At 39.9% G+C, this 57,671-nt stretch carries 47 protein-coding genes and 2 tRNA genes (1 of these 49 running past the window's edge); 30 read left to right on the top strand and 19 right to left on the bottom strand.

Going from position 1 to position 57,671, the window contains the following annotated elements; genetic code table 11:
- The 4 genes from OCV73_RS10415 to gltA all read left to right on the top strand — a co-directional run.
- Window positions 1–1,588 carry the end of a T9SS type A sorting domain-containing protein gene (locus OCV73_RS10415; RefSeq protein WP_147551956.1) on the top strand. Its footprint begins 1,940 nt before the window's first position, so 1,588 of the gene's 3,528 nt are visible here — the last part of the coding sequence; the start codon falls outside the window, past its left edge; it ends in the stop codon at window positions 1,586–1,588.
- A 13-nt stretch (window positions 1,589–1,601) separates the two neighbouring features.
- Window positions 1,602–2,498, top strand: coding sequence for an outer membrane beta-barrel protein (locus OCV73_RS10410; protein ID WP_147551954.1), 897 nt, complete (start codon window positions 1,602–1,604; stop codon window positions 2,496–2,498).
- 119 nt (window positions 2,499–2,617) lie between these two features.
- Window positions 2,618–3,409, top strand: coding sequence for a sulfide/dihydroorotate dehydrogenase-like FAD/NAD-binding protein (locus OCV73_RS10405; protein ID WP_147551952.1), 792 nt, complete (start codon window positions 2,618–2,620; stop codon window positions 3,407–3,409).
- A 16-nt stretch (window positions 3,410–3,425) separates the two neighbouring features.
- Window positions 3,426–4,895, top strand: a complete 1,470-nt coding sequence (gltA, locus tag OCV73_RS10400; protein WP_147551950.1) for an NADPH-dependent glutamate synthase — start codon at window positions 3,426–3,428, stop codon at window positions 4,893–4,895.
- 119 nt (window positions 4,896–5,014) lie between these two features.
- On the opposite strand, the gene OCV73_RS10395 is transcribed toward gltA, so the two are convergent.
- From OCV73_RS10395 to OCV73_RS10380, 4 genes are all read right to left on the bottom strand, one after another.
- On the bottom strand, window positions 5,015–5,527 hold the full coding sequence (locus tag OCV73_RS10395) for a ferritin-like domain-containing protein (protein WP_147551948.1): 513 nt from the start codon (window positions 5,525–5,527) through the stop codon (window positions 5,015–5,017).
- Between the two features lie 171 nt (window positions 5,528–5,698).
- Complete coding sequence (locus tag OCV73_RS10390; protein ID WP_147551946.1) at window positions 5,699–8,551, bottom strand: T9SS type A sorting domain-containing protein; 2,853 nt, start codon at window positions 8,549–8,551, stop codon at window positions 5,699–5,701.
- Window positions 8,552–8,780: 229 nt separating this feature from the next.
- Window positions 8,781–10,985 carry a sodium-translocating pyrophosphatase gene (locus OCV73_RS10385; RefSeq protein ID WP_147551944.1) on the bottom strand — a complete coding sequence of 735 codons (2,205 nt, stop codon included), beginning with the start codon at window positions 10,983–10,985 and terminating at the stop codon, window positions 8,781–8,783.
- Between the two features lie 425 nt (window positions 10,986–11,410).
- On the bottom strand, window positions 11,411–12,307 hold the full coding sequence (locus OCV73_RS10380) for a helix-turn-helix domain-containing protein (RefSeq protein WP_147551942.1): 897 nt from the start codon (window positions 12,305–12,307) through the stop codon (window positions 11,411–11,413).
- Window positions 12,308–12,610: 303 nt separating this feature from the next.
- Here OCV73_RS10380 and OCV73_RS10375 point away from each other — a divergent pair, with 303 nt between their 5' ends.
- From OCV73_RS10375 to OCV73_RS10325, 11 genes are all read left to right on the top strand, one after another.
- The gene (locus tag OCV73_RS10375) at window positions 12,611–13,102 is read left to right on the top strand and encodes a flavodoxin (protein ID WP_262512947.1); all 492 of its coding nucleotides are present in this window, start codon (window positions 12,611–12,613) and stop codon (window positions 13,100–13,102) included.
- A 47-nt stretch (window positions 13,103–13,149) separates the two neighbouring features.
- Entirely contained in the window at window positions 13,150–13,968 is an 819-nt protein-coding gene (locus OCV73_RS10370) for a carboxymuconolactone decarboxylase family protein (protein ID WP_147551939.1), read from the top strand.
- A gap of 788 nt (window positions 13,969–14,756) precedes the next feature.
- Window positions 14,757–16,322 (top strand): glycosyltransferase, encoded by a 1,566-nt coding sequence (locus OCV73_RS10365; RefSeq protein ID WP_147551937.1) that lies wholly within the window; start codon window positions 14,757–14,759, stop codon window positions 16,320–16,322.
- 19 nt (window positions 16,323–16,341) lie between these two features.
- On the top strand, window positions 16,342–17,541 hold the full coding sequence (locus OCV73_RS10360; RefSeq protein WP_147551935.1) for a hypothetical protein: 1,200 nt from the start codon (window positions 16,342–16,344) through the stop codon (window positions 17,539–17,541).
- Between the two features lie 12 nt (window positions 17,542–17,553).
- Window positions 17,554–18,570 carry a lanthionine synthetase LanC family protein gene (locus OCV73_RS10355; protein WP_147551933.1) on the top strand — a complete coding sequence of 339 codons (1,017 nt, stop codon included), beginning with the start codon at window positions 17,554–17,556 and terminating at the stop codon, window positions 18,568–18,570.
- A gap of 23 nt (window positions 18,571–18,593) precedes the next feature.
- Complete coding sequence (locus tag OCV73_RS10350) at window positions 18,594–19,367, top strand: galactosyltransferase-related protein (protein WP_147551931.1); 774 nt, start codon at window positions 18,594–18,596, stop codon at window positions 19,365–19,367.
- 12 nt (window positions 19,368–19,379) lie between these two features.
- Window positions 19,380–20,957, top strand: coding sequence for a vitamin K epoxide reductase family protein (locus tag OCV73_RS10345; RefSeq protein ID WP_147551930.1), 1,578 nt, complete (start codon window positions 19,380–19,382; stop codon window positions 20,955–20,957).
- 65 nt (window positions 20,958–21,022) lie between these two features.
- Entirely contained in the window at window positions 21,023–21,274 is a 252-nt protein-coding gene (locus OCV73_RS10340; RefSeq protein WP_147551928.1) for a hypothetical protein, read from the top strand.
- Window positions 21,275–21,582: 308 nt separating this feature from the next.
- Window positions 21,583–21,813 (top strand): hypothetical protein, encoded by a 231-nt coding sequence (locus tag OCV73_RS10335; protein ID WP_147551926.1) that lies wholly within the window; start codon window positions 21,583–21,585, stop codon window positions 21,811–21,813.
- A gap of 121 nt (window positions 21,814–21,934) precedes the next feature.
- Complete coding sequence (locus tag OCV73_RS10330) at window positions 21,935–24,139, top strand: peptidase domain-containing ABC transporter (RefSeq protein ID WP_147551924.1); 2,205 nt, start codon at window positions 21,935–21,937, stop codon at window positions 24,137–24,139.
- A 1-nt stretch (window position 24,140) separates the two neighbouring features.
- Window positions 24,141–25,436: an HlyD family secretion protein gene (locus tag OCV73_RS10325; protein ID WP_147551922.1), complete on the top strand. Its 1,296-nt coding sequence runs from the start codon at window positions 24,141–24,143 to the stop codon at window positions 25,434–25,436.
- Window positions 25,437–25,947: 511 nt separating this feature from the next.
- On the opposite strand, the gene OCV73_RS10320 is transcribed toward OCV73_RS10325, so the two are convergent.
- Window positions 25,948–27,780, bottom strand: a complete 1,833-nt coding sequence (locus OCV73_RS10320) for an ATP-binding protein (RefSeq protein ID WP_147551921.1) — start codon at window positions 27,778–27,780, stop codon at window positions 25,948–25,950.
- 510 nt (window positions 27,781–28,290) lie between these two features.
- On the bottom strand, window positions 28,291–28,653 hold the full coding sequence (locus OCV73_RS10315; protein WP_147551919.1) for a helix-turn-helix domain-containing protein: 363 nt from the start codon (window positions 28,651–28,653) through the stop codon (window positions 28,291–28,293).
- A gap of 328 nt (window positions 28,654–28,981) precedes the next feature.
- Here OCV73_RS10315 and OCV73_RS10310 point away from each other — a divergent pair, with 328 nt between their 5' ends.
- The 8 genes from OCV73_RS10310 to OCV73_RS10275 all read left to right on the top strand — a co-directional run bounded on the left by OCV73_RS10310 (window position 28,982) and on the right by OCV73_RS10275 (window position 34,151).
- On the top strand, window positions 28,982–29,425 hold the full coding sequence (locus OCV73_RS10310) for a hypothetical protein (RefSeq protein WP_147551917.1): 444 nt from the start codon (window positions 28,982–28,984) through the stop codon (window positions 29,423–29,425).
- Window positions 29,426–29,507: 82 nt separating this feature from the next.
- Entirely contained in the window at window positions 29,508–30,386 is an 879-nt protein-coding gene (locus OCV73_RS10305; protein WP_147551915.1) for a HEPN domain-containing protein, read from the top strand.
- Between the two features lie 538 nt (window positions 30,387–30,924).
- A complete protein-coding gene (locus OCV73_RS10300) occupies window positions 30,925–31,251 on the top strand; it encodes an ArsR/SmtB family transcription factor (RefSeq protein WP_057097470.1) in 327 nt (108 codons plus the stop codon).
- Window positions 31,252–31,321: 70 nt separating this feature from the next.
- On the top strand, window positions 31,322–31,552 hold the full coding sequence (locus tag OCV73_RS10295) for a thioredoxin family protein (protein ID WP_147551914.1): 231 nt from the start codon (window positions 31,322–31,324) through the stop codon (window positions 31,550–31,552).
- Between the two features lie 11 nt (window positions 31,553–31,563).
- On the top strand, window positions 31,564–31,968 hold the full coding sequence (locus tag OCV73_RS10290; RefSeq protein ID WP_147551912.1) for a nitrophenyl compound nitroreductase subunit ArsF family protein: 405 nt from the start codon (window positions 31,564–31,566) through the stop codon (window positions 31,966–31,968).
- Between the two features lie 9 nt (window positions 31,969–31,977).
- A complete protein-coding gene (locus tag OCV73_RS10285; RefSeq protein ID WP_147551910.1) occupies window positions 31,978–32,691 on the top strand; it encodes an aromatic aminobenezylarsenical efflux permease ArsG family transporter in 714 nt (237 codons plus the stop codon).
- On the top strand, window positions 32,688–33,137 hold the full coding sequence (locus OCV73_RS10280; protein WP_147551908.1) for an arsenate reductase ArsC: 450 nt from the start codon (window positions 32,688–32,690) through the stop codon (window positions 33,135–33,137). Before OCV73_RS10285 ends, OCV73_RS10280 begins: the two co-directional genes overlap by 4 nt.
- Before the next feature lie 45 nt (window positions 33,138–33,182).
- Window positions 33,183–34,151, top strand: a complete 969-nt coding sequence (locus tag OCV73_RS10275; RefSeq protein ID WP_147551907.1) for a permease — start codon at window positions 33,183–33,185, stop codon at window positions 34,149–34,151.
- A 294-nt stretch (window positions 34,152–34,445) separates the two neighbouring features.
- Here the strand turns inward: OCV73_RS10275 and OCV73_RS10270 are convergent.
- The 3 genes from OCV73_RS10270 to OCV73_RS10260 form a co-directional block, all read right to left on the bottom strand.
- Window positions 34,446–34,518 (bottom strand) — tRNA-Lys (locus OCV73_RS10270).
- A gap of 113 nt (window positions 34,519–34,631) precedes the next feature.
- Window positions 34,632–35,753 (bottom strand): AI-2E family transporter, encoded by a 1,122-nt coding sequence (locus OCV73_RS10265; RefSeq protein WP_147551906.1) that lies wholly within the window; start codon window positions 35,751–35,753, stop codon window positions 34,632–34,634.
- Between the two features lie 53 nt (window positions 35,754–35,806).
- Window positions 35,807–36,418, bottom strand: coding sequence for a thymidine kinase (locus tag OCV73_RS10260; RefSeq protein ID WP_147551905.1), 612 nt, complete (start codon window positions 36,416–36,418; stop codon window positions 35,807–35,809).
- A gap of 155 nt (window positions 36,419–36,573) precedes the next feature.
- On the opposite strand from OCV73_RS10260, the gene dacB reads away from it, so the two are divergent.
- The 4 genes from dacB (at window position 36,574) to OCV73_RS10240 (ending at window position 40,453) form a co-directional block, all read left to right on the top strand.
- Window positions 36,574–38,028, top strand: coding sequence for a D-alanyl-D-alanine carboxypeptidase/D-alanyl-D-alanine endopeptidase (gene dacB, locus OCV73_RS10255; protein ID WP_147551903.1), 1,455 nt, complete (start codon window positions 36,574–36,576; stop codon window positions 38,026–38,028).
- 90 nt (window positions 38,029–38,118) lie between these two features.
- Window positions 38,119–38,817, top strand: a complete 699-nt coding sequence (locus OCV73_RS10250) for a hypothetical protein (protein ID WP_147551902.1) — start codon at window positions 38,119–38,121, stop codon at window positions 38,815–38,817.
- Window positions 38,818–38,836: 19 nt separating this feature from the next.
- Complete coding sequence (gene rsmI, locus OCV73_RS10245) at window positions 38,837–39,562, top strand: 16S rRNA (cytidine(1402)-2'-O)-methyltransferase (RefSeq protein ID WP_147551900.1); 726 nt, start codon at window positions 38,837–38,839, stop codon at window positions 39,560–39,562.
- A gap of 12 nt (window positions 39,563–39,574) precedes the next feature.
- Window positions 39,575–40,453 (top strand): Cbp1 family collagen-binding glycoprotein adhesin, encoded by an 879-nt coding sequence (locus tag OCV73_RS10240; protein ID WP_147551898.1) that lies wholly within the window; start codon window positions 39,575–39,577, stop codon window positions 40,451–40,453.
- A gap of 75 nt (window positions 40,454–40,528) precedes the next feature.
- On the opposite strand, the gene ilvC is transcribed toward OCV73_RS10240, so the two are convergent.
- From ilvC to ilvD, 5 genes are read right to left on the bottom strand one after another with little or no spacing between them, the layout of a single operon-like run.
- Entirely contained in the window at window positions 40,529–41,575 is a 1,047-nt protein-coding gene (gene ilvC, locus OCV73_RS10235) for a ketol-acid reductoisomerase (RefSeq protein ID WP_147551896.1), read from the bottom strand.
- Window positions 41,576–41,615: 40 nt separating this feature from the next.
- The gene (locus OCV73_RS10230; protein WP_147551895.1) at window positions 41,616–42,365 is read right to left on the bottom strand and encodes an acyl-[acyl-carrier-protein] thioesterase; all 750 of its coding nucleotides are present in this window, start codon (window positions 42,363–42,365) and stop codon (window positions 41,616–41,618) included.
- A gap of 2 nt (window positions 42,366–42,367) precedes the next feature.
- Window positions 42,368–42,910, bottom strand: coding sequence for an acetolactate synthase small subunit (ilvN, locus tag OCV73_RS10225; RefSeq protein ID WP_147551893.1), 543 nt, complete (start codon window positions 42,908–42,910; stop codon window positions 42,368–42,370).
- Window positions 42,911–42,912: 2 nt separating this feature from the next.
- Window positions 42,913–44,622 (bottom strand): biosynthetic-type acetolactate synthase large subunit, encoded by a 1,710-nt coding sequence (gene ilvB / locus OCV73_RS10220; RefSeq protein ID WP_147551891.1) that lies wholly within the window; start codon window positions 44,620–44,622, stop codon window positions 42,913–42,915.
- 35 nt (window positions 44,623–44,657) lie between these two features.
- Entirely contained in the window at window positions 44,658–46,484 is a 1,827-nt protein-coding gene (gene ilvD, locus OCV73_RS10215) for a dihydroxy-acid dehydratase (RefSeq protein ID WP_147551889.1), read from the bottom strand.
- A gap of 483 nt (window positions 46,485–46,967) precedes the next feature.
- On the opposite strand from ilvD, the gene tamL reads away from it, so the two are divergent.
- Window positions 46,968–49,289 (top strand): translocation and assembly module lipoprotein TamL, encoded by a 2,322-nt coding sequence (gene tamL / locus OCV73_RS10210; protein ID WP_147551887.1) that lies wholly within the window; start codon window positions 46,968–46,970, stop codon window positions 49,287–49,289.
- Window positions 49,290–49,387: 98 nt separating this feature from the next.
- Window positions 49,388–49,461, top strand: a tRNA-Arg gene (locus OCV73_RS10205).
- 178 nt (window positions 49,462–49,639) lie between these two features.
- Here OCV73_RS10205 and OCV73_RS10200 read toward each other — a convergent pair.
- Both OCV73_RS10200 and OCV73_RS10195 read right to left on the bottom strand, forming a co-directional pair.
- Entirely contained in the window at window positions 49,640–50,233 is a 594-nt protein-coding gene (locus tag OCV73_RS10200) for a zeta toxin family protein (protein ID WP_147551885.1), read from the bottom strand.
- Window positions 50,226–50,438, bottom strand: a complete 213-nt coding sequence (locus tag OCV73_RS10195) for a hypothetical protein (RefSeq protein WP_147551884.1) — start codon at window positions 50,436–50,438, stop codon at window positions 50,226–50,228. The genes OCV73_RS10200 and OCV73_RS10195 overlap by 8 nt, the downstream gene beginning before the upstream one ends.
- 721 nt (window positions 50,439–51,159) lie before the next feature.
- On the opposite strand from OCV73_RS10195, the gene OCV73_RS10190 reads away from it, so the two are divergent.
- A complete protein-coding gene (locus OCV73_RS10190) occupies window positions 51,160–51,441 on the top strand; it encodes a hypothetical protein (protein ID WP_147551882.1) in 282 nt (93 codons plus the stop codon).
- Between the two features lie 87 nt (window positions 51,442–51,528).
- Here the strand turns inward: OCV73_RS10190 and OCV73_RS10185 are convergent, their stop codons facing one another.
- From OCV73_RS10185 to OCV73_RS10175, 3 genes are all read right to left on the bottom strand, one after another.
- Window positions 51,529–53,067, bottom strand: coding sequence for a leucine-rich repeat domain-containing protein (locus tag OCV73_RS10185; RefSeq protein ID WP_147551880.1), 1,539 nt, complete (start codon window positions 53,065–53,067; stop codon window positions 51,529–51,531).
- A gap of 202 nt (window positions 53,068–53,269) precedes the next feature.
- On the bottom strand, window positions 53,270–56,578 hold the full coding sequence (locus tag OCV73_RS10180; RefSeq protein ID WP_147551878.1) for a chitobiase/beta-hexosaminidase C-terminal domain-containing protein: 3,309 nt from the start codon (window positions 56,576–56,578) through the stop codon (window positions 53,270–53,272).
- A 170-nt stretch (window positions 56,579–56,748) separates the two neighbouring features.
- Window positions 56,749–56,916: a hypothetical protein gene (locus OCV73_RS10175; RefSeq protein WP_167551253.1), complete on the bottom strand. Its 168-nt coding sequence runs from the start codon at window positions 56,914–56,916 to the stop codon at window positions 56,749–56,751.
- Window positions 56,917–57,671: the final 755 nt, after the last annotated feature.

The following is a 57,671-nucleotide window of genomic DNA, read 5'->3' as shown; positions in this document are numbered from 1 at the left end:
GTATTTGAAACACATTAACAATTTACAATACAATACATTACAAACGATCACCCCCGACTCCATATTCGTTATTCATGACGAAGAACCTCTGTTCATAGGAATACGGGTAAATTCTTTCACCGGAAATAATCCGGCTATGTTGAGTAAATCGGAATACGTCGATGGTAAAGGGAATATCATCTTCACCGATAAAGGAAAATGGACGACACTTTACAATGAGAACCAGGACGTACGGGAAAACTTTTTATTAGCCGCGACCCTTTCTTATACTGGTAGTGCAGAAGCGAGAACAACCGAAACTCCACAAAATACATATTCCTCACTCCCGCATAATATACCGTTACCCAGCGGATATAAAGTTTTTATCGACGGAGAAAGCTGTACCGATACACTTATCTCGGGCAACAACATTGAAATAAGCGGTCTGGAACCAGGGAAACATTCATTTTATGTTATGGCCGTCTTCCCCCAGGATACTTTACGCAACTCATCTGCCGTTAACTTCACTTTAAGTAACAAGAGCTTCGATGCTTCTATCCGCAAGATTACTCTGAACGGAGAGATATTGAACCCGTCATCCGTATCTCCGTATGAATATGAAGGTACAACACATTGCGGGCTTTTAGCAGCGGATATAAATATAGAAGCACACGAAAACGCAACTGTTTCAATCGAAGGCGAATACAGCCGGGACTATAATTGTACCCTCGTTCCGGGGGAAAAGAGAAAATTAAAAATTGAAATTATATCGGAAAGCGGAGAAAATATACAAAATTACATCCTCACAATAAAAGCTCCAGACAATTCCCAATGCAATGACGCTACGCTCCATGCTCTCCGGATCAACGGTCAGGAGGTGTACATCTCACCAGACAGTACCAACTATCACATCGTAGTAGATTGCGAATTGAAACAAACCGTCATAGAGGCAAACGGATATCAGGACGCTTTTATAAAAATAAAAGGGGAAAATACGAACCGTTATACCCTCAATATGCTTACAGGGGGAAGTTTCCCCATAGATGTGGAAATAACTTCAGCGGATGGAGAAAACACCTGTAATTATCATCTGCAAGTCACACAAATGCCACAGTCCTCTATTATACAACGTTGGGACGACGTTCTCACCGTAGTCAATAAGCCCGAAAAAAACGGAGGTGTTAAATTTGTAAGATACGAATGGTTTTGCAACGGTGAACTTATTCCCGAAGAAAACAAATCATATCTTACCATACCTATAGAAAAAGCAAACCGCTACGACGACCTGTATTATGTAAAATTGACTACGGATAACGGACTTACCGTCAGCAGTTGTGAAAAAAGCCTGCAATCTATCGAAAACAGGGTATCGGTATATCCTAATCCGATAAAGGCAGGAGAAGTATTGCAGATATACATAGGAATGGAAGAAGAATCGAAGAAACATGCTTTTATCACCGTTATAAATTCCCAGGGAATAACCGAACAATCTTTATATGCCGTAGGAAAAATCACCCCTCTCGTAGTATCCTCGACTCCGGGTAATTATATTATACATATTGAAACGGAACAAGGAAAAAGGTTTGACTTTAAAGTAATCGTTTACTGAAAAGAAAAAAGAGATGAGAAAAAAGTACACCATAATTTTGATATTCCTGACCATCGGCTGGCTTGCTTCATCAGCCGGAAAACCATTCGAGTTATCCTTTTGGGGACAACCGGGAATGACATCCATTTACAGTCGCGTTCATGGAGGAGAGAACTCCGTAGGATTCGGTGGCCACATAGGGATAGGATTTAACGGAAACCTGAATAACCGTTGGCAAATATCTTCGGGATTAGAAATATCCTTTTATAATTCATCTATCCGTTTCCCCTCCATCAAGAGCTCTTATGAAACATACTCCGATGCAATTCCTACCGGGAGCGAACAAGAAACAAATGAAATGAACAAATTCATCTATATGGCCGAATATGAAAATATGAAAGAATACAGAGAAGCGCTTTATCTGCAAATACCTGTTTTATTCCGCTATTTCATAGGAAAAGAGAAACGTTATTTTGCAGGCATCGGAGCCAAATTAGGCGTACCGCTCTCCGGCCATTACCGGACAACAGCCTCATCACGTACAACAAAAGGTTATTTCCCTCATGAAGATTGCACATATACCGACCTTCCGCGCCATGGGTTCGGCACTGTAAATGACATATCCGTAAAAAATCATTTTTCTTTGCAGGTGAATGCAGTACTCACAGCCGAAGCAGGTTTTAAATGTAATATAACTAAAAAACAATCATTATATCTATCGGCCTATATCGATTACGGGTTCACGCACTTATATAAAGGAAAAAAGGAAAATCCTTTGCTGGAATACAGAGTAGAAGACGTAAGCCACCCTATACAACATTCTTTGTCAGGAGCGCAATATCACCTTGATAACGGAATTATACAAACATCAGGAAATACGCAAACTCTCTCGGCAGGAATAAAGATTCAATGGAATATACCCTTAAAATAATAAACGGATATTGAAGTTTTCCAGGAAGTTAGCAAAAATATCAAATTAATTGCATACTTTTGTAAATTATTGCATTATGCAAGAAAATTAAGAGTTATCTTATAAGAAATTACACAATAATGAACAAAATCATTGCGAAAGAACACTTTTCCGAGAAAGTAGTCAAACTTGTCGTAGAAGCTCCGCTGATAGCAAAATCACGCAGAGCAGGACATTTTGTGATCGTTCGGGTGGGAGAAAAAGGGGAACGCATCCCTCTTACTATAGCCGAAGCGGACATTGAAAAAGGAACGATCACCTTGGTCGTACAAGCCATCGGAAAATCATCATCGAAACTTTGCGCCCTCAATCCCGGCGATCATATTACCGATGTGGTAGGTCCTCTGGGGCAAGCCACCCATGTAGAGAAATTAGGCACGGTAGTATGTTGTGGAGGAGGTGTGGGAGTAGCTCCGCTATTACCTATAGTAGAAGCTTTCAAAAAAGCCGGAAACAGAGTAATAACCGTACTGGCTGCCAGAACAAAAGAGCTGGTAATCCTGGAAGAACAGATGAAAAAATATTCCGATGAAGTAATTGTCATGACCGACGATGGTTCTTACGGCAGGAAAGGACTCGTAACACAGGGAGTAGAAGATGTCATCAACAGAGAAAAGGTAGATTTATGCGTAACTATAGGACCCGCCGTTATGATGAAATTCGTTTCACTGCTTACTCAAAAATATAATGTTCCTACCATGGCCTCTCTTAATACGATCATGGTAGACGGTACAGGCATGTGCGGAGCCTGCCGGATAACTGTAGGAGGAAAAACAAAATTTGTTTGTATTGACGGGCCTGAATTCGATGCCCATCAAGTAGATTTCGATGAAATGCTGATGAGGTTATCTTCATACAAAGGCGTTGAATAATAAAGACGGATTTAACATGAGCACCAAAGAAGAACTGGCAGCACTACGCGCCGAAACCTGGCGTGAAGCCCTGCGTAAAAGTAAAAAGAATAAAGAAAGAACAGATATTCCCCGGGTTAAGATGAACGAACTGGACCCGGAATATCGTATAACCTGCAATGAAGAAGTAAACCAAGGGCTTACACGGGAGCAAGCTGTCGTGGAAGCATCACGCTGTCTCGATTGCCCCGATCCGCTCTGCATGACCGGTTGCCCGGTAGAGATCAATATACCTAAGTTTATCAAGAACATCGAACGGGAAGAATTTCTCGAAGCCGCAAAGACCTTAAAAGAAACAAGCGCTTTACCGGCCGTATGCGGCCGCGTATGCCCGCAGGAGAAACAATGCGAATCTAAATGCTTCTACACCCAAAAGCTCAAAAAAGATGCGGTTGCCATAGGTTACCTCGAACGTTTCGCCGCCGACTATGAGCGGGAAAGCGGACAAATATCGGTTCCCGTTATCCAATCCCGAAACGGCATCAAGATCGCCGTCGTAGGTTCCGGGCCTGCCGGACTGGCATTCGCCGGAGATATGGCAAAACTGGGATATAGCGTAACCGTCTTTGAAGCATTACATGAAATAGGTGGCGTGCTGAAATACGGGATACCCGAATTTCGTCTCCCGAATTCTATCGTAGACGTAGAGATACACAATCTGGGGAAAATGGGAGTAGAGTTCATGAAAGACTGCATTATAGGAAAAACCTTATCATACGACGATCTGCATGAAATGGACTTTAAAGGAATATTCGTAGCCAGCGGAGCCGGTCTTCCCCGTTTTATGAATATACCGGGAGAAAACCTCATCGGTATTATGTCCAGTAATGAATACCTTACCCGCGTAAATCTGATGGAAGCAGCGGATCCGGACTCAGATACTCCTATCATCAAAGGAAAACGAGTTGCCATTATAGGGGGAGGAAATACGGCTATGGATTCGGTCCGTACAGCCAGACGCTTAGGAGCTGAACGGGCTATAATCGTTTACCGTCGTTCCGAAGAAGAAATGCCCGCCCGTATCGAAGAAATAAAACATGCAAAAGAAGAAGGAGTGGAATTTCTCACATTGCATAATCCCATAGAATATATCGGCGACGAAACCGGACACGTAAAACAAATGAGGCTCCAGAGAATGGAACTGGGAGAACCGGATGCTTCAGGACGCAGAAGTCCAATACCGGTACCAGGCGCAGAAGAAGTGATTGATGTAGACCAGGTAATAGTAAGCGTAGGGGTTTCTCCCAATCCGTTGGTTCCTAATTCCGTAAAAGGACTGGAAGTAAGTAAAAAAGGAACCATCGTCGTCAATGAAGATAATATGCAATCCTGTGTCGAAGATATCTTTGCCGGCGGAGATATCGTAAGAGGTGGCGCAACCGTAATTCTCGCTATGGGGGACGGGCGCAAAGCAGCAGCAGCCATGCACGAATACCTCAACAAATAACGATACTATTTTATAAAAAAGAGTTTTTCTACCGGGAAAAAACATCCCCATAATAATACAAAAAGGAGCCGATACATCATTAGTATCGAGCTCCTTTCCTATAAAAAACAATCCGAGTTTTATCCTTTATTTACATATTCTTTCATCCGGGCAATATCATCCAGATAATCTTGCAAATCTTGTTCATGGTCCTCCTCTTCCGCAAGAATATGTTTGGCTATATCGCAAGTAGTGAAGTCAAGTCCGTTTGTCATAGATGCAATCTTCTGATACCGGAGAATAGCACAACGTTCCGATGCGACATTTTGGGTCAGCAATTTTACGGAATCGAAATCCGTAGGGGGCAAATAAGCGCATTTCGCCAAATTAAACCATTCTTTCGGGTCAATTACAGGTACACCTTCCAACTCGATAATACGGTCGGCCAATAACTTGGCATGTGCGAACTCTTCCATTGCATGTTCTTCAAATTCACCTTGTACATCAGCGCGCATAGCACCTTTTACGACTAAAGCACCTACCCAGTATTGATAAAAAGCTAACCATTCTTCTGATAAAGCTACATTCAGTTCGTCAAGAACTTTGGCGACATCTATTTTACCTTTTAAAATAGAAACACTCTCTTTTGCCATAATTTTATATATTTAAAAATTAAACATTTTATGACAGTATAACATGTGGGCTTTTTATTTGTTCGAAAAACGGTTGGAAAAATAAAAGAATAAACCGCTAAATTATATACCTATACAAAGCGGCCCTGTGTCCGGTATAAACACAGGGCCGTAATTACTGCAAATATAGTTTTATTTTTTTATCATTTTCTGTACCGTAGTTCTGCCATTTACTGTAACACTTACAAAATAGACTCCGGGTAATAAAGATTCCGTATCGATAGTGCCTCCGTCTACAACCATATCTTTAACTACAGCTCCTGACATATTCATGATCGTAACACGGGCTGAATGGCAATTCTTCAGATAGATAACATCGCTGAAAGGATTAGGCATGGCAACGGTTCCTGTTCCACGCACATATTCCACACCGTCGGTCTTATCAATCATCAGCAGTTTCATATCGGCAATCATATTGAAATAATCATACTCTCCCATAGGCACATCGGGATCGATGGGTTCATAGTTACTGGTCGACCAGGTCATAATAGCAGGAGAACTGGTATAATGGAAAAGAACCCCCATATTATTAGTTTCCGCTCCCGCTTTACTCACAAGAACTACTAAATTCTTCCCCGAATAATTATACGGATTGTCTAAATTAAACGCCCAGTCATAATTCCCTGGTGGCAATGAAGATTTGCCTTCGAATACTAACTTCATATCTGATGCAAAAATATTACCTTCCGTTAGATTTTCCTTATCTGTTTCCGTTATCCAGATTTTTATATCCATCGAATTATAACTATTCGTTACGGCTACCGGGAAAGAGATTTGCCGTATTTCCCCACTGCTTATATTAATTTGAGAAGCGGGTACCATCATCTCGGACAAACTGTAATCGTCAAAAAAACAAGCCGGGAACATACCAATATTATTGATTCCTGTACCAATAATAACATTTACGGCTCCTTTGGGCTGAATAGTTATATCCATAGTTTCCGTATCGTTATTTTCCGTATTCTCGTCAGCATCGAACGATATATGAGCATGAATCTGTTTCTTCCCTTCGGTATCCGGAGTATAACGAACAGTTATTTTTTTCATCGCCATGGCAGCAATATCCGTCCCGTCCGCAGTTGCCAGCACATTATTATTTTCATCAATTAATTGTATCCGATAATCCGTACCGGCAATATCCGAAGTTCCCAAATTACTCACGGTTACTTCATAATCCGAAACGGCTTCTGCTGAAGGATAAGAAGTTCCTGCAACCGAAACGGCATACAAGTCTTTTTCTTTACGTTCCACACATTTTACATCAGCAACCCAACCAGCTTTATGTTCTATTACATCGGAATAAAAATAGAACGTAAACGCTCCGTCAGGATTAGTAGGGACCAATTTTTTCATTTGGTCGGTGACAGCCTCGCCTGTGAATTTACCAATAAGGGGAGCACTGGTTGAAATTCCGTCATATACCTCCAGATAATCACCCGATTCAACATTGAAAGAGGAGAATGAAATAAGAAGCGCGGAATTTGGAATTGCCGGCTTTAAGGTCATTTCCACACGTTCAGCATTCATATAATCATTATAAGGGCCTCCGGTATCATAAAATTTACCGTCCGATACTTCACGCACTTCGTTATTCATAATAATCATATCGGACGGAGTAATCATAACCTCGGGATAAGTGGTAGCAATCCCGTCGCCGGCTTCATTAAACGGGGTAATCGTATAAGTATATTTACCCCAGGTAGTTATTGAGGCATCGGTATATGAAGTAGCCGAAGGGTCGTCCAATACGACAGGAGTCGAAATTCCGTTACGAGTTATCTTGTATCCGCTTAATTTAGAAGAATCATAGTAACCTCCGGTTCCGCCCTCTGACGGAATACTCCAGGTAAGGAGGCCTTGTTTATTACCGGAAACGACTTTAAAATCCTTCACTGCACCCGGAATATCCAAACCCACATAAACAGTCATTTCCCGATCATCCATACCTCCTACTCCTTTACTGTTCTCACATACTATGTTATATACATATTTTCCGGCCGATACGGTTTCGTCCGTCCAATTAGCCGCTTTTCCTATTTCAGCCGTTGTAACCGGAATTTCCTGAATTGCAACGCCGTTACGGTATATAATAACTTTTGTCAACTCCGATAGTTCATTTCCCTGAGCATCTTCGGAAGGATTCGTCCAAGAAACGGTAACTTTGTTCAATCCCGTCTTATCGGCTGTAGCCGTTTTGGACTGCACACGGTCGGGAGCTCCTTTAGCTACATTAATATAAGGGATGAAAAGGCTGCTCATAGAATCACCTTTTCCAACCTTCCCCACCTGGGTAGCTTTCCCGGTAGTCAGATCCACGGTATATAAATTATAATCGCCTGCATTCTGCCAATATAATGTATGTGTATTATGGTCAAAACACATGGACTGGGTATAAGCGACATTCACCCCTAAAAAACCGACCTTTTCACAAGCGACGGTTTCCTTATTGACTTTATATAAGGTATCCTGCATACTTATCATATACAAAGTACCATCCAAATCACACGCAATAGCCATAGCGTAAGCATAAGCAGGAAAATCTCCTATTTTAGTCACTTTCCCGGTTTTAATATCTATTGTTGCCAAATTATCTCCCTGGGACAAAATTCCAAACATGGTCTGTGTCGTATAATCATAAGTCATGTCGTATAACTGGGCGGAGGCAGGAGCTATCACGCTCCGTTCGCCTGTTATCATATCAATTTCCACCAGATTTTCAGGTTTAGACTGAAAACCGCTTACCGTCGTCTGGGCATACCACCTATAATTTACATATTCCCCTGCATATATACGTCCCAACTTAGTCTGATCCGTAATGAGGACTACATCAGAAACATTTCCAGCACTAAATTTTGCAGGTCCGGCAACATAAGCCGAAGGTAACTCTCCTTGATAATTCCTGTAACCGTAAATAGTTACGTCAGTCGCAGCCCATAGGACTTGCGACACAAGGCACATAACTCCAAAAAGTAAAGATTTTTTCATAAACAACGTGATTTTGTTAAATAAATGCAATGAATATATATACAAAGATATTACTTTTTTTACACATGCTATTATTTTATTACAAAAAACACAAAAAATATTTCATTTAACAAGAAAATAAGCCAATAATATTACCAAAAATCAAAATCTAAAACACATAAGAAAAAAAGACATATAAAAAAAGCATCCTATTAATGGATGCTTTTTTTACGAAAACACAAAATAATTCTCATATCAAACTCCAAGCAACGGTAAGTCCTGCCATAACGATAGCGACCATGCTCATCAATTTAATAAGGATGTTCAAACTGGGACCGGACGTATCTTTAAACGGATCGCCTACTGTGTCGCCTACGACTGTAGCCCGGTGAACTTCTCCGCCCTTGCCGCCAAAATTGCCTTCTTCAACATATTTCTTTGCATTGTCCCAAGCTCCGCCTGCATTTGCCATAAATACAGCTAATACGAATCCGCAACTAAGACCTCCTGTCAGCAGACCAACTACACCCGGCACCCCGAATATAAGACCTGTAACCACCGGTGCTATAATCGCTAATAATGAAGGAAATACCATCTCCCGCTGTGCCCCGCGCGTAGATATAGAAACACAACGTTCATAATCCGGCTCGGCTTCACCGGTCAATATACCTTTTATTTCTTTAAACTGACGGCGTACCTCTTCAACCATATGTGCCGCGGCACGGCCTACTGCGTTCATCGTAAGTCCGCAGAAAAGGAATGCCATCATGGAACCGAGAAACATACCGGCCAGGACAGTAGGATTCATGAGCGAAATATCATAATACCTCATAAAATCGGAAAAGGTTGCTTCATGTATAACTACTGTACTGCCATCGCTGAACGTCAGAACAGTTTCTCCCAACCGGGCGAGGCCTATACGTATCTCTTCAATATAAGAAGCAAGTAATGCCAATCCCGTAAGGGCTGCAGATCCTATTGCAAAACCCTTGCCTGTCGCAGCGGTTGTATTACCCAAAGAATCCAGGGCATCGGTACGCTTACGCACTTCTTCTCCTAATCCGCTCATTTCGGCATTACCTCCGGCATTATCGGCAATAGGCCCATAAGCATCGGTAGCCAGTGTTATTCCCAACGTCGATAACATACCTACGGCAGCAATACCTATTCCATAAAGTCCCATAGATACATTCGACAGTTCGAAGCCGGCTGCTAACAAATAAGAAAGGATGATACCTGCAACAACTGAAATAACAGGAATGGCAGTAGAAATCATACCTAAACCTATACCTGAAATAATAACGGTAGCCGGTCCTGTTTTTCCGCTCTCCGACAATTTACGTGTCGGGGCATAAGACTGGGATGTATAGTATTCCGTAGAGCGACCTATAGCGACACCGACCAATAGTCCCACAACAACAGCTCCTCCTATCATAGCCCAATTTTCCAACTGTAATGCCCATAATATAACAAATGTGGCAACCACGATCAAAGCAGAACTTAAATTAGTCCCGACAGAAAGTGAATTAAGCAGGTCTTTCATAGAAGCGTTTTCTTTTGTGCGAACCGAAAAGATTCCCAATACAGATAAAATAATTCCTACGGCAGCGATAAGCATAGGAGCAATCACTGCCTTGAATTGCATATCAATATCGCCCGAACCGATGAATGCCGCTGCACCTAAAGCCGAAGTCGCCAAAATGGAGCCGCAATAAGACTCGTATAAATCGGCTCCCATACCCGCTACGTCACCTACGTTGTCACCCACATTATCGGCAATAGTTGCCGGATTACGGGGATCGTCTTCAGGTATACCGGCTTCCACTTTTCCTACCAGATCGGCACCAACATCGGCGGCTTTCGTATAAATACCACCGCCCACACGTGCGAACAGAGCTTGAGTAGAAGCTCCCATGCCGAAAGTCAACATTGTTGTTGTAATAACCGACAACTTATGTGCAGGATTCAGAACGTCCTCCGGAATAACGGCTTCAAGCAATAAATACCAGAAAGAAATATCCAGAAGCCCTAAACCTACAACGACCAATCCCATTACAGCACCACTCCGGAATGCAATGCGAAGGCCTCCGTTCAACGATGTACGGGCCGCATGGGCTGTACGAGCCGAAGCATAGGTAGCGGTTTTCATTCCCAAATAACCGGAAAGTCCCGAAAAGAAACCTCCTGTAAGGAAAGCGATGGGCACCCAATGATTTTGTAAACCGAAACCAAATGCCATAATGGAGAAAAATATAACCAATCCCAAAAACACCAGCCCTACAATCTTATACTGCTGACGCAGATAAGACATAGCACCACGGCGCACATACAGCGCGATCTTCTTCATTTGGGGTGTTCCTTCATCGGCTTTCATTAACTGCCGGTAAAAATACCAGGCAAAAAACAATGCCAACGCTGAAGAGGCCGGAACCAACCAGAATAGTAAGTTTGACATAAATATTAGATTTAAAAAATGATTATATATGAATTCTTTACAACATTCGAAATACGAAACAAATATATCGCTATTTCTTAATTGTAAATATTATTTATCATAAAAATAACTTAAAACCTAAAAGATATTTCCAAAGCACTCTTATATTATTCTAATGTCGCATACTGCCTCTTTCATGTATATTCTATTATAAATTCCGGAATATATCAGGTGCTGAAAAAGAATAAATACCCTTGAAACAAAGAGATATTTTGTTCCAAAATAAAAACCCTGTTCCAGAACTAATAAACACACAAACCTAAAATCAGATTATACACCCTCTTTTTCCTATAAAACCGATCATTTATCCCGACAAATACTACGGAAAAAAAACGTAATATTCGATTCTTCAAGAAATAAAATGTTTACCTGGCCTCATCAACAATCTAAATCCGCACACGATATTTACTCGGAGACATTCCCGCACATTTTTTGAATAAACGCGTAAAATGTGTAGGATATTTAAAGCCCAGCTGATAAGCGATTTCGCTGATCGATAATTCGGAACCGCACATTTTCTCCTTCGCGATATCAATCACTCTCAACTGAATATATTCCTGCGCCGTCTTTCCTGTTTCTCTTTTGATCAAATCCCCAAAATAATTAGAAGACAAATACAGATTATCCGCACAAAATGAAACAGAAGGTAGCCCTTGCGCCTGGGCTTTTCCTTTTTTGAAATAATCGTCCAGTAAATTTTCAAAACGCGTAAGAATATCTTTGTTCTCTTTATCCCGTGTAATAAACTGACGGTCATAAAAACGCCTACAATAATCCAGCAGCAACCTTATATTTTTTGTAACCAGACGATTCGTATGTTTATCTACCTCCCGGTTAAGTTCAGCGAAGATATTTTTCATACAATCAACAATGATTTCCCTCTCTTTTTCTGAAAGATGTAAGGCTTCATTCGCATCATAAGAAAAAAAAGAATATTCCCGGATAGTCCGCCCCAATTCTGTTCCGTAAATCAAATCAGGATGAAATACAAGAGCCCAGCCCTTAGGCTGCAACATCACACCGTTGCTTTCCGCACCGAATATTTGTCCCGGTGCAATAGCCACAATCGTTCCGTCCTGATAATCATAACTGCTCCGTCCATAACGCAATTCACCGCACTTCAATTCCTTGAGAAAAATACAATACAGTCCATAATTCTTTCTCGTAAAAGTTCTGGGCTTACATAACGAGAAGTCAATTACACTTACCAACGGATGCAGGGTTTCTACTCCCATAAATGAGTTATACTGATGCACAGTATCAATATTCCGTATTTCGCCCATAATACATTATTTTTTATATAACAAAGATAATTATTTTTTTCAGTAATCTGAACATCAACAGATTATAAACAGTAATAATGGTCACTCAATCTGTAATCCATATAATAGCTCCTCTGCATAAACCATATAATTTTGTAAAACAAAAGATCGGCTGAAAAGAATTATTCAAACATATCTGAAAATAACACTATAAATATTCTATAATCATTTATCAAATTTCATACAAACATGAAAAAGGCAGGACTAATAACAATTATATTGGCTATATCAGCCATATTTTCATTTAATATCAAAGCTCAGAATATGAATAATAAAAAAATCTTAGTTGCTTATTACTCATGGAGCGGAAACACGCGCACCATGGCCCATATGATAAAGGAAGCTGTTCAAGCCGATATATGGGAAATCATACCGGAAAAACCCTACCCGACAGATTATGAAAAATGTACTGCTCAGGCCAGCCGGGATATTAAAGCTGGTATTAAACCAACTTTAAAAGCGAAATTAACGAATGTAAAAGATTACGATGTGATCATGGTAGGGTCTCCTTGCTGGTGGAGCACTATCGCCCCTCCTGTCCTATCTTTCCTTTCATCGTACGATCTGGCAGGAAAAACAATCGTTCCGTTTATGACTCACGGCGGCAGTGGCTTCGGCCATAGTATAGCAGATATAAAAAAAGCCTGTCCTCAATCGGATATACTAAAGGGGTTGACCATATATGGAACCTCTGTACAAAATTCAGGGAACGATATCCGAAAATGGTTACGGGATCTCAATCTGGCTAAGAAATAACAAAAGACGGGACAGATGTATTATACAGAATATAAACATCAAATATTATGAAAAAAACAATCACCATATTAATCATTACATGGATAACCCTGCAGGTACAGGCTCAAAACGACAAAAACATGGATAGAATTGAACAATGCAAAAAGACTTTCACGGAATTATTCGGCGGAGAGGCATTAACGGGTCAGGGCACAGACCCGGAATTAATGGATATTCTTCAAAAATTTATTTTTGGAGAAGTATTTTATACGGGGAATCTCAGTTATAAAACGAGAGAACTGATAACTTGCGTAACCTTGGCAACAATGCAAACCTTGCCTCAACTGGAAGCACATGCATCCGCAGCTCTCCACACAGGCGTAACTCCTCTGGAATTACGAGAAGCTATCTACCAATGTGCCCCTTTTATCGGCTTTCCTAAAACACTAAACGCCATTTCAGCCATCAATAAAGTTTTTAAGAGCAAAGGGATTTCCCTTCCTTTAGAGAAACAAGGAACAGTAACAGAATCAAACCGCTACACAAAGGGACACGAAATCCAATATCCTTTGTATGGCGACGAAATCAAAAAGAATGTACGGTCATTGCCTGACAGAATGGGGATAGCCGTATCTGACTTTCTCACAGAAGTTTGTTTCGGGGATTTTTATACCCGAGGAACTTTGGATAAAAAAGACCGCGAATTGCTCACCCTCTGCATCCTGGCAACTTTGGGAACGGGAGAACAGATTAGGAGCCACGTTATCGGAAATATAAAAGCAGGGAACAATAAAGAAACGCTTTATGCTGCTATGATACAATGTCTGCCTTATATAGGTTTTCCGTACGCACTGAATGCCATATATATTATTAAAAATACAAATTGAACATTTATAAAAGAATTCGTCTTTCACCCTAATAAAATAGCCAGATGACAAAATGATTATCCGACTATTTTATTATTTATTCGGTTCTTTACTTCACATGTTGCTATTTTTATATTACTCATCCTATCTGCGGCTCCCTTTTCATATCTCGACTTTTAAATCGGTCTCTTATACATTTCCAGGAAAAAATTAAACGAGTACATCCCGCCACAACTGAACTCTATGATTATCGACAACGCCTGCGAATACACGATATATCAACTACTGACAAAGCCAACGGCCGAAAAACCAGAAATAAAATTATTTTATTTCTTTCATCTACAAAGAAGAGTTCATCATTAAAAATCAAAATAGTCCCCAGCTGGGGATTGTCATTTTTTAAATAAAATTTATTTTATAAAAATCCAATAGAATAAGTATATTATACTTTATCCGGAAAAACATATAAATAATATATTCGTTTCTTTCCTATTTAGTTCAAAACTTTTTTAATCGTTTCAGAGCGATGTGAAATATATTTTAATATATAAAAACAATAATTAGATTGCAAATTATTTCTAAATAAAAACTTTTATTTCTATTTATAAAAATAAAACACAAATATTACATCCTGATCAACAGTACATTAATATTTATTGAAGAATATTGATTTTAATTATATTTGATTTTATTATTTTTTTGAATAGCTTTATTCTATATTTATAATCTTGATATAAAGAATATACTTTTACGCATCCCATATTTACCAGTAACGAGTTATAAACCTTGTATCTAATAATTTACGCATTATGTTGAAGCACACTTCCATTTTTACGCTCCAAGAGCATCTTGACTATATCAATAATTTAGATGTATCGGTTGTGATTCCTTTTTATAAAAAAATGGAAGCATTCAAAACCGTTTTCCCCCGAAACAGAAAATATTTTGAACGGAATGGTATAGAGGTAGTCTTAGTACTCGATTGCAAAGAAGAAAAGGAAGAACTAATCGATTATATTAAAACATATCCGTTTGTTAACTGGAAAATAGTATATAACCACAAAAAACATGGCTGGCGCAATCCTTCTAAACCCATAAATGTAGGGATAAAACATGCAACGAAAAAGTACATTATGGTATGTTCTCCTGAATCGGAATTTTATACCGATGCCATTTTACAAATGCGTGAAATGCTGGAATATTATCCGGAACACTATGCCTTAGGTACGGTTTGTTTTGCGTCATTTGAAGATACTATAAATAAAGATAATATTCAGAATTATCCATTTCTTCCTTATGGTAGCATAATGGTGCAAAAAAAATATCTTGAGGCCATAGGCGGATATGATGAAACATTGAACAAATGGGGAGGAGATGACGACAACGTAAGGGCGAGATTGGAGCTATCCGGTATTGAAGAATTAATACTGCACGCTGTTAAACTGATACATCGGGAAGAAAAAATAAGAGATATCGTAAACCAAAGAAAAGATACGCCACTCGAACACATACAATATTGGCAATATCCTTCGAAGAAAAATCCAAACGAAACATGGGGAGAAGATTTTAACAGAATCATTTACGACTGGAGCGATAATAAATACGCTTTCGAATTATTGAATCATTATCTGTCAAACTCTTTTTTAAGATATAAGATCAATAAAAAGGCCCTGAAAAAGAATCTCAAAATGGTCTTACTGGTTCAGTCCTATAACGAAGCCTCACGAATCCATGCATTTTTAGATAACATTACTCCATATTTCGATGCGATCGTTTGGCTGGACGATGAAAGCACGGACAGAACATACGAACTGGCCAACCATGAAAAAATAGTCATTAAAGTTCAAAAGAAACGCACCGAGTTTAATGACCTGGAGAACAGAAATACGCTGTTGGATATAGCCTCCTTTTTAAAATGCGAATGGCTTTGTTACATAGATGTAGACCAATTGATAGACGAAAGATTCTCCAACTTTTCCGCATTCATTAATGATGAACATACAGATTCGGTCTTTATAAATCAAATTCAACTTTGGGACGATGAAAACACCTATAATTCAGAATATCCTTTTACCGCGAAAGGAATGTCGCCCAAACATCTTATGTTCAGAAATATCGGGCACAGCCAAATTGTTTCAAGAAGCGGCAAACTTCATTTTGCACCGGTTCCGTTCAGAGGAAGAGCCCTGCATGTACCTATATTAATAAAACATTACGGGAACATAACCAAAGAAATGAGACAGAAAAAATATGATTTCTACAAAATAGAAGACACCCAAAAATCACAAAGCAGTTATGAACATCTATTAAAAAAAGACCCGGAAAAAAAACGTGTCGATCAAATCACATTGAAAGATCTTATTACTGAAATCTAACCACAAAAACACAAACTTTATGAATATCCTTTTTCTAAGCGGCTCATATAAAAAAAATCATGAGATACTTATTCAATCGATTATCCGGTGCTTACAACATTCCGGTCACACTATAGATACAGAAATTCTACCAAGCAGGGAGTACGACTGCATTCTCATATTTAATAAGAAAAAGCTTAAGTTTATTAAGCAAAATCCTATATTCAGGAAAGTTCCTGTTATTTTCTCTTTTTGCATATCCGATACGCCCCACGAATATACTGTCGATCTGGGTCTTTTCGATCACACCATAATTTTTGAAGACAGCAACTCAAGCATACCATTATCTTCGTTCAATAATAAAAATTTCATGAACATGATATACTATCCTGAGGATAAAAGAAATCTGAATCCTGAAAAAGATATATCAGATAAACCGGCTATATACGTCAATATTGATAATGGATATTTCGGTGAAATGATTTTTCTCAAAATTCTACCTATACTGAACCAGCTAAACCACTATGATTTTTATTGTCAATGTAGCAAGAATTATCGTCCGCTATTAAACAAAAATATTAAGATACTCGATGATAAACACGATCCGATAAAATATATACAAAAATCCGAAATGGTCATCGGCTCCGGTTATCCGATAATAATGGCTTTACTGGAAAATAAAAAAGCGATAGTCGTAGGAGAAAAAGGATTCGGAGGGATAGTAAACCACGAAAATCTGGATCATCATTTCAGGAATTTCTTTCAGGGACGGAACGGAGGGAAATATGATGAATATATACCTTTGGATCTACTGAAAAGAAGCATTGAGGAGCCTCATATTCCCTCCCTGGCCCCAAACATTACAGCATACCTGAATGCTAATAATTTAAATTTCATCCATGATATTGAAAATATCGTGGACTCATATCGAATAATTCATGATAATCTGCGAAACATTCCTTTGACATTAAAAAAAGAATATCTCCTGATGCATCATAATAACCGATACTGGATAGTAAACCATCTGTTGGGAACATTCCACAAAAGAATTAATGAATCGGAATGCGCGATTCTATCTATGTTCAATAAAGGATGTACTCCCCAGATGATTTTAGAGCAATATCCGGAATATGAATCCGAAGTCATGGAATTCATTAATGAACTGATAGCTATGAAAATATTGGTCCGCTACTACGGCAATAAAGATATGAGGAACAAATCAAGGCATATTATCGAATAAAAGGCAGAACTTATGATCGAAAAAATTGATAAAATCAACCAGGCACTCTTGTCTGTTGTTTCTCAGAACCTACTACCTCTGGGTCTCGCCAGAGGACGAATGGGAATATGCATATATTTCTTCGAATCGGGACGGTTGAGAGATAACAAAAATCATACAAAAATTGCCGAAGAAATGCTCGATGGGATATTAAATGATATAAACCAGCAACTTCCATTGGGATTAGAAGACGGTTTGGCAGGAATCGCATATGGAATAAGATATCTAATACAAAATAAATATGTAAAAGGCGATGTTAATAAGATTCTGTCCGATATTGACAATGAAATAATTAAGAAAATATCCTATCCCGATTTTTTTGAAAGGCCGGACGCCATTGAATTAATCGGATTATTATATTATTTTTCGGTACGGGCTTCCGATATAAATAAAAATGACAAAGAAGCCCTTTACATTTATCAGGAGATAACTATCAACCTTATAAACCAAATATATCCCATAGTTACAAATACGATTGGGAATGAACCCTTATCTTTCAAGATAAATTATCACCTTCCTGTTTTCCTTTATTTGTTAAGCCAGATATATACTTTAGATTTTTATAATTATAGAATAACAAAGATAATTGATGAAATGACCCCCCGGGTCCTCTCTCAAATTCCTTATGTTCATGCCAACCGGCTATTCCTGCTTTGGGGAATGAATTCAATTAATAACTTTATAAATTCCAGGGAATGGGCCGATCACATTAATTTACTAAAGTCCCGTATTGATATGAATAAAATCTTATGGGAAGAAATGAGGAACCAAAATGTATATTTTGAAGATGGTATAACCAGTATTCTCATGATCCTACAATCATCGGGAATTATATCGTATGATTCCAAAATATTTTTAGAAAAACTAAAAAAATCCGATGTCTGGGATATGTTACAACACGACCGCTCCTATTTTTGGCAACACATGGGTCTTATCAATGGTTTTTGCGGCATAACACTGGCATATCTGAAACTTTCGGGAAATAGATAATTTATAAATAAAGCAGAGATACCATGAAAACATATCTTCAAGATTTTACATTTTTAATATTAATCCGTATCGATTCGGTTCAGCGGCTGGAAAACATACTTGCTGTAACGGATTATTTAGCCAAAAACTTTCATACACAAATAATAGTACTTGAAGCGGACCGGTACAACAATAAAATACTTCAATCCTTGCTGAACAGGAACGTACGTTACGAGTTCATAGAAGATAAAGACCCTATATTATACAAGACAAAGTATTTCAACCAATTGGCCTGGAATATAGACACTCCCTTCTTCTCTATATGGGATGCCGATATGATAGCATCCAAAAATCAAATTATCGATGCAGCCCAGCAGTTAAGAGACGGCACGGCTGACGTAGCTTATCCCTATTCCGGATTCTGCTTCGAAACGTCCGAAATAATCCGGAATTTGTATATCGTGAAAAAAGACATTCGTATCCTCTCCCGTAATCAGAATAAAATGAAACAATTATACGACAAGGAACATCCGGGGGGAGCAGTTATGATGAACACTTTATTTTTCCTGAATAATGGAATGGAAAACGAAAAATATTACGGTTGGGGACACGACGATTTTGACCGCTATTATCGATGGAAAAGATTAAAAGCCAACATGTACCGTAACCCGGGGTATCTTTATCATTTGGCACATCCCCGGAATCTCAACAGTAGTTTCCGGAATAAAGATCATACCGAAATATCTTTTGCAGAATTAAATAAAACACACAACAGTTCCAAAGAAGAACTAGAAAGAGATTTATCAAAAACACATTAAATATTAAGAATAATGGGATTATCTATTTTTTCGCAAAAAGAGACAAACATATTCACTTCATTTTTAGAAGCATTAAAAGTTAAACATACCCGCGAATATTCAAATAAGTTTTTTAATGAACATCCTCATAAAAATAATTTGTTTGGAATATCGAAAATGCTGACAGATTACGGGGTTGACAATCAAGGAATTAAAATAAATGACAAAAACGATATCACCGATATTGAAACGCCTTTTATTGCTCATATCGGCAATGATTTTGTCACCGTACTTAAAGTAACATCCGAAAAAGTTTTATATGTGTGGAACAACAGAAAATTATCTGTATCTGTAGAAGAATTCAAAGAAATATGGACAGGTATCGTTCTCTTAGGAGAAGCAGATAACGGTTCTGTAGAAAATGGCTATTATCATAACTGGAAAATGCAAATTTTCAACAACATCCAGAAAGCAGGACTTTTTATATTATCTGTAATACTTATAATGTGGGCCATAATAAATAATTCAGTAATATTCAGTTTTGGATATGCCTTATCATTGTTAGTAAACATGTTCGGTGTTTATATCGGATACCTTCTGGTCTTAAAGCAATTACATATTCGCAGCAGTTATGCCGACAAGATATGCTCTTTATTCCACGAAAATGATTGCAATAACATCCTAGAATCACGGGCGGCAAAATTATGGGGTATTATAGGCTGGAGTGAAATAGGATTCTCTTATTTTATCTCCAATGTACTTGTTTTAATATTCATGCCCTCTCTAATAAACTATTTGACCTTAATCAATATTTGCGCTCTTCCATATACCATCTGGAGTGTATGGTATCAAAAATTTGTCGCCAAGCAATGGTGCGTTTTATGCCTTATTGTACAAGCTACATTATGGGCCATATTTATAATAAACTTCATTTTTGGCTACATCTCTTTCCCCGACTGGCAATTTACAGACTTTATCGGTCTGATGATATTATACGGAATACCTTTTCTTTTAATCAACCTGTTTCTCCCTAGGATAATCGACAATCGCCGATTGGAACAGGTTACGCAGGAAATGAACAGCCTGAAAGCGTCGGAAGAAGTATTCGTCTCCCTATTAAAAAAACAACCTCAGGTTGAATATAAAAATATAACAAGTGTAAAATGGGGCAATCCCGATGCTAAAATTATTGTCACCATACTCACCAATCCTCATTGTGGCCCGTGCGCTTATGCACATGACCATATTGAAAAACTAATGGAACATACAGAAGACAAAATATCCTTCCAATACGTTTTTTCCTCTTTTCACGAAAAACTGGATACCAGCGGAAAATTTTTACTTGCCGTATATCTTCAAAAAAATAAAGACGAAGCAGCCGAAATTTACCATCAATGGTTTAAATCGGGAAAATATGATAAAGACAACTTTATGAAAAAATGGAACGTCAACATAGATGATGAACGAGTAGAAGAAGAATATAAAATGCATCAGCACTGGCATAAATTTTACAATCTTACCGCAACTCCTATGGTATATGTAAACGGATATCGGCTTCCGTCTACTTATTATATCGATGACTTACGCTATTTCTGTGATGTAGAGATATAACATTGCAAAACCGCAGAGCAATGTTATTTAATAAAATCTGCGGTATAATTTATTATTTTACAATTATGAAAAACTTGAAAAAAATCAGGTTGCATGAAGGTGATCAGATACTGAACGACCTTCAGTTGAAAAAAATCGTAGGTGGTATTTACGTTCCCCCGGGTGGTAGCTATACCCCCCCTGACCAACCCGGCGGAGGCGGACCTACAGATTATTGCAGTACCATGAAATGTGTACACAACCCAGCACTCGGTTATGACGAATGTTGGGGTGGATGCCGATGCGATGCTGCTCATGTTGGATGTGTTCGTTGGTAAAAATTTCAGGCCGGGACAATAGCTGAACCGACCCGAAAAACTGAAATAAAGGGGGAGTCGGAAGTAAAGAAGACACCCCCCTTTACAAAGATAATATTATTTAAACAATATTATTTGTATATGCTATTATCTCACACATAGTAAAAAGAGGTAACGGACAATACATATCCGATTTTGGTCATAAATATTACAGATATTATTGTTTCATACCGTTGAAAATTATTCTATTTATAACGAAAACATTGCGAAGCTGCAGGGCAATGTTGTCTTGAGAAAATCTGCGGTATAACCTATTAAATTTAACAATTATGAAGAATTTAAAAAAGATCAGATTACATGAAGGTGATCAGGTATTGAACGACCTCCAGTTGAAAAAAATCGTCGGTGGCGTCTATGTAGATCCGGGACAACCCGGTGGCGGAGGTGGTGGAAGCACCGACTACTGCAGTACTTTAAAATGTCACAATGACCTCGGTTATTGGGATTGCTATGGTCCATGCAGATGTAATATGGCCACGGGCACATGTGTTCGTATCTAAAAAAATGAAGGTGGCTCTATGCGCGAACCACCCCGAACTATTAGTCCAAATGTAAAAAAGAGTTGTCTTTTTTGAAAAGACAACTCTTTACTAAAAATAACATCAATTTAAAATATATTTTATGGCATTATTCCCGCATTATGCACAACTCGACGCAATGGATTGCGGCCCCACTTGTTTACGTATGATTGCAAAATATTACGGACGTAATTATACACTACAGACCCTACGCTCCAAATCCTTCATTACACGTGAAGGCGTATCGATGCTGGGAATAAGCGATGCAGCCGAAAGTATAGGATTTCGCACCACCGGTTTACGAACTACATTTAATCAGTTGGCAGAAGAAAAACCTTTCCCCTGTATCCTTCACTGGAACCAAAATCATTTTGTAGTATGCTACGATATAAAAAAGAAAAAAAACGACTATAAAATAAAAATATCCGATCCCGCCAGCGGACGGTATGAACTTAAAAAAGAAGAATTTCTCAAATGCTGGATCAGCACCAAAGCCGAAGGAAAAGATACAGGAACGGTACTTCTGCTTGAACCCACCCCCGACTTTTATGAAAAAGACGACGATAAATATGTAGCGAATAAAAACTTCCGTTATTTCTTAGGTTACCTCAAGCCACATAAGAGCCACATCCTGCAGCTGGTAATGGGAATGGTCGTAGGCAGCCTCTTGCAGCTTATATTTCCGTTCCTTACACAATCCATGGTAGATAACGGAATAGGCAACAGTAACCTCAATTTTATTACTCTCATATTAATCGCTCAGCTTGTCTTATTCGCTACACAACTGGCTGTCGAATTTATACGAAGCTGGATCATGCTCCACATGAACACCCGCATCAATATAGCCCTTATATCCGACTTTCTCGCAAAACTGCTGAAACTTCCCCTACGTTTTTTCGATACAAAAATGGTAGGAGACATTATGCAGCGCATCGGGGACCACGCCCGCATCGAGAGTTTCCTGACCGGATCATCCCTGATGACTATTTTTTCCTTTTTCAATTTCATCATTTTCGCATTTATCCTGGCCTACTACAATTTAACGATACTTACTATCTTCGTTATCGGCAATACCCTGTACGTTATATGGATATTATTATTCCTGAAATACAGACGCGAACTTGATTTTAAACGCTTCGCCCAGGCCTCCAGTGAAAAAAGCAACCTGTTTCAGCTCATTTCCGGTATTCAGGAAATAAAATTGAATAACCGGGAAAAACAAGAAAGATGGAAATGGGAAAGGATTCAGATCAAATTGTTCAAAATAAGCATCAAAGGCCTGGCGCTCGGGCAATATCAGCAATCAGGTTCCATCTTTTTTAATCAGATCACCAGTTTGCTGATTTCATTTGTGGCTGCAAAATCCGTCGTAGACGGAAATATCACGTTAGGAATGATGATGTCGATAAGCTACATCATCGGGCAACTATCCGCACCCATCGGGCAACTTATAGGTTTCATACAATCATTCCAGGATGCCCAGATAAGCCTTGAAAGGCTAAATGAAATACACGGAGAAGAGGATGAAGAACAAACTATTGATAATAAAATGGACTATATATCCGACAACAAGACCATTTCCATCGAAAACCTCTCCTTCAGTTACGACGGAGCCGACAGAGATTATGTGCTGGAAGATATAAATCTCGTCATCCCGGAAAATAAGACCACGGCCATTGTAGGAGCGAGCGGCAGTGGAAAAACGACATTGATAAAACTTATGATGGGCTTCTATGAGCCCAATAAAGGAGACATCAAAATTGGCGAATTCTCCTCTAAGAACATCAACCCTCACCTGTGGAGACAAAAAACAGGAGTAGTTATGCAAGACGGATTTATTTTCTCCGAAACTATTGCCAATAATATTGCTGTAAATGAAGATACCGTGGATAAAAAACGCCTGGCACAAGCAGTGGAAATTGCCAATATAAAAGAATATATCGACAGCCTTCCACTGGGTTACAATACAAAAATAGGGATGGAAGGCAACGGATTGAGCCAGGGACAAAAACAAAGAATACTCATAGCCAGGGCCGTTTATAAAAATCCCGATTTTATATTCTTAGACGAAGCAACCAACGCGCTCGATGCAAAAAACGAACGGCAAATAATCGATAAACTATCCGAATTTTATGAAGGAAGAACAGTCGTAGTAGTAGCTCACCGCTTAAGTACGGTACAACATGCCGATAAAATAGTGGTATTGGATAACGGAAAAATCGTAGAAGAAGGAACACATCAGGAACTCGTACATAAAAAAGGAACATATTATAATTTAGTTAAAAATCAGTTAGAATTGGGAATGTAATATGGGAGTTAAAGATACAAACGATAACATAGAATTGAGGAGCGAAGAAGTACAGGAAATTCTCGGCTCATCCCCCTATTGGATAGTCAGATGGGGAATTACATTAATCGCATTTATTTTTTTGTTACTATTGGCAGGAAGCGCAATTTTTAAATATCCCGATATGATAAACGCCTCGGTGACACTGACGGGAACAGTGCCCCCCGCCGAAATCGTATCGAGGAGCACGGGAAAACTGCACAAACTCTATATAAAGGACAACCAGCACGTAAAAAGAGGCGATTATCTGGCAGTTATAGAAAATACCGCTGATGAGAAAGACATCTTTTATCTCGAAGCGTTTCTGGATTCTCTGCCTCGCTATCTGCAAAATAACGATCTGGAACTACCCGATAAAGAATTGAATATCGGAGATATACAATCCCTCTATTCCAGTTTTTACACGACATTATTCAATTATATCGAATTTATAAAATTAAACTATTATCCGCAGAAAATAAATATCCTTCAAATAAGACTGAACCAGTACAAACAACAGTACGACAATATTTCACGACAACAAAAAATTGTCCGCGAACAATTACTGACCGTCAAAAAACAATACGAAAGAGACTCTTTGCTCATGAAAAAGAAAATACTCTCTCCACAGGATATAGAAAACACATATAACCAGTACCTCCAAAGCCGTCTCTCCCTGGAAAATATGACCGGAACTTTAGGAAATATGAATATCCAGATAACACAGATAGAAGAAAACATTATGGATATCAGCCACCAGTACACCGAAGAAAAAAATAAATACCACATCCAAATAAATTCCCTGGCAACACAATTACAGTCCGCAATTCTCTCCTGGAAAATAAACTATGTTCTTTCTTCCCCCATTGACGGAAAAGTTACGTTTACAAACTACTGGACCGAAAATCAAAACATCGTTACAGGAAATATCATTTTCAATGTCATTCCGGAAGATACGGTCGAAATCATGGGAAAAGCCAACCTGCCCATAGCCAGGTCGGGAAAAGTAAAAGCCGGACAAAAAGTAAATCTGCATTTCGACAATTTCCCGGATAACGAATTCGGCATTGTTAAAGGTTACGTACAAAACGTCTCCTTAGTACCGGCAGGCGACAATTACATTCTGGATATAAAATTATCAAACGGACTTAAAACCACATATAATAAAACACTACCCTATTATCCCGAAATGAAAGGACAGGCAAATATTATAACCGATGACATATCGCTTCTCGAACGGTTTATTATGCCAATAAAAAAAGTACTGACAGAAAATTAATTATATCGTTGACCCCAAAAAACAGATTCAGACATCCTTAAACAAAAAGATCAACTACTATTCGGTAGTTGATCTTTTTATATGATCCGCCTGGGATTCTCCTTACAGAGTTACCAAGCTGATATTTAAAACTTTATATTTTTAGATTCAAGCATATCCCATAATTTATCCCACTGATTTTTTACAGTAGTTTTCATCACGTAAAATACTGATACAAAGATAGTTATTTTTATCGAATATAAAAAATTAACTGGATTTTTTTAATATCCATACCAGTAATTGAAAATCTAATATAAGTAACAATATATCAACGTCTTACAAAATCATTTCTATCAAACACCATAAATAAGCAAAATCTACATTTGCATGCCTTGCAATATTTCGATTTAACCAACTGATTGTCAATAAAATGAAGAAAACTATTTGTAGTATATCAAAGAATAAATATGCGAAAGATTAATATTGTAAAAATATTATGGTTGTCGATATTTTCTTAATTTGAACCTTATATTTATGATTGAGATTGAAGAATCTTATTTTTTATAATATTCAAAAATGTTGAATTTCTTGCATCTGCATCGTTTATTAATGAGTTTAAATCCATAATGAAGATTCCTACAGGAAGTGTTATCTTTGGGTCTTTCTGTATTGCAACAGTTGTTTCTTTATAGAACATTTTTCCCGTAGAATAAAGTTCTGTATATTCTCCCATTAAAGCCAATTCTATTTCATCGTTAAACTCAATTATGCCATAGAACCATATTCTTTGAATTTTATTTTTATAATACTTCATCAATCTTCTGGCTCTTGTTTCCAATTGAGTAATAACTTTCATATTGTCATTGTGAGTCAATCCTTTTTTCTTTAATTCTACAATAACAACATCAACAACCTTATCTTTATTTGGATCATTTGAAAAAACGATGGCAATGTCAGGTCTATCATTATCCTTTTCAATTATTTCTCCTTCTGTTATTACTCTAACGACATCAGTCATTTCTTTATCACTTAAAATAGAGCTATAGGTCATATATTTGTCATCTAATATCCACGCATTATTCCTATATAAATCTTTTGAAAAATCATCTTTTGTAAATTCTTGTTTCATAGGAATAATAAGACTATGTATATCTGATTCCAAACTTTTATTGTTTATTTTTTTTAAATTTTCAATAGATAATTGTCTAAATAATATGTATTCTGTTAACGTTCTTGATGATAATTCTAAAGCTTTACTATATTGCTCTTCAGTTAGAGAATTTGCATCTAAAATATCTCTTTGAGCTTTAAAGAACTTATCCTGTGCTCTTTTCAATAGTTCCGCTCGAGAACTGAATCCAATACAGTTTTCTTCAAAATATCCATTGAGATGAGGGTATCGGCTAATTAATGATATTTTAACCTTTTTGTTACTTTCTGCAATTTTAGGTATTTTCTCAGAAATTAATTGGGATACTTTATTTCTAAAAATATATTTAATTTGTTGCATATCAGATTCTGAAATATCAAGATTTTGACGTGCATGATCTACTTTTCCAATAAACCAATCAGAATAAAGAAGAAATATCATTTTATATCCTAACGGAATATTTTCTTTTGCAATAATTTCAATCTTTTGACTGCGATTATCTACTGATATAGCTGTTATAATAGAGGGTTCGTTGGATGCCTCGATAGAATAATATAGATATATTTTATCAAAAGCTGAGACAGAATAATCTAATTCTATTTTTTCAAGATTTGGTATATCATTTGTAGATAAGGTTTCAGTTATAAGTTGATTTTCTATTTCTAAATTTATAGTAATAGTTATTTCTTTATTTTCTTGTTTTAATTGGTATAATCTAGGGTAAAATTCTTCTAATATTCTGCTCTTTAGATATTTTGGCTGAATATAATTATATTGTCCAAGTCTGGATAATACGTAATTCGACATGGAAAATTTTGTACCATTTATAGTTGATGGACTTTTTACAACGGTTGATTTTTCATCAAAATCATTAGAAAATTCAAAATTTCTACAAAAATCATTGTTAAAATAGCTTTGAACTAAAATTTTTCCAAAATAACAAAGATATACCAATCTTCCAAGACCTTTGTGTGAAGATTCTTCTACATCAAATAGGTTACAGAATTTACTAAATCTTTCGTCTGTGAATCCGATACCATTATCTTCTATTTCGACTTTTAAAGTCTCAGGTTGATTATATGCCTGTGTAAAAATTTTAATTGAAATTTTATTGGCATCTGCATCTAAAGCATTCGCAATCGCCTCGAAGTACACCATTTCTAATGATGAATTTCCGAAGAACATTTTTACAGCTTTACTTAATTTAACTTTCATACTTTATCATGCTTTAAAAGACATTTAAAAGAATAATCTAATGTGGTCTTTAAATTCTTATTACAAAGATATTTTAAATATTTATAGTCTCATTATTTTCTTTTTCTTTTTTATCTTCATCTTTCTGATTAGAGAATCATCCGGCATATTACTATAAAACGGATCAAAAGCTCCGACAAGCGCTGCGGCGAGAACCTCGAAAATATTTTCCAGAAATGATGGCAATATATAGGGTTTCACAACTAATTTGTAGGATTAAACTATTTTAGACGGTATTGCCAACCAAAACCATTCCAGTTGCAGCTACTTTGGCATTCCACTTAATTGAGAAAAAGGGATTTTCAAATAAGAATATAGAGCAATTATTAAATAATAATTAAAAAAATCATAAAGAAGTGCTCAAACAGGATAAAAAGAAAGGTAAAAACATTTGATTATGCAATTTCTCTGAACAAGCCAGGCCCATAAGCGATTTACTTATGAGCCTGGTTCATATCTTTGTTATTTTCCTTATTTATTTTTGCGCTCGGCTTCCAATAAGCGTTCGTATAATTCCACTATCTTATCGATCGGATTAAATGTACAGTTATAATGGTTTACGGCTGCTGCATCCTGAAAAGTATTGGCAAATATATTAACAGCCATTTCGTCTGGCATATTCTTTATAGCCTTAACCGGGATTTGAAGCACTTCCGCAACTTTATTCAGTGTTTCATCTTCGATCACTTCTTTTTGTTCCAGTTTCGAGACTGCCTGCTGCGACACGCCCAGTGCATCGGCAAGTACTTCCTGCTTAATTCCCATAATATCCCTGAAACGTTTTACGTTCCTGCCGTGGTGTACTTTCGGCATTGTAATCGTATCTGTATCCATATCCGTTCTTTTATCAGACAATAATATTATAATAGCAAAGTTACGAATTAGGTTTTAAAATACAACCATCCTATTGTAAAATACAACCGCCCTGTTGTAACGAAATGCTATAACTTATGCTTTCTTTGTCTCCGTTAATACTTTGTAAAGTAAACGAAAAAAAAGGATTAAGCCAAGAACGGTATTAAGGATTTTTTCTGTACGGCAATTTTTTTACAGTAGCGGAAACAGATACCGGAGAAAACAAATAAAGCGAACGTAAACGGTCGGTCGGCTGAGGGCTGATTTTGGTTCGCACCTCAAGAATTATTTGTTTAACTCCACCGGTATGAATATTTTAAAAAGAAAGCTCATGCTCTGCTTTTTGAAGCATGAACCGCCCGTCCCGAAACTGAAGATATGCGAGAACATCCTGCCCTATTTGCGGCATTACGGGTTTAAGCTCAACGATGAAGGCATCGTATTTCCTGCGGATTGCAGCTATGAACAAAAACTGATACACCACTTGTCGTCACACCTTATTTACAGGAAATCGATTCCCTACGAAAGCGTAATACGGCTCGAAACCTGCGGACAATGCCTGTCGCTGATGCTGCGCACAGGACACATATTTGTACTGGATTTGCGGTCATCCTTATGGAAGATACACAATTTATACGACTATGGCGAGCCGGAACGTCTTACCGTACTATGGTGGAATATATCGGGTCGGTTTGCAAACTTCCGGCAAAAAGTGAAGCAGGCTTTCTGGTTTCGCAAAAAAAGCGAATAAACCGAATTTATCCGTACAACGGATAAATCTAAGAAAAATCACGTATCTTTACACGGTATAACATAATAAAACTGATTTACCGATGAAAGATTCGATCGATTTTTTACCCGGTTACGCCCGGGAAGATTTGAAACGAATTGTTGAATCCGTATTGGAAAAAATTCCGACATGCGAAATGATTATCCTCTATGGCAGCTATGCCCGGGGGACTTTTGTAGAATATGACGAGCGGCTGGAATTCGGCATTCCTACCTTTTTTATGAGCGACTACGACCTGCTGGTCATTACCAGCGGTATCAACGTAAAAGAAGCCGGGAAAATACTCGATGACATCGACCGTGAATATTACAAGCGTCCCCGCAATCAGGTCCCTGTACAATTTATTAACGAGGATATAAAAAAATTCAACTCCGACTTGTCAGAAGGACGGTATTTTTACGCCACGATCAAGAGAGAAGGTATTATGCTATACGACAGTAAAAAATACAAGCTGGAACGTTCCCGGAAACTAAACTACCAGGAGATAGCACAACAAGCGCAGGAATATTTCAATGATAAAATGAACCGGGTTAATGAATTTCTTATAGATGCACAATCGGCATTTAAACGGAAAAGTTATACTCAATCCTCTTTTTATTTACATCAGTCCTGTGAAAATTTATTTTATACAATTAATCTGGTACATACGTTAGATAATGGAAAGCAGCATAATCTGCAAAAACTATTCCGGGCTACCCGGAATTATTCACCGGAACTGGCCGCTATATTTTCTTTCAACAAAGAAGAAGATAAACGGCTATTTGAAATATTGAAACGGGCATATGTAGAAGCTCGCTATAATCCCGATTTCGTAGTTACCCAAGAAGATATAGATGCTTTGTTTCCCAAAGTGGAAAAATTACGCGATGTAGTTTCCAAGGTCTGCAAAGCGCAAATCGAATCGTACCGGGAAATGAAATAACACTCTCTCACTCAAAATAAAACACACAAAAAACAGAGATGCCATTACAGGATAATCTCCGGTTTTATTATAGCCTATTTATCTGTTATTTACACAATCAGGCATTCCTCCGTTTTTTAGAAACTTGCTCTTTTAGGTAAAAACAAAACGCTGTTTTCCGCCATTAGAGAAAACTAAAATTCCTGATAATTAATGATTATCAGGAATTTTATCGATTTTCATTTCGTTTCGGGTGTTCCTTCCGGTTCATGAAACGAGCAATCTTTTTTCCTCAATATCAATGCTTTTAAAAATTTAAGCTTTGTATTCGTCACGCTTTAGTCCTTAAAAAACTGTCTGCCGTTGTCCGGTGTCTGTCTGCCGTCCGGTATCTTGAATTCAAAAGAGTATATTATTTCTCCAGTTATGTAAGCCGTTGATAATGAATTTATATTATCGATACAAGCAGATAAACGCTCTGCACCTGGCACGGAAAAAAGGTATAATTCAATTTGCGAATTTGAATATTGTTCGTACATTTGCGAACAATATTCGAGATATGGAAGAAAAGAAAGATTATACAGCTACGCAAGAACAGTTGGCAAGATTTGCCAAAGCACTGGGTCATCCTGCCCGAATTGCCATTATGCACTTTTTGGCAAAGCAGAAAACGTGTTACTTTGGAGATATTCACGAAGAACTTCCCATTGCCAAAGCAACCGTGTCCCAACACTTGAAAGAGTTGAAAGATGCAGGACTTATACAAGGAGAGGTAGAAACACCCAAAGTGAAATATTGTATCAACCGGGAAAATTGGCAACTGGCTCGTGAACTCTTTAAGGAGTTTTTCGGGCAATGTATCTGTAAATCGGGGGAGTGTTGTTGATAGTCCCCCTTTTTTAATATTAATGTTCGTTGTTTTGCGAATTACGTTTAATATGATAAATTTATAAATTATGGAGATTAAAGTATTAGGAACAGGTTGCGCCGGTTGTAAGGCTCTGTATGCAACAGTTGAGCAAGTAGTAAAAGAATTAGCTTTGGAAGCAGTAGTAACCAAAGAAGAAGATTTGATGAAGATTATGGAATACAATGTAATGACGCTTCCGGCTCTTGTTGTGGACGGTAAGGTTGTGGCAAAGGGCAAACTTTCTGCCAAAGAGGTAAAAGATGTATTAACCCGGTAAATCAGATTGTGATGAAACGCTTTTTATTCCTTACCATTACTTGTTTGTTTTCTATTTGGGGAATGGCTCAGACTACAACAGACACTTATGTGGAAGTGCTCTATTTTCACGGTAAACAACGCTGCGTGACTTGCAAAGCCATTGAGAAGTATACGAAAGAAGTAGTCCATACGGATTTGGCGGAGTTGGTGAAAAATGGCAAACTTCGTTTCAAAGAAGTAGATATTTCAACTCCCGAAGGCGAAAGACTGGCAGAGAAATATCGCGTAAGCTGGTCGTCTCTCTATGTAAATAAATGGAAGAACGGCAAAGAAGAACGTAATGATATGACACGCTTCGGTTTCCAAAATGCCCGGAACAATACAGCCACATTCCAGAAAGAATTGAAACAGAAAATCAATCAGCTACTAAAATGATACGGCTTTATGGAATACTTACAAACATGGCTGGATAATAGTGAAATACCTATTATTACCGCTTTTCTGCTCGGTTTGCTGACGGCTGTAAGTCCTTGTCCATTGGCTACCAACATTACCGCTATCGGATTTATCAGTAAAGATATAAATAACCGCAGCCGGATATTTACAAATGGTATTCTATACACTTTAGGGCGTGTATTGGCTTATTCTGCATTAGGCGCAATACTTATCGCAATACTCCGGAAGGGTGCGGATATGTTTGCCATACAAAAAGGTATCAGCGAATGGGGAGAACTGCTGCTTGCTCCTGCTTTGATGTTGATAGGGCTGTTTATGCTATTCGGAGATAAATTGCAATTACCTAAGTTCGGATTTTCCGCTACTGAAAAGACAGAAAAACTAAAAGGCTCATGGGGTAGTTTGTTGCTGGGGATATTGTTTGCCATGGCATTTTGTCCTACCAGTGGGTTATTCTATTTTGGCATGCTTATTCCCATGTCTGCAATAGAAAGTGAAGGATATTTGTTGCCTGTCATTTTTGCATCGGCAACAGGGCTTCCGGTTATGCTTGTCGCTTGGATTTTGGCATACAGCGTAGCAGGAATAGGAAAGTTTTATAATCGGGTACAAGTTTTTCAAAAGTGGTTTAATTACGTTGTAGCTGTGCTGTTTATCTTGGCAGGCATTTATTATGAATTGATTAATTTAGGTGTAATATGAAAATTTTGATTTTATGTACAGGAAACAGTTGCCGCAGTCAAATGGCGCATGGCTTCCTGCAATCGTTTGACAAGAATATACAAGTGTTCTCGGCTGGTACGCATCCGGCAAGGAAAGTAAACCCTTTGGCTATTGAAGCAATGGCGGAAGTCGGTATTGACATAAGCAGGCATATTCCTACCGATGTGGCTGCTTATTTAAGTGATACATGGGATTATGTAATAACCGTATGCGGTAGTGCTAATGAAACGTGTCCGGCTTTTGCAGGTAATGTAGGGAAACGGTTGCATATTGGTTTTGACGACCCCTCGGAAGCAATAGGGACGACTGACTTTATCAGAAGCGAATTTGAAAGAGTGCGTAATGAAATCAGGAATGAATTTACCAAGTTCTACCTTACAGAGATAAAAAAACAAGAATTGCCTAAATGTGCTTGTAACCGCTAATTTTTTAGGCTGTTTGTACGTATTATTACAAACAATAGTAGAATTATGATACAAAGATTTGCTGATTGGCTGGTGTATAACATCTTCGGCTTGGATGCTTTGACAGCTTTGGGAGAAGCTATTAACTTCTTCTTTTACGATACGATAAAGATTTTAATATTATTATTTTTTATCAGCGTGATAATGGGCATTATTAATGCCTATTTCCCGATAGAACGTTTACGCAATTACCTGACTTCTCGCAAACTATATGGACTGCAATATTTCTTTGCCGCCTTATTTGGAGCTATCACCCCGTTCTGCTCCTGCTCTTCCATACCGTTGTTTATCGGATTTGTGAAAGGGGGCATTCCTTTGGGGGTAACCCTTGCCTATCTGATAACCTCGCCTTTGGTAAATGAGGTTGCCGTTGCCATGTTTATCGGCACTTTTGGGCTGCGCATTACTACTATCTATGTGATTAGCGGCATTCTGCTGGGTATGGTAGGCGGATTTATTTTAGGAAAGATGAAGCTGGAACCTTATTTGAGTGATTGGGTGAAACAAATACAGCAAAACTCGACTTCCGACTCTGGAACATGGGAAAAAGAGCATACTCCTTTTCTGAAACGACTGCCAATTATCATGCAAGAAGCGTGGGGGATTGTCAGAGGAGTGCTTCTGTATATTCTTATCGGCATTGGTATCGGTGCGTTTATGCATGGTTATGTGCCGGAAGGATTTTTTGAGCAGTATATGTCTAAAGAAAACTGGTTTGCTGTTCCCCTTTCTGTAATACTCGCAGTGCCCATGTATGCCAATGCTGCCGGAATAGTACCGGTGATTGAAGTATTTGTATCCAAAGGTATTCCCATAGGAACGGCAATCGCTTTTATGATGGCGGTAGTTGGGCTTTCACTTCCCGAAGCCACGCTGTTGAAAAAAGTAATGACTTGGCGTTTAATCGGCATCTTCTTCGGATTGATAACTTTGTTTATTATAGTATTAGGTTATCTTTATAACATCATATTGTAACGTAAGTACTGGAATATTTTGATCACTAATACGTCATAGCAGAATATGACTACGGTATATTTGCTTATCGGGCGGAACTATGAAATAGAGCTTTACCTGCAATTTTTACTCCTAAAATCGGGCAGTCACCCCATATTTATAATATGCAATTTCAAATCAATACAGAAATAAAACATTTCTGTACCGATGGTTATATTAGAATTAAGAGTATCCGGCTATGAGACATTTATAACAAAAAACGACTCCTATATATTTATAAGAGTCGTTTTTATATCGTTTTATCGATTATTGGTGTGATCCGCCTGGGGCTCGAACCCAGGACCCCAACATTAAAAGTGTTGTGCTCTACCAGCTGAGCTAGCGAATCATCCTGTATTGCTTTTGTTTTACCGAAAAGCGTTGCAAAGGTAACGTTTATTTTTAAACAGACAAGTCTTGAAGGAAACAAATCGAAGTTAAAAAATGTTTTAAATTTATATCTTATTTATTTTCAATGATATCTGTTTCTTTTTTTTCAGAAGGAATATCTTCTTTTAAAATGTATTTCTGATAATAGGCAAGCAACAAAGTTGTCAGAGGAAGGGCTATAATCATTCCTATCATACCCAGCAAAGTTCCCCACACCGACAGCGACAGCAAAATAATAGCCGGATTCAATCCGGTTACCCTTCCCATGATACGCGGCACAAGAAAGCCATCCTGTATGATCTGCACCACGATAAAGACCAGCATACAGGCTCCGAATAAGATCCAGAAGTTCGTTCCGGTATCGGAAGAACATATCATACAAAGGATTATAGTGGGTATGACCCCTATAATCTGCAAATAAGGAACCATATTAAGTAATCCGATAAAAAGTCCCAGCACAATCGCCAACGGCAAACCTACGATAAGAAAACCTATACTGAAAAGTACTCCGACGAGCGACGCTACCAAAGCCTGACCCCGGAAATAACGGTTCATGCTCTGTTCCACATCGTCGGCTATACCCAATACGGCAGGCCTGTATTTCTGCGGTATCATAGACTTGAACCCGTTCAGGATTTTGTCATAATCCAATAAGATAAACACGGTATAAAGCACAACGATAAGCCAGCTTACGATCGTAATAATCTCCCCTACCGACCCGGATATAAAACTCCAGGTCTGTGATATGCCGGTTTTGATAAGCTCCATCCATTGTTCATGGTTCAGCAGTCCGGCAAGCTCCTGAAAATCTATATTTTCCCGGATAAACTCATGAACGGCTGCCGGAATAAACGGTATATCTTCGGACGTATGTACATAATTGTACAGCAGGTCCTGCATCTTTGCCGTCTCGGTCAGTATAGACGGGACAACGAGTATCCCTATAAGGGAGAAGAAAACAAGCAATTCCACAAAAGTCAGTAATATAGGCAATGCCCTTCCCTTCGTACGCAAAACACGACGCTGATTGAATACCACAATAGGATTTATCATATAAGCGATAAGCCAGGCTACCATAAAAGGGAGCAATGCACCTTTCAGTATTTTTATCAGATATAATATACCGATAACTACTATTGCGGACAGTACGATCCGTACTACCCGGTCCAGGGTATAAGGCCTTCTTTCACTCATAACGAATTATATTTTAATATGAAACGACAATTCTCCCCCGGCAAAACAGGTTACTACGATTCTTTCCCCGGTACGGCAACCGGTTCTTTATCTCCCAGCTGCTGCAAATAGCAACGGCGGCATAAAGGCTGGTACTCATTTTTTTCACCCAGCAACACCCGTTTGTCATTGTCGACAAGACGATAAGAATAATTTGCCAGATGACCGCATTTCACACATATCGCATGTACCTTCGTCACATCGTCGGCGATGGAGAGCAAGCTCGGCATCGGTCCGAAAGGAACACGTTTAAAGTCCATATCGAGCCCGGCCACAATGACCCGCGTTCCCTGATTTGCCAGTTCACTGCATACGTTCACGATCCCTTCGTCAAAGAACTGTGCCTCATCTATTCCTACGACATCCACTCCCGCAGCGAGCAATAATATGCTCCCCGAATTATCGACAGGCGTTGAGCGTATGGAATTACTGTCGTGAGATACGATTTCTTCTTCGGAATAACGCACGTCTATGGCAGGTTTAAATATTTCCACCTGCTGACGGGCTATTTTTGCTCTTTTTAAGCGGCGTATCAGCTCCTCTGTCTTTCCTGAGAACATCGAGCCGCATATTACTTCGATACTTCCCCTCTTGCTCGTCTCGTAATTATTTTCTGCAATAATCATGTTTTTCAAGTCATTTCATTTACTCAACAAATGTACATACAGTTTTTTATTTCCCGAAAACATTACAACGATAATTTAGAAAGATAATTTCACAAACGGTTGGTATATATCGGGTAAATAGATTATATTTGTTTAAGTAATGAAATGAATACCGGATGATGAACTCAAGATGGATTATGATGATACTGGCCCTGGTAATAGCAGGAGCATGGGAAAAATCGTACGCAAACAAAGCCGAAGATTTTGCAGAAAATGAATCTCTGCGTTCCGCAACGGTAGGAATATGCGTCATGGACGTAAAAAACGGTAAAGTCCTCTCTCATTATAACGACAGACAAGGGATCACTCCTGCTTCTGTCATGAAACTGGTAACATCCGCGACTGCCATAAAGTTGCTCGGTCCTTCTTTCCGTTTCCACACGCCTGTTTACTATACGGGAAAAATAGATGCGAAAGGGGTTTTGCACGGCGATCTCATTATCCGGGGAAGCGGAGATCCTACCTTGGGCTCCCGGTATTCCTTGCAACGACCCGGTTTATTTCTGGACAATACGCTGGAAGCTGTAAAGCGAGCCGGAATATGCAGAATCGAGGGACGGATCATTGCCGATGATTCGTTATTCGGGGACGAAGCCGTTTCTCCCAAATGGATGGTGGAGGACCTGGCCTGGGATTACGGATGCGGAATATCATCGCTTAATTACGCCGATAATAACTATACACTAACGTTACGTTCCGGAGAGCCGGGTACAACTCCGCAGATCGCCAGCAGCCGGCCCGATATACCCGGCATGAGCTATTCCAACCGTTTACAAAGTATAGCCGGAAAAGGAGAAATACGTATCTATGGCGCACCTTATTCCCTGCACCGGGATCTCTCTGGAACTATTCCCGCCCGTAAAGAGTCCTACAAACTATCTTGTTCCATCCCCGATCCCGCCCTTTATCTGGCTCAAACACTTTCGGAAGCTTTGGACAGTGCCGGAATATACATCACACAGCTCCCTGTCACATTCCGGTATTTACGCGAAAACCAATATCCGCTCCCTTCTCCCACCGGAAATACATTACTGGAATTTGCTTCCGACTCTCTGGGATATATCATCCACAGCATGAATGTAAGAAGCGACAATATGTATGCAGAATGCCTGCTGAAACGCCTCGGACTTGAACAAACCGGAAAAGCGGCAACAGATAACGGAACCGATGTCATTCGTTCTTTCTGGCACAGAAATGGTATAGACACCTGCTCCCTCATCATGTATGACGGAAGCGGCTTATCCGCCGCCAACAAATTTTCGGCACGTTTCATTTGTGATGTACTAATGCAAACAGCCAGAGATGCCAGTATCTCCGGAATATTCGTTCCGTCATTGCCTCTCGCGGCAAAAGAAGGAACAGTCCGCACCCTGCTCTCCGGAACCAAACTGGCCGGGAAATTACGCCTTAAAAGCGGTTCTATGGCGCGCGTCCATTGTTATGCAGGTTATTACACCGATAAAAAGAATCAATATGCAATCGCCATACTGATAAATAACTTTAACGGTTCCCGGGCCGACTTGAAAAAAAATATTGAAAAGTTTCTTTTAAACCTGTTCCCGGACAAATAAAACAGACGTAACTTAAAATAAATAAAGTATTCGATAGACATATCCATTATTTTATCGTTATTTTTGTATTAATTTTTATCTTGTTGAAAGATGGCTAATGATAAACGTATCGATAATATTCTCAGGCATCTGGGAGAACTGAAAGATCTGCTGTTGGTTATAGACGGGCAGGGAGAGAATACTCCCGATGTCCTATACCGGCTGGCCGACGAAAAAGCGGCATGCATCACACAATCGATTTGGAAACTACGCGACAGCCGTTTCTGGCAACGTCTGGACGAATTCGAAGACGAAGAAGAACTCGTATATGACATGGAGGGAACTGACGATACTGCAACGGAAACCATAGATACGGGCATTCCGTCAATTCCATCATCCCACGAAGCGCCTCAGCCGGAAACCATTGAAAAAGAAATTACTTTAAATAAAATAGCAGAGGAACCTGAGCTTATTCCACAAGAGACAACAGCCGGAACACGAATATCGACACCCGTTTCATTTACCGAACAAACACCACAAGATAACAGTAACATAACTCTCGAAGAGGTTTTACAGCGCCGTAAAGCAAAAGACATGAGAAAAGCCATCAGCCTGAACGACCGGTTCCGGTTTCGTAAAGAACTTTTCGGGAACAATGACACTTTCATGGGAGAAACGCTGGACGCCCTGAACAACATGGAGTCATTCGAAGAAGCCGCCAATTATCTCTCGGCCTGTTGCAACGACTGGGACAATGAGAACGAAGCCGTTACGGATTTCATGAACATTGTAGAGAAACACTTTTTATAAACCCCGTAACCACACCTATATGGCAAAATTATATGTGGTACCCACACCGGTGGGAAATCTGGAAGACATGACCTTACGCGCCATACGCGTATTAAAGGAAGCCGACTGCGTATTAGCGGAAGATACCCGTACAAGCGGCATACTGATGAAGCATTTCGACATCCATACCCGCATGCAGTCTCACCATAAATTTAACGAACACGATACGGTAGCCGGCCTGGTAGAAAGACTGAAGGCCGGGGAGACTATAGCTCTTATTTCCGATGCCGGTACGCCTGCGATCTCCGACCCGGGCTTCCTGCTCGTACGCGAATGCCGGAGAGAGGGAATACCGGTCGAGTGCCTGCCAGGAGCAACGGCTTTCGTACCGGCTCTAGTAGCATCGGGACTACCGAACGAAAAATTTTGTTTCGAAGGTTTTCTTCCACAGAAAAAAGGCCGGGCTACCCGGCTTGCCCGACTGGCTGAAGAAACACGCACGATGATATTATACGAGTCTCCTTTCAGGCTAACGAAAACACTTATTCAACTGGCCGGAGCATTCGGGGGAGACAGGGATGCCTCGGTAAGCCGTGAAATATCGAAAATACATGAAGAGACGGTAAGAGGTACACTGGACGAACTCGTCTCTCATTTTTCCGAGAACGAACCAAGAGGCGAAATTGTTATAGTGATAGCGGGAGCTCCGGAAAAAGAAAAACAAAAGAAAAAGTATTCCCAAAATAATGAAGTTTCAGAATTCTAAAAGCAGATGATTATGAAAAAGATTATCGCCGCCGCATGTATCGCGGCATCCTTATTTACATTTTCCTGTACCAACCGTTCGGCTGAAACAGCAAAATTACAGCATGAAAACGACTCTCTTATGCAACTGAACGAACAGACAAAAGCAGAATTCAACGACATGCTGCAATTAATGAACGAAGTAGAAGACGGGTTCCGTCAGATCAAAGAAGCCGAAAATTATCTCGTTTCCCAAAAGAATGCGACCGGAGAGGTTAATCTTTCTACCCGGGAAAAACTAAAAAACGACATGTCTCTGGTAACCGAAACATTGTTGAAGAACAAAGAGAAACTGGAAGCTTTGCAAAAACAGCTTTCAAACAGCCGTTATCAGTCTTCGGAATTGAAAAAAACAGTAGAACGCCTTACTGCTGAGATCGACACTAAAACTGCAATGATTGTTTCTTTGCAGGAAGAACTGGCAAAAAAAGACGTACGTATCACCGAACTGGATGAAGCTGTAGGACAGCTTTCCGGAAAAGTGGAAAACCTTACATCTGTAAATACCCAGCAGCAAGAAGTACTGGAATCGCAAGACAAAGCCTTGAACATGGTATTTTACGTATTCGGAACCAACAAAGAGCTGAAAGATGAAAAAATAGTAAAAGGCGGCGGCTTGTTCAGCAGTAAAAAAATAATGGATGGTGATTTCAATAAAGCCTATTTCACGAAAAGTGACTTACGCAAACTTAAAGAAATACCTTTAGAGGCTAAGAAAGCAAAAGTTCTGACCAATCATCCCGACGGTACGTACGAATTCGTAAAAGGTAGCGACGGTATGTTGACGTTTGTAATTACCCAACCCGAAAATTTCTGGAGTCTGGGTCGTTACCTGGTTATCGAAGTAGATTAAAGATATTGCGTTCAATTATAAAACGGCAGCTTAACTGATTAAGCTGCCGTTTTTATATAACAAGGTATTAATCCATCAATTATTTTCAGGACGCAATTTGCGGACTACCATACCGGCCTGCCACATTTCACTCTCGCGGAGGTCTTTCAATTCCTGGTTAAGTCCGTCACGATATCCGGGTTTACTGTTCGTATCGATAGAACGCTGGGCTTCATTACCCTTAGCCACCTCATCATACAATTCTTCAAACACAGGTTTCGTTGCATCCCTGAATTTCTTCCACCAGTCCAAAGCTCCCCGCTGAGCTGTCGTCGAACAATTGGCATACATCCAGTCCATACCATTCTCGGCAATAAGGGGCATAAGGGACTGCGTAAGCTCTTCGACCGTTTCATTGAAAGCTTCTGACGGCGTATGCCCGTTAGCCCGCAATGTCTCGTATTGTGCAGCAAATATCCCCTGAATAGCTCCCATTAACGTGCCCCGTTCTCCGGTCAGGTCGGAATATACCTCACGTTTAAAGGTAGTTTCGAACAAATAACCCGAACCTACCCCTATTCCCAGGGCTATGACTTTTTCTTTCGCCTTTCCGGACGCATCCTGGAAGATAGCATAACTGGAATTCAAACCTCTGCCTTGAAGGAACATACGGCGCAAGCTCGTTCCCGAACCTTTAGGAGCAACAAGCACAACATCTATATCGGCGGGGGGAACGATCCCTGTACGGTCTTTATAAGTAATAGCGAACCCGTGAGAGAAATAAAGAGTCTTCCCGGCAGTCAGATGTTTCTTGACAGTAGGCCACACTTCTATCTGGGCAGCATCGGAAAGAAGATATTCTATAATCGTACCCCGTTCTACAGCTTCTTCTATTTCAAACAACGTCTCTCCGGGAACCCAACCGTCGGCCACAGCTTTATCCCAGGTTTTAGAACCCTTACGCTGTCCTACGATAACATTAAATCCATTATCTCGCAAGTTCAGGCTTTGACCGGGACCCTGTACTCCATAACCTATTACGGCTATAGTTTCATTCTTCAATACTTCTCTTGCTTTCTCCAAAGGAAATTCCTCGCGGGTAACTACATTCTCGTCAACTCCGCCAAAATTCATAACAGCCATTTTGTTTTTATTTTATAAAGTTTTGTAATTGGTTCATCATTCATAATTTACGGGGAGAAAAAACAATACGTCCCCGGCACAGACTATTCCCGTCATGCTTCATTTCAAGTGCAAAATCGTTTTCTGCGGTTTCCTGTTTCAGCAAGGTAAGGTCGATATCGTACCGCGCCTCGTTCACATAACTTATTTCGAAACGATGAATAAGATATTCATCATACCGAGACAAAGGAAACAAGTCCAGCAGATGCTCGATATATTTTACGCTGTTCATATGCCTGTTCAGGTCTATATCGCCATATTTAACACGATATAAAACACCGTCGTTATCGGGCAGCGGACGTACACGGGACTGCTTTTCCATAGGACATTCTTTATCGATCACATTTCTCTCGATATACTCGAACCGGCTTATATCTACTGATTCCCGGGTAGCCAGATCCATAACCACCCAAATGGTCCGGGCGTATCCGCATACTTCTCCAGCCTGATTGAGGAAACAAAAGTTACGGGCCGAAAAATGTTTGTTATATCCTTCTATCCATGTCTGTACAGTATATTCTTCATTGATACGGGGATAAGAAGTCATCTCCACCGCCAGGCGGGAAAGCACCCACACCCGGTTATCTCTAATCAGCGTACTATATCCTACATTCCAGCTTTCCGCATGATCCGTAGCACACGTCAACATGCGCTTTACCAATAACGTCAGCGGAAGTTCCTGCTGCCCGTTGCTTTCCGGAGGCTCCAGCCGGAATGTTGCCGATGCAACTTTCAAAGGTTCTTTATTCATAATCAAAGTTCATTTTTACGATCTTCCTGTTCCTGAAGGAACAAACTTACATGTTCTACTGTAGACTTCGTTATAGCCACCCGGCCCGAACGTACAAACTGCATGACATCGTATTTGCTGAGTTCTTCGAACAACTCCTGAGTCTCTTCAGGATGGCCCGATTTCTCTATAACGGTATAAATACGGTTTACTTCCAGTATACGCGCGTTAAATTTGCGTACCAGATCCTCGATATTGCGGTCATCCAGCAACTTATCGGTCGGGACTTTATATAAAGCAATCTCCTGGTAAACGATCTCGTCGTCGGTGTAAAAGAACGCCCGCAAGACATCGATACGTTTCTCTATCTGCTTGACCAGTTTCTCCATAGTCTCGCGGTCGCTGTATGTCGTAATAGTGAACTTATGTACCCCTTGTATGGCGGAAGCCGATACCGACAGGCTTTCTATATTAAGACGCCGACGGGTAAAAATAATGGATATCTGGTTCAGCAAACCCACCTGATTCTCGGAATAAACGGTTACAGTATATAATGTTGTTTCCATATTCAATATTTTTCGGTCGAGTTCAACATGATATTCGTCACACAAGAACCGGCAGGCGTCATCGGAAATACCATACCGCCCGGCTCTATCTGTACGTTCAGCATATAAGCTCCTTCATGAGCCAGCATCCTTTCAATCGCCCCGTCCAGTTCTTCCCGGGTTTCCACATTCTCGCCGGCTATTCCGTATGCCGAAGCAATAGTTATGAAATCAGGATTGAGCATAGGAGTCTCTGAATAACGTTCACCGAAAAAGAGTTGTTGCCATTGCCGTACCATTCCCAGGAAATTATTATTCAATAAAATGATTTTCACATCAATACCATACTGCATAATAACTCCCAGCTCCTCTATCGTCATTTGCAATCCACCGTCACCCAAGAACAGGCAGACTGTACGTCCGGGAGCTCCCAGCTTGGCTCCTATGGCAGCCGGAAGACCGAATCCCATCGTCCCTAATCCTCCGGAAGTTACCAGGCTGCGAGGCAGAGTAAATTTAAAATACCGGGACGAAAGCATCTGGTTTTGTCCCACGTCGGTGACCAATACCGCTGCATTCCCGGTAGCCTCCGATACTTTACGGGCCACTTCTCCCATTTTCATAAGACCTTCTTCGGGATAAGCTTCTATCTTTATAACCTTTTCCTCCTCGGTCTTCTCACAGGCAGAAAAAGATTCCAGCCAACGGGTATGGTCGTTCGGCTTTATTTTTTCATACAAAACAGATAAAGTTTCTTTCGCGTTCCCCAAGACCGGTACATCGGTTTTCACATTCTTATCAAACTCCGAGGGATCTATATCGAGATGTATGATTTTTGCCTGCTTAGCATATGTATTCAAATCTCCTGTCACGCGATCGTCGAAACGCATACCCACCGCTATAAGCACATCACACTCGTTCGTCTTGATATTAGGTCCTATATTACCGTGCATTCCCAACATCCCTTTATACAAAGGATGATTATACGGCATACAAGACAGCCCCAGCAATGTAGCAGCAACAGGTATTCCCCCCTTTTCGGCGAAACGGACCAGTTCTTCCTCCGCATTTCCCAGCAGCACACCTTGTCCCGCCAAGATCAATGGTTTCTCAGCTTCATTTATAAGTTTAGCGGCCCGGGCAATTTCATCAATATTCACCTTTGGGTACGGATTATAACTCCGTATATAATTACATTTTTCATATTTATATTCTGCCGTCCCCGTTTGTGCATCTTTCGCAAAATCAAGTACGACCGGCCCCGGACGTCCCGAATTCGCTATATAAAAAGCACGGGCAACAGCCCAGGAAATATCCTGCGTACTCCGTATCTGGTAACTCCACTTCGTCACCGGCTGGGTAATACCCACTACATCGGTTTCTTGAAAAGCATCGCTTCCCAGCAAAGACGAAAATACCTGACCGGTAATGACCACTAGGGGGGTACTGTCCATCATAGCGTCCGACACTCCCGTAATAATATTGGTAGCTGCCGGCCCGGAAGTAACCAGTACCACTCCCGTCTTCCCCGATACCCGGGCATAACCTTGCGCCGCATGTGTCGCTCCCTGCTCATGGCGGACAAGAATATGGCGTAACGTATCTTTATAGTCGAAAAGACGGTCGAATACCGGCATAATGGCTCCTCCGGGATACCCGAATATCGTATCTACCCCCTCGGCTATCAATGAACGCATCAGTATTTCGGAACCGGGTATTTTATCCTGACTCATATATTCTTTCTTTTATATTGCATTATAACTCATTGTCATATCATTCTCACGCCGCCTTTATTCGCCGAAGACACCATAGCGGCATAGGCCCGCAAAGCTTTGGATACGGTCCGGACCCTGTGATGCGGTGTAAAAGCATCTTTTCCTCTTCTCATTTCCTCCTCTCTTCTTTTCTCCAGCTCCTCCTTACCCACTATTACCTGAATGGAACGTGCAGGAATATCTATTTTTATAATATCTCCGTCCCGTACCAGACCGATGTTTCCTCCTGCAGCAGCTTCCGGCGATATATGGCCTATTGATAATCCGGATGTACCTCCCGAAAAACGTCCGTCCGTGAGCAAGGCACATTCTTTCCCCAAATGTTTCGATTTAATATAGGAAGTAGGATAAAGCATTTCCTGCATACCGGGACCACCCTTGGGGCCCTCGTAAGTGATAACGACAATATCGCGCTTTTTCACTTTCCCCCTCAGAATACCTTCACAAGCAGCTTCCTGCGATTCAAACACCCGGGCTATACCGGTAAAGCGAAAAATGCTTTCATCTACCCCGGCAGTCTTCACTACACATCCGTCTTCAGCGATATTACCATAAAGGACGGCAAGACCTCCGTCACGGACATACGCATGACTGAAATCCCGGATACAGCCATTCGTCCTGTCGAGATCCAGCGTATCGTAATAATTTTCCTGGGAACCCATCTTCAAATTAAAACGGTTACCCGGCGCACTCTTCCATAAAATCTCTGCTTCTCCGGAATATTCGTTTTCCCCCGGGACATAGCGCTCTATGGCTTCGGCCATAGAATAACCGTCTACACGGCGTACCGACGTATACAATAAACCCTGACGGGCCAGTATGCCTAATATAGATAATATACCTCCGGCACGGTTCACGTCCTGTATATGATAATGGGAATTAGGAGCGACCTTACACAACACCGGAGATTTACGAGATAACATGTCGATATCTTGCAACGTAAAATTCACTTCAGCTTCATGGGCGATAGCCAGTAAATGTAAAACCGTATTGGTAGAACCACCCATTGCAATGTCCAGTGTCATGGCATTCAGGAACGCTTCCCGCGTCGCTATGCTGCGGGGCAATACACTCTCATCTCCTTCTCCGTAATAAGCGTAACAATTCCTGACGATCTGTTCCGCCGCTTTCATAAATAACTTTTCACGGTTCACATGTGTGGCTACAATAGTCCCGTTACCGGGCAATGCTAATCCGATGGCTTCGTTAAGGCAATTCATGGAATTGGCGGTGAACATGCCGGAACAGGAACCGCAGGTAGGACAGGCCGACCTCTCTACACGGGCGACCTGTTCATCACTGACCGATTCATCTGCCGACTCTATCATGGCATCTATCAGGTCAACAGGCCTGTCATCATCGTATCCGGCTTCCATAGGGCCGCCCGAAATAAAAATAGCAGGAATATTCAACCTCATCGCCGCCATAAGCATCCCCGGCGTAATTTTATCGCAGTTACTGATACAAACCATAGCGTCCGCCTTATGCGCATTCACCATATATTCAACGCTATCGGCGATAAGATCACGGGACGGCAGCGAATAAAGCATACCGTCATGCCCCATGGCTATACCATCGTCTATAGCTATTGTATTGAACTCCGCAGCAAAACACCCCAAACGCTCGATCTCCGCTTTCACCTTTTGACCTATTTCATGCAAATGTACGTGGCCCGGCACAAACTGGGTAAAAGAATTGACAATGGCTATGACAGGCTTTCCCATCTGTTCAGCCTTCATTCCGTTAGCTCTCCACAAAGCTCGCGCTCCCGCCATACGGCGTCCCTGCGTACTCGATGCACTTCGCAATTCGTTTTTCATAAACTTTCAACTTTAAAAAAAGCCTTTCCTGTGTATATCGGAAAGGCTTTTCATATTTATTCTCTATGTCTTATGGCAACATAAAGCAACCACATACCTTTCCGATTTTACTGTCGCAGGACGACAACTAATAGGATGACCACCACTCGGCTAATAATATGTAGGTTACAGCTAATCATTATCTGTCATTAAATCTTTTGATTTTGCAAATGTAAATGCTTTACCGGTATTATGCAAATAAATTGAAAGAAAAAAGGAACAAATATTGAAAATAATTACAATTTAACTATATAATTCTTACAAATTATTCGACAAACATTTGAAAACCCAACACATTAACAGATATTTAAAACAAGTCGGGATAAAAAGCGATAAGGTTACTCCTGAAAAAATGATACCTGGCGATACCACTTTCGGCAAGATAACTTGTGTAAACGTAGATATTTATGTACGTTTGCAATCCTATTCGCACAAACTATCGGTATGAATTCGCACAAAAGCCGCTTCTTTTCATCGGTACTGTTCCTACTGGCGCTCCTTGTCTCGGCATGCAGCCCCACTAAACACGTGCCTGCCGGTAGTTATTTGCTGGACCGCGTAAAAATAGAGACCGACAATAAAGACGTAAAACCCGAAGACCTGAAATCCTATTTGCGCCAGGAGCCTAATCACCGCTCCTTATGGATATTCCGCTTTCCCCTGGGAGTATATAACATGTCGGGAAACGACACGACCAAATGGTACAACCGGTGGTTACGCAGGGCCGGAACTCCTCCGGTCATATATGACGAAAGCCTTATGAGATTATCCCAGGAACAAATACGTAAAGCATTGTCCAATAAAGGTTACATGGATGCCCATGTAACAGCCGACACCCTGACGAAAAAAAAGCGGATGAAAGTCACTTACCATGTGGAGACGCACGAACCGCATTATTTAACAAGCATTTCATATAATATACTCAACGATACATTATATCGTATCATACTGGGGGATTCGGCCGCATCGATGTTAAAACCGGGGATTTTATTCGACCGGAACATACTGGATAAGGAACGCCAGAGGATATTCGAATTGTTAAGGAATAAAGGATATTTCGGTTTCAGCAAAGAGTATGTAACCTATACGGCCGACACCGCACAAAACTCCAAAGAGGTCGACCTTACGCTAAATTTGATGCCCGCTCTGCAGGCTACACCGGAGAATGGAACGATAAACCGCTCCCACAAACCATACCGGATGCGTAATATTTATTTTATAACCAATTACGACCCGGTAAATTCGTCGCTCAACGGAACCGCCGACATCACCGATACTATAGGATATAAAAGTTTTTACATCTTGTACGGCAAAAAAAAATATATCCGAAAGGAAACGTTGGTCGAGAACTGTTTCCTGCGCCCGGGACAATTGTTCAGTAACCGCGATCTCAATAATACCTATACGGCTTTCGGGCGCCTGGGAATAATCAAATATGTAAATATAAAATTCCAGCCGGTAGAAACAGACGAAGCCGAAGATAAGCTGGATTGTTACATATTACTGACCGAAGGCAAATCTCAAACCGTTTCGGCCGAACTGGAAGGGACAAATTCCGAAGGCGACCTGGGATTTGCCGTAGGAGCCACCTATCAGCACCGAAATATATTCCATGGTTCCGAAACATTCTCAACAAAATTAAGAGCCTCTTATGAAAGCCTGTCAGGAGATCTCAGCAAACTTATCAACGACCATTATACCGAGTTCGGAGGAGAAATAGGTGTCACTTATCCCAAATTTCTCTTCCCATTCATCCGAACCGATTTCCGCCGGAGAATGAAAGGGACGACAGAATTCTCCACCTCCCTTAATTTCCAGCAACGGCCCGAATATACCCGAGTCATAGCCGGAGCCGCCTGGAAATACAAATGGAGCACACATAACATTTACCGGCACAACCTCGATCTCATAGACATCAGCTATGTTTACCTGCCGAAAACTACAGACGGTTTTCTGGACGAAATCGCCCCGCAAAATCCTTTACTACGCTATAGCTACGAAAACCACTTCATCATGAGAATGGGATATACGTTCTACCGGTCAAATATCAACATAAACAGCTCGGTACGCCGTACAAACTATTATACGTTAAGAGCCGCCGGAGAAATAGCTGGTAACGTGTTGTACGGCATCTCTAAAATGATAGCACAAAAACCCAACGAAAACGGACAATACGAAGTATTCGGCATAAATTATTCCCAATATGCCAAAGCAGATCTCGACTATAGCTATACCCATCTGTTCGATACACGCAACTCGCTGGCCCTTCACGTCGGCTTCGGACTGGCATATCCCTATGGAAACGCATCCATATTGCCTTTCGAGAAAAGATACTATTCGGGAGGAGCCAACAGTGTACGGGGCTGGTCGGTAAGAACATTAGGCCCCGGTAAGTTCAACGGAGGCAATTCCGTATCTAATTTTATCAACCAATGCGGTGACATACGTTTAGACCTGAATATGGAATACCGGAGCAAGCTGTTCTGGAAATTTGAACTAGCTGCATTTGTGGATGCGGGAAACATCTGGACGGTAAAAGATTATGAATCCCAACCGGGCGGACAATTCAATGTAAAAACTTTCTACAAGGAAATAGCGCTCGGATACGGACTGGGGCTACGGCTGGATTTCAACTACTTCCTGCTCCGCTTTGACCTCGGATTAAGAGCCTATGATCCGGCGGAAAACAGCAAACACTGGATAAATGCATTCAAAGATTTCCAGCGAAACTCCACCCTGCATTTTGCCGTTGGTTATCCGTTCTGATACAGAACCGGCCACATCATAATAAAAAATCGGAGGTTAAAGTTTGGAAATTCGGTAAATATAGCTACCTTTGCATCGCTTTTTAAGCAAAAAGGTCAGGTCGAGTAGCTCAGCTGGATAGAGCAACAGCCTTCTAAGCTGTGGGTCTTGGGTTCGAATCCCAACTCGATCACCGAACAAAAAGTAAAACGGATAAATCCGGTAATCAAAGATCTTCAAATTTTGTATTTGAGGATCTTTTTATTTTAATCTTTCCCATCCTTCATATTTCATTGGATACAAATAATAAGAATATAAAAAGTCCTGCCCCCAATTTTAAGGAAGCAGGATTTTTATCAGAAAATCTTTATTTATTCACTATATAAAATAGGTGATGCCCATTCAGGAATTTGATTTACATATTGTTTGGTGACTTCCCCGTCAGTCAAGCGAAACAGTAATTTTGCTTCTGCCCCATCAGCTGAATTATCATAAACATAAGTTCTGTCTGCGAATTGGGAGGCTACACAACAATTGGCAATAGATTTTTCATATCGGGATATGATTTTGGGAATAGGAACATCATGTCCCCCTTTCATCACTCTATTAGCAATACGTGCCGCATTAATGGTAGGGTTACTCGTACATACAAAAAACAGACGGATAAAAAATCCTGCTTCTTTAGCTCTGCGAATATAATCGACTTTATCTCTTACAGATAACACAGTTTCAAAAATAAGGCTTTTTTTCTCTTTAATACAATCCTCCCGTAAAGTTTCGCAATATTGTACCGATTGCATAACCGCCTCTTTAGAGTTCCAATCTCCAAATTTTTCCTGAGCTATAATATCCGGATTTATATATATGCAATCTTCAATCCATTCATGATGAAGAATTTTAGTCGTCACAGATGTTTTTCCAGAACCATTTGGACCAGCAATAACTATAAGTACAGGCTTACGCATTTTTAAACTTTATATTATATTCTTTTTCCCATGCCTTTTTCTGCTCACGGATACGTTCTCGCATTTGTTGAAAAAACTTTCTATTTACTGCTTCCGTACTTTCCTTAGCTTCCTTAGCCACTTCTTTCATTAATGCGGAAAGCATCTCGTCAGAAGGTTCTTCCAAACTCGTTAATCGGTATGAATTTAATTCTTTTTTAGTCATATCTAATACCCTTTATTTTGAACAAATATAATCATTTTACTAAATAATATCGCTATAATATAACCAAACAATTATCACTTAATAAGCATAATACAAAAGTCCTGCCCTCAATTTTAAGGAAGCAGGATTTTTGTATTTATATTGAATCAAGTTTAAACGAAGGCTCGACCTCCGGCATTTTCTTATAAATAGAGGAAAAATATTTCTCCGGTAAAGAAGCATCTAAACGCAGTACCTTTTTTACTTCCCTCACCACTTTTGAATAAAAAAATTATTAGACAAACTCTGCCGGAGAAATAAAATTACTAAGTCGCACGAATATACGATGGAAATAGAGGAGCCTTTACAAAGGGAACGAAGTCATTTTATCGGGACAAATCCCAGAGAGGCGGATTTATACCCACTCAAAACGAAATGCGTAGTATCCGTCGTTACTCTTCTTCCAAGTGGCGGATACCAATGACCTGGATATTTTCCACCTCATCGTTTACCCCGTAAATTCGTTCGTCTCCATCGCTTTTTCCAGATCTATTTTCCTGTTAAACGCACATGCTATTCCAGGCTTGCACCGGGAATTAACGGTTAGCCGGATACCCTATACGAAATATGTTCATTCCTAAGAATTAAATATTAATTTATCTAATTATTACTACTTAACAAAACATACCCCCTTCTTTATCTGTTCTCAGTTAAGCTATTATTAATTAACTGTACAGAACAAATGAAAAAATTATTTTTATCTTTATGCGTGATCGCCGTTACCGGAATGATCACCTCATGCTCCAATCAGAATTCCAAGGACCATATGAATAAAAATATGGAAAAAGCAGAACAGTCTGTCAATAAAGCCGTCGATAAAACCTCTGATAAAATAGAGGAAGGAAAAGAGAATATTAAAGAAGGGTGGGAAGAGACAAAAGATGCCGTGAGCAAAAAGGCCGATACCATTAAAGCGAACGTCAAATCTGCTGCGCAAAGCGTAAAAAATGAAATGAATCAATGATAAAGCCGAATTAAAAGGTATAATCCACCCTGATATAAAACAGCAGGCTGTATAAATTATACAGCCTGCTGTTTTATATGATCTTATTTAATTCGTAACCACCTTTCTCATAACGACAGAACCGCCGGAATAAATAAGCTTGACCAATAATACCGGAGTAACGGCTCTTACCGGTATATGCAGCATCTTTCCTTCGAGGGTACAATGTGCAAGCAACCTCCCCTGCATATCATATATTATAACGTCCGAAACCGCATCTTCCGCCTCTATCTGCAGCATATCGTCTTTATATATTATAGCTTCTCTTATTCCGGGACCTGTAACTCCCGACGGAACCTGCAAAGCAAAAGAAGAGGTCGTAAGATGACGGTCGCTGAATTCAAAAGCAATAAATTTCGAATGGGACATCTTACAATAAACACTGTCATTCTGCATACGGGTAAAAACGAATGTCCCGTTATCTTCGGTATAATCCTCCCCTGCCTGTAATAATTTATTTCCCGAATACCATGCGAATGTAGTCCGGCCGCCTCCCTGGTTCCCGGTCCTGATTTGGGCACTCAAATCCAACGTTTTGTTTAACGAAAAAACACCAAACCCTAATTCCATTATATTCTGAGGCGCGTACTGATAAGTGAATATACCATCGGTAGGAGGCAAAGTCTCTAATGTCAAATAATTATGATCGCAATACAACGACGCAGATACGACATGCCCGCCTGTTTCAAGCCGCGATAAACGATTGTTCCCGCAGTATAAATACATAAGAGCCGGACACCCGCTCACGTCAAGAGAGACCAAATTATTCCCTTCGCATTTCAGGCTTTCCAAAGATAAAAGACCGTTTACATTCAATTCGGTAAGAAGATTATCATCACAAAAAACCTCTTTCACATTAGGACATCCCGAAAGCTCCAGATCCGTCAATTGATTATTCCTGCAAAGCAGGTTATTCAATTTATCGTTCCCATTCAGAGTTATGGATGTAAGCCGGTTCTCATTGCATAACAACTCCTTTAGAGAAGGATTGGACGCCGCATCCAGGGAAATTAACTTATTTCCTGTTACATCTACTTTTATCAATTCGGGACAACCGGACAAATCCAGCCGGGTTAATCCTGTTTCCCGAGCAATAAAAGAAGTAAGCCTTCCGCAACCCGACAAATCGACTTTTTCCAAATCATTACCGGAACAATATAAATCTTCCAAAGCCGTCAAGGTCGTGACATCCAGTGAAGTCAATGCATTGTTTTCACAATCGAGCCAGGCGAGCTGCACATCTCCGTCAAACTTCAACGAATTAATGGAATTGTCGGCACATTCGAGCCACCACAATTCGGTAAATCCGCTCACGTCCAGATTTCCGGAAAGGCCGTACATACTCCACTCGATATCCGTTACCCGGTTATCGTCTTCTTCATTCCAGGTAATCCCCGTCCACGCCGACGGGTCGTCCATATCCTCGATCTCCAGAGCTTCGGCATTTGTCACTCCCGCAGTTTCCGACGGCTGTAAAAGGAAAGCCCTTAACTTGGCTAACTCTCCGGCATTATATCCCTGCGCTTGTAAAGCAACGCAAGCACCGGCACATAAGCAAAAAAAGAGAAGTGGAATTATTCTTTTCATATCGATCATAAGTTTAATTCAGTTTATAAATATAAACATTCTATATAACATTTAACTACAAAATCCGATCTATTAATTACACAAATCCATTTTTCACAAACAATAATTAATATTCCCTCACGGCAAACAACTCATCCGAAAAATAATATACAAAAAAAGGGTGGCTTTACAGCCACCCTTCATTCTATTATAAATTCCCATTTTAATAAACCACAACTTTTTGCTTATTCACAACATAAATACCGGCCGGTACGTCGATCGTATATGTAGTTCCGGCGGCAACGTCGATCTGTGAAACTAAAGTACCGCTTACATGGTAAACCGTTACCCGGGTATCTTCGGCAGAAGTCACCATGATTTTTCCGTTAGCACAGGTTACGGTCATTTCATCGGCAGCGAGGCCGTCCAAGCCCGAAGGTTTCTGATCTACCGGCAAATATAACGGGGCCTTGGCGGCAGAAGCGGACGGTATGAATACCAGACCTTCATAGGGAGAATAAACAGCACCGCTGGTCTTTACGAAGTTAGTACCATCGGCACTCAATTTATAAGACTCTCCTGACACCGCATAATCTTTAAGTACGGCATTACCGACAAATTCGTACATACCGCCGGTCGCCGTAGACTTAGGTGCGGTATCGTCCGCATTCAGCGTAACACCGGCTACGGAAGTAAACTTAACGGTAAATCCGCCATCGGGGAAAGATTGCGGGAAGGCAATAATATATCCTTTATTAGCCTGAATGGAAGCTACATCTCCAAATATTATACTTTCGGTAATGTTCTTCGGTTCAAAGCTCCTTAACCAGTAATGAGTTCCGGCTGTCAGAGGGAAATCGGTTCCATCGGTATGCACAACCGCCACGCTCTCGATATCGAACGGGAACGATACAGCATACCAGTTTTTCTTATTCTCGAATTTACGGGCTACCGTCACTTTTCCCGCCACCTGTTTTTCGACAGGAACCGATATCTGGGGAAGAGTTCCGTTACTGCCGTCAACCACCAGGTGTCCGTCTACATCCTGTTCTATCGTCGTAGCGTCCGTAACGGTCGAAGTTTCCATCGGAGCAACAGTTCCTTCAAACGATAAACCACCGTTATCGCCAGTTATATAAAACGCTCCGGCACTGCCGCTTGCGATAGGTATTATCCTGAAATAAACACTCTTTGCCGTTTTTATAGGGGCAGCAATATCACAGGAATAAAGAGCACTATTCGCACTTATCGAACCATCCGTACTTTGATATAAAGTCGTATAATTCGTTTCATCTCCTATACTATACTGTATAGCGAAATTCTTGGGCGCACTAGTATTAGCATTTCTTTTCATAGCGACATTAATCTTGGATATAGTCACAACATAGCCCTCCTCGGGAACGACAGATGCCGTAAAATAGCTATTAGTAGTTTTAAAATTATCCGGAGAAGTACACCAGCCCGACGCAGCCGTTCCTCCTATACAATCGGTGGCTCCATTCCCAAAATTAACAAGGCTCAAATTCGTCTTCTGCAATCCAGTTGTATAAAGACTTGGTTCTACGGTAGCAGGTTTACTTCCGGAAGGAATCCATTTCATAATGGAATTATCTATCGTATAGGTCGCTTTAAACTGGTTACTTCCTGTCCATCCGTTCTTTTCTGCCTTAGCAATAATCGTGGTGGTCGTATTTATCTCGATAGGAGTTGTAAATTCCACCGCACTGGCATCGTTCCAGGTACTGCCTATCACATATTTGACAGTCGCTCCCGCTACGGAGGAAGATAACGTTACCGATTGAGGTGTATTGTAAGTCCCCTCAGGAACATCTGCCGTTGGAACAGGTAATTTAAAGTCGGTAGCGGTCCAGCTGAAACGTACCACATCGCTGTTTTCCCATCCGTCTATAGTTGCAATCGCCTTAATGGCAGTCGTCCCGTCTATAACGATAGGAGTTCCGTCATACAGGAAAGCATTTGTTATAGACGGTGTTTTATCTGTCGCATCGAAATATATTTTCGCATGGGGGAATCCTTCAACCGACAAGGTTGTCGTCTGTACCGCATCGAATTTTACAGCAGGACTCATCGCCAAGGAAGATGCAACCGCAGGAACCTGCAAAAGATATATCTCTTCCGTAATAATACTGTTATCCAAACCATCTATTTTAGCTCCGGCTTTAATCGTCATTGTTTTATCGACTGTAATGGCATCCGAATAAACCAATGCCGTACTTGATGTAAACGGATCACTTGCATCAAGGGTATAATAAATGGTCGCAGGCATGGCACAAGATAAGGCAACAGTCTGTACTGCATTATAGACGCCTCCATCAACAGAGAACAGAACTTCCGATACCTGGGATATCTGATCGGACACGGTTACCTTTACAGGTATTTCCAGCAATGTGACCGTATTTCCATCGTAAGAAACAGACAAAGTTACAGTCGTATTATAAACTCCGGCAGCGGTTGCCTTGAATGTCAAAGGAATTTCACATCCGCTTGCTGCCAAAGCCGTTTCTTTTGCAATCTCGTTTGCTCCCAATTGAAATTCTCCGGCTGCATTATCCGAAGCAGCAACTGCCAGCGTAAGATTTGCAGGTAGCACCTCACATTTTACGGTAACTCCTATCGGCTGGAATCCGGCGGTAGCCAAAGTAAACGGTAAAGTAAACTCTGTTACGGACATCAAAGAAACCGGAACCGTGCTTTCACCCGTCAAATCCACATAAACATCAGTTGCATCGGTCGCTGAAAGTTTAAGTTTTGCCGAATGAGTTCCCGCTTTAGTTCTTTTATAAACAACTTTAATCGTTTCATTAACCTCTCCGGCATTTTGGACTAAAGAAGTTATAACATTCCCAGCGGCATTCTGTAGCTCGAACTGATCGGCATCGGCTCCTTCAACAACCAAATTAATATCCGATGTCAATTTTGAAGCATTCACATCAATTGATTGTTCCGAACTCATTGTTTGATAAGCAGTGGCAAATGCAAGAGATTGAGAACTCAATTTAATTTCCGGTCCTGAAAACACAGGTGTAAAAACCACACTTCTAAGATACCCGGCACTACTTGTAGCATTTTTAATTTTTACGGCACATTCTGGTTCAGTAATAGTTACAGAAGGTGTTGATGGGGTTAAAGTCACAGTGCTCTTTTCCGTTCCATTAACTATAGTCGTAACATCCATTGAATTTGTACCAGAAGACCAATTCAAAGTAACCATCATACCTCCGCTTGAAGTAAAAACAGGAGAAATTACATATCCTCCCGTTCCGCTCTTATTTGTATACATTTGCAAATCTGTAGTTCCTTGTTTGGTCATACAATAGAAAAAAGTCCAGGTTTGTCCTCCTATCGTATATTCCTTAGGATCAGTTTTATCATAAGAAGAAATAGCAGTGGTACCATTGTTTTTCCAAACATCAAAAGTCAATTCTTGTGTTAAGGGCACCCCATAAGAAGTGTTTACGCCCAATAAAGCACACATGACTATCAAGAATAATCTCAGCGTAGTTTTTTTCATAATAGATTATATTTCGTTATAAACATATCGGATTCTTATCGCATAAAAGAATCAAAAATCAACCGGCCCATAAACGAGTCGCAAACAAGAAGCCCTGAACACCGAATAAAAAATCCCTATTGAAAATAACCGGCTGCAGAAATACAGGGCCAAAGCGCAACAATCATTAATCAATACATATCCCTATATGGATCTCTCTGCTGTACCGAACCTATACCGTCCGGATTTTCCATGTCTTCACCCTCTCCTATCTCATAATCACCGCCAACAGCAATTCTCTTTTCCAGCGAAATTTCTATAATCTCAACCAGAGGTTTTTCATACATCTTTTTTTCCATAGCTATTCTATTTAGTAAAGTATATATTATTAAGGCACAAATTTAGTTATTTCACAACAAAAACGGTGAAAAAAAACAATGTTATTTAACATGCAATAATTTTTTAATATTTATTACTATTTAATTTCAAAAAAGCAAAACATATATATACAAACAATAGGATAGATACATAAGTTTATTATCCTGATTTTTTTCTTATATATGTAATAATAAGGATCTAAGGCCCGTTAAAAAAAGTTTTATTAAAGAACTACAGAATCACTGTTATTCTTCAATAGCTATATTTCTTATATATCAGGAATTTCAGCAAATGCATCTACATAAATAATTACAACTTGGGGAGTAACCGGATATAACTTAATATTTAATATTTATCCACCGAAATATCAAACGTATAATCATGCTTTGTTTCATTACTTTGATTAAATTCAGATAATATTTGAATTTATCTTCGATACCATTAATTTGATAAATTGTTAAAGAAAACCATAATATTACACACGACTACTTACCAGCTATTCCAGTAAAAATAAAAGCATAGCTGATACAATAATGCCATGTATTAGAACAAAACAGAATAAGAAGCCGGATAGCTCCCCGGGATATCAGGCCGGGGCTGGAATATGCCATATATAAAACATTTACAGACGCCGCCATACGTGAGTTAGAGGAAAAACAATAGTATTATTTGGATTCTTAATGAATAAAGGGTATATATTTTCTTAGGAATATAACTGATTATATCTGACTGGCAT

This window comes from Barnesiella propionica, from assembly GCF_025567045.1.
Lineage (GTDB): Bacteria > Bacteroidota > Bacteroidia > Bacteroidales > Barnesiellaceae > Barnesiella_B > Barnesiella_B propionica.
This window is presented reverse-complemented; position numbering and strand designations above follow the sequence as displayed.

Bases quoted from the DNA above. Each gene is read 5' to 3' on its own strand.
- OCV73_RS10240 (WP_147551898.1), top strand. From the start codon at position 39,575: ATGAAAAAGATTATCGCCGCCGCATGTATCGCGGCATCCTTATTTACA.
- OCV73_RS10195 (WP_147551884.1), bottom strand. From the start codon at position 50,438: ATGACTAAAAAAGAATTAAATTCATACCGATTAACGAGTTTGGAAGAA.
- OCV73_RS10315 (WP_147551919.1), bottom strand. From the start codon at position 28,653: ATGGATACAGATACGATTACAATGCCGAAAGTACACCACGGCAGGAAC.
- OCV73_RS10390 (WP_147551946.1), bottom strand. From the start codon at position 8,551: ATGAAAAAATCTTTACTTTTTGGAGTTATGTGCCTTGTGTCGCAAGTC.
- OCV73_RS10355 (WP_147551933.1), top strand. From the start codon at position 17,554: ATGATCGAAAAAATTGATAAAATCAACCAGGCACTCTTGTCTGTTGTT.
- rsmI (WP_147551900.1), top strand. From the start codon at position 38,837: ATGGCAAAATTATATGTGGTACCCACACCGGTGGGAAATCTGGAAGAC.
- OCV73_RS10340 (WP_147551928.1), top strand. From the start codon at position 21,023: ATGAAAAACTTGAAAAAAATCAGGTTGCATGAAGGTGATCAGATACTG.
- OCV73_RS10230 (WP_147551895.1), bottom strand. From the start codon at position 42,365: ATGAATAAAGAACCTTTGAAAGTTGCATCGGCAACATTCCGGCTGGAG.
- OCV73_RS10180 (WP_147551878.1), bottom strand. From the start codon at position 56,578: ATGAAAAAAACTACGCTGAGATTATTCTTGATAGTCATGTGTGCTTTA.
- OCV73_RS10405 (WP_147551952.1), top strand. From the start codon at position 2,618: ATGAACAAAATCATTGCGAAAGAACACTTTTCCGAGAAAGTAGTCAAA.
- OCV73_RS10185 (WP_147551880.1), bottom strand. From the start codon at position 53,067: ATGAAAAGAATAATTCCACTTCTCTTTTTTTGCTTATGTGCCGGTGCT.
- OCV73_RS10335 (WP_147551926.1), top strand. From the start codon at position 21,583: ATGAAGAATTTAAAAAAGATCAGATTACATGAAGGTGATCAGGTATTG.
- OCV73_RS10365 (WP_147551937.1), top strand. From the start codon at position 14,757: ATGTTGAAGCACACTTCCATTTTTACGCTCCAAGAGCATCTTGACTAT.
- ilvB (WP_147551891.1), bottom strand. From the start codon at position 44,622: ATGAGTCAGGATAAAATACCCGGTTCCGAAATACTGATGCGTTCATTG.
- OCV73_RS10410 (WP_147551954.1), top strand. From the start codon at position 1,602: ATGAGAAAAAAGTACACCATAATTTTGATATTCCTGACCATCGGCTGG.
- OCV73_RS10285 (WP_147551910.1), top strand. From the start codon at position 31,978: ATGGAATACTTACAAACATGGCTGGATAATAGTGAAATACCTATTATT.
- OCV73_RS10370 (WP_147551939.1), top strand. From the start codon at position 13,150: ATGAAAAAAACAATCACCATATTAATCATTACATGGATAACCCTGCAG.
- OCV73_RS10325 (WP_147551922.1), top strand. From the start codon at position 24,141: ATGGGAGTTAAAGATACAAACGATAACATAGAATTGAGGAGCGAAGAA.
- OCV73_RS10305 (WP_147551915.1), top strand. From the start codon at position 29,508: ATGAAAGATTCGATCGATTTTTTACCCGGTTACGCCCGGGAAGATTTG.
- ilvC (WP_147551896.1), bottom strand. From the start codon at position 41,575: ATGGCTGTTATGAATTTTGGCGGAGTTGACGAGAATGTAGTTACCCGC.
- OCV73_RS10395 (WP_147551948.1), bottom strand. From the start codon at position 5,527: ATGGCAAAAGAGAGTGTTTCTATTTTAAAAGGTAAAATAGATGTCGCC.
- OCV73_RS10175 (WP_167551253.1), bottom strand. From the start codon at position 56,916: ATGGAAAAAAAGATGTATGAAAAACCTCTGGTTGAGATTATAGAAATT.
- OCV73_RS10330 (WP_147551924.1), top strand. From the start codon at position 21,935: ATGGCATTATTCCCGCATTATGCACAACTCGACGCAATGGATTGCGGC.
- OCV73_RS10265 (WP_147551906.1), bottom strand. From the start codon at position 35,753: ATGAGTGAAAGAAGGCCTTATACCCTGGACCGGGTAGTACGGATCGTA.
- OCV73_RS10250 (WP_147551902.1), top strand. From the start codon at position 38,119: ATGGCTAATGATAAACGTATCGATAATATTCTCAGGCATCTGGGAGAA.
- OCV73_RS10310 (WP_147551917.1), top strand. From the start codon at position 28,982: ATGAATATTTTAAAAAGAAAGCTCATGCTCTGCTTTTTGAAGCATGAA.
- OCV73_RS10350 (WP_147551931.1), top strand. From the start codon at position 18,594: ATGAAAACATATCTTCAAGATTTTACATTTTTAATATTAATCCGTATC.
- OCV73_RS10320 (WP_147551921.1), bottom strand. From the start codon at position 27,780: ATGAAAGTTAAATTAAGTAAAGCTGTAAAAATGTTCTTCGGAAATTCA.
- OCV73_RS10345 (WP_147551930.1), top strand. From the start codon at position 19,380: ATGGGATTATCTATTTTTTCGCAAAAAGAGACAAACATATTCACTTCA.
- dacB (WP_147551903.1), top strand. From the start codon at position 36,574: ATGATGAACTCAAGATGGATTATGATGATACTGGCCCTGGTAATAGCA.
- gltA (WP_147551950.1), top strand. From the start codon at position 3,426: ATGAGCACCAAAGAAGAACTGGCAGCACTACGCGCCGAAACCTGGCGT.
- ilvN (WP_147551893.1), bottom strand. From the start codon at position 42,910: ATGGAAACAACATTATATACTGTAACCGTTTATTCCGAGAATCAGGTG.
- OCV73_RS10260 (WP_147551905.1), bottom strand. From the start codon at position 36,418: ATGATTATTGCAGAAAATAATTACGAGACGAGCAAGAGGGGAAGTATC.
- OCV73_RS10290 (WP_147551912.1), top strand. From the start codon at position 31,564: ATGAAACGCTTTTTATTCCTTACCATTACTTGTTTGTTTTCTATTTGG.
- OCV73_RS10295 (WP_147551914.1), top strand. From the start codon at position 31,322: ATGGAGATTAAAGTATTAGGAACAGGTTGCGCCGGTTGTAAGGCTCTG.
- OCV73_RS10300 (WP_057097470.1), top strand. From the start codon at position 30,925: ATGGAAGAAAAGAAAGATTATACAGCTACGCAAGAACAGTTGGCAAGA.
- OCV73_RS10200 (WP_147551885.1), bottom strand. From the start codon at position 50,233: ATGCGTAAGCCTGTACTTATAGTTATTGCTGGTCCAAATGGTTCTGGA.
- OCV73_RS10280 (WP_147551908.1), top strand. From the start codon at position 32,688: ATGAAAATTTTGATTTTATGTACAGGAAACAGTTGCCGCAGTCAAATG.
- OCV73_RS10360 (WP_147551935.1), top strand. From the start codon at position 16,342: ATGAATATCCTTTTTCTAAGCGGCTCATATAAAAAAAATCATGAGATA.
- OCV73_RS10385 (WP_147551944.1), bottom strand. From the start codon at position 10,985: ATGTCAAACTTACTATTCTGGTTGGTTCCGGCCTCTTCAGCGTTGGCA.
- tamL (WP_147551887.1), top strand. From the start codon at position 46,968: ATGAATTCGCACAAAAGCCGCTTCTTTTCATCGGTACTGTTCCTACTG.
- OCV73_RS10190 (WP_147551882.1), top strand. From the start codon at position 51,160: ATGAAAAAATTATTTTTATCTTTATGCGTGATCGCCGTTACCGGAATG.
- OCV73_RS10380 (WP_147551942.1), bottom strand. From the start codon at position 12,307: ATGGGCGAAATACGGAATATTGATACTGTGCATCAGTATAACTCATTT.
- ilvD (WP_147551889.1), bottom strand. From the start codon at position 46,484: ATGAAAAACGAATTGCGAAGTGCATCGAGTACGCAGGGACGCCGTATG.
- OCV73_RS10375 (WP_262512947.1), top strand. From the start codon at position 12,611: ATGAATAATAAAAAAATCTTAGTTGCTTATTACTCATGGAGCGGAAAC.
- OCV73_RS10275 (WP_147551907.1), top strand. From the start codon at position 33,183: ATGATACAAAGATTTGCTGATTGGCTGGTGTATAACATCTTCGGCTTG.